The organism is Jannaschia formosa, assembly GCF_003340555.1.
Taxonomy (GTDB): Bacteria; Pseudomonadota; Alphaproteobacteria; order Rhodobacterales; family Rhodobacteraceae; genus Jannaschia; species Jannaschia formosa.
The window spans coordinates 161,670-217,355 of sequence record NZ_QPLJ01000001.1 but is presented as its reverse complement, the minus strand read 5'-3'; the positions used below and the strand labels follow the sequence as shown (position 1 = coordinate 217,355).

The following is a 55,686-nucleotide window of genomic DNA, read 5'->3' as shown; positions in this document are numbered from 1 at the left end:
GGCGATCGTGAACCAGCTTCCGATCTTCGCGGGCTACGATGCGGACCGGATGGAGCAGGTCGCGCAGACCGTCTTCGACCTGCTGGAGGAAGAGGACGGGCTCGACGCGATCTTCGGGCTGGTGCGCGGCGCGCTGCCGAAAAGCCATCACGAGACCGCCTATGCGCTGGCCTGCGACGTGGCCGCGGCGGACGGGAATGTGCTGCAGACCGAGCTGCAGCTTCTGCGCGAGCTGCGCTACGAGCTGTCGCTCGATCCGCTGCACGCCGCTGCCATCGAGCGCGGGGCGCGGGCACGGCACCTGCCCCTGTAGGGGGCGCAGACGCCACTCCGTTGTTGGCGCCGCAGGGGCAGACCCTCGGCCGGAGGCGGGCGACGGGCCCGTCTCCGGCGGGCATAGTTGCGAGACATCGGAAGGGGATCACCGCTCCCGCGGCAGGTCCCGGGTCGTGTCGGGGGCGGGCTCCGGGAAGTCGGCCGGCGGCATCGGGACGATGATCGTCAGGGCCGCCGCCTGGAGCGGCAGGAGCGTGAGGGTGGCGACGAGGAGGAGGCGTGGCATGTCTTGTCCTTTGCGGTTGGCGTGCCCCTCCGATCTCGGTCGCCTGGTGCGCTGCGGGAAGCGCCGCTTCTGCGGAGCGGGTCTGCGAAAATGCAGGGCCAACCCAGCCGTCGGCGGTGTATGAGGACGGCATGTACGACTGGTCCGATATCCGCGTCTTCCTGGCGGTGCTGCGCCATGGTTCCGCCATCCGGGCGGCGCGGGCACTCGGCACCAACCAGACGACGGTGAGCCGCCGCCTTGCGCGGCTGGAGGCGGCGCTGTCGCTGCGCCTGTTCGAGCCGGGTCCGCGCGGCGCCGTCCCGACCGAGGCGGCGCGGCGGCTACGCGCGGAGGCGGAGGCAATGGAGGAGGCGGCCGACGCGCTTCGCCTGCGTGCCGAGGGGATGGCGCGGCGCGTCTCGGGCGTGATCCGGCTGACGGCCCATCCGACGGCGCTGCGCTACGCCGCCGGGATGCTGCCGCGCTTCCAGGCGCTGCATCCGGAGACGGAAATCCGGGTCGATACCGAGACTCGCGTCCTGTCGCTGGAGGACGGCGAGGCGGACGTGGCGCTGCGCGTCGCGGTCCGGCTTGCGGGCGACACGCTGGTCGCGCGCAAGCTGCTGGACCATCCCTGGGGGTTCTACGCCTCGAAGGGCTACATCGACCGCCACGGCAAGCCCTCGGGCTATGGCGACATGGCCGCGCATCGCATCGTCTGCTGCACCGGGCCGGAAGCGCAGCACGAACCGATTCGCATGGCGCAGGCGCGGTTGCCGGTTCACGATCATCCGGTGCGGATCCAGTCGCTCGACGGGGTCGTCGGCATGGTCCGCGCGGGCGAGGGCGTGGGCCTGCTCGCCCGGGCCACGGGCGACGTGCTGCCGGAGCTGGAATTCTGCTTCTCGGAGCCGGACCTCGTGCAGGGTCTCTGGCTGGTGACGTCGCAGGCGGGACATGCCGACCCGCTGATCCGCGCCTTCATCCGGTTCTGTGCCGAGGCCCTGCCGGCGGTCCTGCGGGAGTTGCCGCCGGAATGGCGCGCGTGAACTTCGCTGGAGCGGCGGGGCCGGCGTGTTACGCTGCGGCACCGGGCGGGAGGGCATGACATGAGTCGCGACATCGCGATCTGCGTGGGGACGACGAAAGGGGCCTTCGTGCTGCGCCCCGAGGGCGGGCGCTGGCGCGTGTCGGGGCCGCATTGCGACGGGATGCCGGTGAACCATTTCGCCGCCGACCCGGGGACGGGACGGATCTGGGCCGCAGGCGGCGGCGCCTGGGAGGGCGCGCGGGTCTGGCGCTCCGACGATGGCGGCGAGACCTGGACGCGGTGGCAGCTGACGACCGGCCGGATGGACGACTGGGCGGCGAACGACCCGGGCTTCGCCGCGATGATCGGCTGGACCGGGGCGACGCCGCCCTTCGGCGGCGCGTTCGAGCAGGTCTGGAGCCTGGCGCGCGCTCATGGCGTGCTCTGGGCCGGGACGAAGCCCGCCCGGCTGCTGCGCAGCCTCGACGATGGTGAGTCCTGGGAGGAGGTCCGGGGGCTGACCGACCATCCCTCCGCCGGAAGCTGGACCCCCGGCGCGGCCGGGCTGACGCTGCACACCATCGCCCCCCATCCGGAGGAGGCGCGGCGGCTCTGGATCGGCATCTCGGCCGCCGGGGTCTTCGCGACCGAGGATGGCGGCGACAGCTGGGAAAGGCGCAACCGGCTGTCGAACGCCGGGGCCTGCGCAGGCCATGACCACCCCGCAGCGCCGCGCGACGGCGAGACCGGCCATTGCGTCCACAACATGATGCGCGCGCCGGGGAACGGGGACGTCCTCTACCAGCAGAACCACCACGGGGTCTGGCGGTCGGCGGATGGAGGGCGCAGCTGGGACGACGTCACCGCCGGCCTGCCCTCGACCTTCGGCTTCCCGATCCGGGTTCATCCGCGCGACCCGGACACGATCTGGACGATCCCGCTGAACGGCGACATGGCGGGCCGCTTCCCGCCCGGCGCGGCGGCGGCGGTCTGGCGGTCGCGGGACGGAGGCCGCAGCTGGGAAGCGCTGCGCGAGGGCCTGCCGCAGGAGGCGTGCTTCTTCACCGTGCTGCGGCAGGCCATGGCCGGGGACGAGGCCGACCCGGCGGGGGTCTATTTCGGAACCAACACGGGATCGGTCTTTGCCAGTGCAGACGAGGGCGACACCTGGCAGGAGATCGCGCGCCACCTGCCGACGGTGCTGGGGGTCGAGACGGTGCCGCTGGCACGCCCCGCCTGAAGCGGGTCGGTCCTACCGCACCATGCCGACGATCTCGTAGGTCTTCTCGAGGATCGGCACCGTGATCTCCCGCGCCCGCTCGGCACCGCGCGCCAGCAGGCGGTCGATCTCGGCCGGGTCGGCCATCAGGCGCGCCATCTCGGTCGAGACGGGCGACAGCTTCGCCACCGCAAGGTCCGCGAGGTCCTGCTTGAAATGGCCGAGCTGGCCGCCTTCCTTCTCGGAGAGCACCGCCTCGACCGAACGCCCGTCGAGTGCCGCGTAGATGTTCACGAGGTTGCGCACGTCCGGCCGCCCATCCAGCCCCTCGGGCGTGCCGGGCAGGGGATCGGGATCGGTCTTGGCCTTGCGGAACTTCTTCGCGATCGTGTCCGCGTCGTCGGTCAGGTTGATGCGGCTGGCATCCACCGGGTCGGACTTGGACATCTTCCGCGTGCCGTCCTTCAGCGACATGACGCGGGTCGCTGCACCCTCGATGACGGGCTCGGTCAGCGGGAAGAACTCGACCCCGAAATCGTGGTTGAACTTCGCGGCGATGTCGCGCGTCAGTTCCAGGTGCTGCTTCTGGTCCTCGCCCACGGGGACATGGGTCGCGTGGTAGATCAGGATATCGGCGGCCATCAGCGCGGGATAGGCGAAAAGGCCCAGCGAGGCGCGTTCGGCATTGGCACCGGCCTTGTCCTTCCACTGGGTCATCCGCTCCATCCAGCCCATGCGGGCGACGCAGTTGAAGATCCAGGCCAGCTGCGCGTGCTCGGGCACCTGGGACTGGTTGATCAGGATCGACCGCTCCGGGTCGATGCCCGAGGCGAGGAAGCCCGCGCAGAGTTCGCGCGTGTTGTGGCGCAAGGTCGCGGGGTCCTGCGGCACGGTGATCGCGTGCAGGTCGACCATACAATAGACCGTCTGATGCGTCCCCCGTTCCTGCCAGTCGACGAAATTCACGATCGCGCCCAGATAGTTGCCCAGGGTCAGCCCGCCGGAGGGCTGGATCCCGGAAAAGACGCGGGGGGTGAAGGTCGGCTCGGGCATCGGTGGCTCCGGGGTGGCGCTGGTCGGGCGCATCGCTTAGCCCTGCCGGCGTTCCGCGTCAACGAAGGGCAGCGCCCATGCACGACCCCCGCAACCAGAGCCCGTTCAACGCGCTGCCGCCCGAGATCGTGGTCCTTGCCGTCGTGATTGCGGGGATCGAGCTGATGTTCCAGGCCGGCGAGGCCGGGTTCATCGGCGGGCAGGAGGCGGTGGGCTGGCGGCTGACCGCGATCCGCGACTGGGCCGTGTTCGACCCGCTCTTCGCTTGGATGCTGCAGACGCGGCAGATGCTCGCGGGCGAATGGGCGCGCCTGCTGACCTATCCGCTGCTGCATGGCTCGTTCGGACATGCCGCCTTCGTGGTGGTCTTCGTGCTGGCCATCGGCAACGCGGTGGCGCCGGTCTATCGCGGCTGGCGCGTCTGGCTGGTGTTCTGGGGCGCGGCGCTGGCGGGGGCGGCGGCCTACCTGATCCTGTTCTCGACGGAGCGGCCCCTCTTCGGCGGCTATCCTGCGGCCTACGGGCTGATCGGGGCGTTCACGCTGCTCACGCGCAAGGGTCTGACCCGCGCGCCGGCGGACCGGGCCTTCCTGCTGATCGGCTTCCTGCTGGCGATCCAGCCGGTCTTCGGCCTGGCCTCGGGCGCGGGCCTGTCCTGGGTCCCCGACTGGATCGCCGACCTGACCGGCTTCGCCGCAGGCTACGGAATCGCGGTGCTGCTGTTCCCGGGCGAGTGGGACCGCCTCCGCAAGCGTGCCCGGAGGCGCTGAGCTACCCGGTCAGGCCAGCCGCGTCAGCAGCGCCTTCTGCACCGCATGGGTTCCGGCCACAACGCCCGGAACCTGGGGCAGGGGGTTGTTGAAGCGCAGCGTGGCGCCGGACCGCGTGGTGGCGGCCCCGCCGGCCTCGGTCACGATCAGCGCTCCCGCCGCGATGTCCCATTCCCAGGTCTCGCGCAGGGTCAGCATCGCGTCGAAGCGCCCCTCGGCGGCCAGCGCCAGCCGGAAGGCCAGCGACGACACCCAACGCCGCGCGATCGGCGGCGTGCCGCCCCGCCAGACCTCGTCGCGGAAGGCGGGCCTCGCGCCCAATACCTCCGCCCCGTCCAGCACGGTCCGACCCGAAGGCGCGATGGGCCAGCCCTCGCGCGTCGCCCCGGCGCCCAGCGCGGCTGCATAGAGCCGGTCCTTCATCGGCAGGTAGATCGCTGCGGCGACGGGCACGCCATCCTCGACCACGGCGAGGGAATGGGCCCAGGTCGGCTCTCCGGCGATGAAGGCGCGGGTGCCGTCGATCGGGTCGACGACGAAGACGCGGCGGGCGTTCAGGCGTGCCGGGTCGTCCGGACTCTCCTCCGACAGCCAGGCATAGTCCGGCCGGGCGGCCGTCAGCGTCTCGCGCAGCATGGCGTCGACGGCGAGATCGGCGGCCGTGACCGGCCCTTGCCCGTCCCCCTTGTCGCGCACGCGCAGGTCGCGCGTGGCATGGAAGCGGGCGATCCGGCCCGCCTCCATCGCGGCCTCGCAGAGCAGGTCGCGATCTCCCTCGGCCGTGGCGGCGGCCTCAGCCGCCTGCAATCGTCAGCCCTTCGACCAGTAGCGACGGCACCTGCCGTCCGATATGGGTCCGCGCGTCGTTCGCGGGGATCAGGCTGCGCAGCATCTGCCGCAGGTTGCCCGCGACGGTGCATTCGTTCACGGGCCGGACGATCTCGCCGTTCTCGACCCAGAACCCGGAGGCGCCGCGCGAATAGTCACCCGTGGTGGGATTGATCGAGGAGCCGATCATCGAGGTCACCAGCAGCCCCGTTCCCATCTGCGCGATCAGGTCCTCGCGCGTGGCATCGCCCTGCGTGAGAAGCACGTTCCCTGCACTGGGCGAGGGCGGGGCCGAGGTGCCGCGCGCGGCATTGCCGGTGCTGGTCAGCCCCAGCTTGCGCGCCGTGGCGAGGTCCAGCACCCACCCCTTCAGCACCCCGTTCTCCACGAGGCGCCGGGGGCCGACGGGCAGTCCCTCGGCATCGAAGGGCTTCGAGCCGGAGATGCGCGGCAGGGTCGAATCCTCGACGAGGTCGATCGCGTCGGGCAGCACGGCCTCGCCCATCGCGCCCCGCAGGAAGCTCGCGCCGCGCGCCACCGAGGCGCCGTTGATCGCGCCCAGCAGGTGGCCGATCAACTGCCCCGCGACCCGCTCGTCGTAGAGAACGGGATAGGCCCCGGTCGGCGGCTTGGTCGCGCCGCGCCGGGCGACGGCCCGCTCGGCGGCGAGGCGGCCGACCTCCTCGGGGCTGTCGAGATCGGACAGGTGGACGCGGCTGTCGCCGTAATAGTCGCGCTCCATCTTCGTGCCCTCGCCGGTGATCGCGACGCATGACAGCGAGGTGCCGGTGCGACGGTAGCCGCCCGAGAAGCCGTTGGTCGCGGCCAGATGGATGCGCCGGTCACCGTGGGAGGCGCCGGCCGACCCGACCTGCGAGACGCCCCCCACCGCCAGCGCGGCCGCCTCGGCACGCGCGGCCATGTCCTGCAGCGCCTCGGGGCTGGGCGTGGGGGCGTCGTCCACGAGGTCCAGCGCGGCGACGTCCCAGTCCCGGGCCAGCGCCTCCGGATCGGCCAGCCCGACATGCGGGTCCTCGGGGGCGGCACGGGCCATGGCGACGGCGCGTTCGGCCATCTCGGCCATGGTGCGGGCGCTGGTGTCGCTGGCCGAGACGCAGGCCTGCCGCTTGCCGATCAGGACGCGCAGGCCGATCTCGACGCCCTCGGCGCGCTCGGCCTGCTCCAGCCTGCCCCTCAGCACGTCGACGGAAATCGAGGTTCCGTCGACGGCGAGCGCGTCGGCCGCCTCGGCCCCCGCGCGCCTTGCGACATGGAGCAGCTCTTCGGTGAGGCGGGACAGGTCGGTGCGGTCGGTCATCGGAGCTCTCGTCTGGGGTTGCCCTGCGAGGTAGCCTCGCGCGAGCCCAGTCTCAAGGTCGCGCCCGAACGCCCTCGCCGACTGGGCCCCCCGCCCGAAGGCGCGAGGCCCGCCCCCGACGTCAGACCGTGTAGTTGAGAGCGAGCCGCCCGCCGTCGACATAGATCGTCTCGCCGGTCACGTAGCTCGCCTTGGACGAGGCGAGGAAGGCCACGACGTCGCCGATCTCCCGCGCGGTTCCCGGCCGCTTCAGCGGCGTGCGCGACATGGCGCGGGTGAAGGCGGCGGGGTCGGCGTTGACCGAGGCCATCATCTCCGTGTCGATCGAGCCCGGACCGACCGCATTGACGCGGATGCCGTGAGGCGCGAGGGCCAGCGAGGCGACCTTGGTCAGCTGCATGACGCCGCCCTTCGACGCGCAGTAGCCGGCGATCTGCGGGATCGCGACCTGCGCGTTGATCGAGGACATGTTGACGATGGCGCCCTGCAGCCCCTCGGCCACCAGGGTCTTCGCCGCCCGCTGCGTTGCGAGGAAGACGCCGACGAGGTTGATGTCGAGCACCTTGCGGAACTGCGCCTCGGTCATCTCGAGGAAGTCGGCGCCGATGGCGATGCCCGCGTTGTTCACGAGGACGGAGACCGGTCCGACCTCTGCCTCGACCTTGTCGAATAGCTCGGCGATCTGCGCGGGGTCGCCCATGTCGCAGATATAGCCGTGGCCGCCGAGACGCTCGGCCTCGGCGTGGACGCTGTCCTTGATGTCGGCGAGTACGACGCGGCAGCCGTCCTCGGCCAGGGCCTCGGCACAGGCGAGGCCGATGCCCTGCGCGGCGCCGGTGATGAGTGCGATACGGTCCGTCATGGAGCCCTCCGGGTTTGACCGGGACAGCCATGGCCGCCCGGCGCGCGGGCGTCAACGGATGGGGAGCACCGTCTCGATCCGGTCGACCGGGGTGCCGTCGCGCAGCAGCACGGCCTCTCCGCGATAGAGCCCTTGGGGCCAGCCCTCGCCCGGTGTGCGACGGCCCGCTGCGCGGAACAGCTCTGCCTGCGTGCGGTCGAGCAGGGCGTCATGGGCGAAGACCTCCTGCCCCGCCGGGCCGAGGATGCGCAGCCGGACCGTGTCGCCGACCCGCCCGCCGAAGAGCGACGCCCAGAGGACCAGCGCCGGGGCCGTCACGGGCAGGCCGGGCGCGTCGGCGGTGCCCGCCTTGACCGCGGCGTAGTCGGGGACGGCGTCCGAGAAGCCGATGGAGAGGAAGCCGCCGGGCTCGTAGGTGGGCGGGTCCTGCCACAGCCCGGCGGGAAAGGGGTCGACCTCCTGCCCGTTGCGCCGGACCGAGAGGTGGACATGGGGGAACTGGGTGCTGCCGGACAGGCCGACGCGCCCGACCTCGTCGCCCGCGCGCAGGCGGTCGCCCTCGGCCACGCGGACGGAGCCGCGTGCCAGGTGGCAGAGCTGCGTCTCCCATCCGCCGGGATGGGTGAGGACGACCGCGTTTCCGCATTCGCGCCCCGCGACCTCCTCCGGGTCGGTCATGATCCGGTCGGCCATGCCGTCCCGCGTCGCGCGGACGATGCCGTCGGCCGGGGCGAGGACCGGCACCCCGGCCTCCATCGCCTCCAGGTCGGAGACGCGGAAATCGGTGCCGCGATGGCCGTCATAGGTCAGCGGCCCGCCGGTGTGGTCTGTGGCCCCGGGTCCGGGATCGGCATCGACATATTGCTGGATGAAGCAGGTTTCGCCCAGCCGGCAGTCGAGCGGCAGCCGCAGCGACAGGTCCTGAGCTGCGGCGGGGGCGGCGAGCAGCGCCAGCGCCCCTGCGGGCAGCAGCGGCCCCCGGAGACCTCGCCGCGCACCGGCCTTCCGCGGCCGTGTCAGGGCAAGCTCGCCCGGCGATCTCGTCCAACGCCGCCGCCCGGCCGCCCATGCGAAAAGGCCCCCGTGTCGGGGGCCTTTCCTTGTTGATCCGCTGGTCATGCGCCGATCACTCGGCGGTCAGAAGCGGGGGCTTCTTGTTCGAGATCTTCGGCGCGCCCGGCTCCTCGACCCGCAGGTCGAGCTTGCCGTCCTTGACCCCGACCCGGACCAGCCCGCCCTTGGCCAGCTTGCCGAACAGAAGCTCCTCCGCGAGCGGCTTCTTCACGTGCTCCTGGATCACGCGGGCCAGCGGCCGCGCGCCCATCTTGTCGTCGTAGCCCTTGTCCGCGATCCATTCGGCCGCGTCCTTCGAAAGCTCGATCGTGACGCCACGGTCCAGAAGCTGCGCCTCCAGCTGGAGGACGAACTTCTCGACCACCTGCAGGATCGTCTCCTTCGGCAGCGGCGCGAAGCTGACGACCGCATCCAGGCGGTTGCGGAACTCGGGCGTGAAGGTCCGCTCGATGGCGGCGGTATCCTCGCCCTCGCGCCGCTCCCGGCCGAAGCCAAGCGGGGCGCGCGCCGCGTCCGAGGCGCCGGCGTTCGACGTCATGATCAGGATGACGTTCCGGAAATCCACCGCCCGGCCGTTATGGTCGGTCAGCTTGCCGTGGTCCATCACCTGCAGGAGGATGTTGAACACGTCCGGATGCGCCTTCTCGATCTCGTCGAGCAGCAGCACGCAATGCGGGTGCTGGTCGACGCCGTCGGTCAGCAGGCCGCCCTGGTCGAAGCCGACATAGCCCGGAGGCGCGCCGATCAGTCGCGAGACGGCGTGCTTCTCCATGTATTCCGACATGTCGAAGCGCAGCATCTCGACGCCGAGGGTGTCGGCGAGTTGCTTGGCCACCTCGGTCTTGCCGACGCCGGTCGGGCCCGCGAAAAGGTAGTTGCCGATGGGCTTCTCCGGTTCGCGCAGGCCGGCGCGGGCCAGCTTGATCGCCGACGACAGCGCCTCGATGGCCGGATCCTGGCCGAAGACGACGCGCTTGAGCGAGGCTTCCAGATCGCGCAGCACCTCCTGATCGTCCTTGGAGACGTTCTTCGGCGGGATGCGGGCGATCTTGGCGACAACGGCCTCGATCTCCTTCACGCCGATGGTCTTGCGACGCTTCGATTCGGCGACCAGCGCCTGCGCGGCGCCCGCCTCGTCGATCACGTCGATGGCCTTGTCGGGCAGCTTGCGGTCGTTGACGTAGCGCGCCGACAGCTCCACCGCCGACTTGATGGCGTCGGCCGTGTACTTGATCGAGTGGTGATCCTCGAAGCGGGACTTGAGGCCCTTCAGGATCTTCACCGTGTCCTCGACCGAAGGCTCGTTGACGTCGATCTTCTGGAACCGGCGGCTCAGCGCGCGGTCCTTCTCGAAATGCTGCCGGAACTCCTTGTAGGTGGTCGATCCCATGGTGCGCAGCTTGCCGCCCTGAAGCGCGGGCTTCAGGAGGTTCGACGCGTCCATCGCGCCGCCGGAGGTGGCGCCGGCGCCGATCACGGTGTGGATCTCGTCGATGAACAGCACCGCGTCGGGATGTTCCTCGAGCTCGGTCACGACCGCCTTCAGCCGCTCCTCAAAGTCGCCGCGATAGCGGGTGCCCGCCAGCAGCGCGCCCATGTCGAGCGAATAGATCGTGGCGCCGGCCAGGACATCCGGGACCTCTCCCTGGACGATCTTGAACGCCAGGCCTTCCGCGATGGCGGTCTTGCCGACGCCCGGATCGCCCACGAGCAGCGGGTTGTTCTTGCGGCGGCGGCACAGCACCTGGATCGACCGCTCGACCTCGTGATCGCGGCCGATCAGCGGATCGACGTCGCCCTTCGCCGCCTTCTTGTTGAGGTCGACGCAATACTTCGCCAGCGCGCTTTCGCGGTTCTCGGAGGGGTTGGGGCCGCTTTCGTGGGCCTGGCCTTGCTCCTCGCTCTCGTCGGCGCCCTGGATCGGGCGGGCCTCGCCGAACTCGGGATCCTTGGCGACGCCATGGGCGATGAAGTTGACCGCGTCGTAGCGGGTCATGTCCTGCTCCTGCAGGAAGTAGGCCGCGTTCGATTCGCGCTCGGCGAAGATGGCGACGAGCACGTTGGCGCCGGTCACCTCGGTACGGCCCGAGGACTGGACGTGGATCGCCGCACGCTGGATGACGCGCTGGAACGCCGCGGTGGGCACCGCCTCGGAGCCCTCGACCTCGGTCACGAGGGTCGAGAGGTCGTCCTCGATGAATTCCTCGACGGTCTGCCGAAGCTCCTCGAGGTTGACGCCGCAGGCCTGCATCACGCGGGCCGCGTCCGGCTCGTCGATGAGCACGAGCAGCAGGTGTTCCAGGGTGGCCAGTTCGTGACGGCGCGCGTTGGCCTGCGCGAGAGCCGCGTGGATGGCTTGTTCAAGAGTGTTCGAGAACGAAGGCATGGTGTTCTCCTTAGCCGTCGGCAGCACATGGGAGTATGGGCCGCGTCTTCTTAAGTTTTGGTTGTCCCCACGGGGGCTTCAACCTTTTTCTCGCCTGCTGCCGCCAACAGTGACGGGCAAGTGATGCGCAAGCGACGCTGAACGATGCATCAGAAGGCATCCTTTGCACGGCGCGCCGCGGCAAAGGTCGTCTCGTCGCTTTGTCCGATGGTTCCCGTCGCAGCCTTGACCGCATCGACATGGCTGCGAAGGAACGGGTTGGTGTGGCGTTCCTCACCGAGCGTCGACGGCACGGAAGGCACACCTTCCGCCCTCAGCGCGCCGACCTCGGATGCCCTAGAATTAAGCGCCGCGCTGCCGGGTTCAAGTGTGGCCGCGAAGGCGAGGTTGGCGGCGGTATACTCGTGCCCCGAGGCGATCAGCAGGTCGTCCGGAAGATCGGCGAATTGCGAAAGGGAGCGGTGCATCCGCTCCGCCGTTCCCTCGAAGAGCCGGCCGCAGCCCGCCGCCATCAGGCTGTCGCCGGTGAAGGCCACGTCCTCGAAGACGAAGGCGACATGGCCGATCGTGTGGCCGGACACGTCCCAGACCCGCGCCTCGGCCTCGCCGATGCGGATCGTGTCGCCGGGCCGCACGGGGTTGTCGAGCGGGGGCAGGCGTTCCGCGTCCTCCGCATTGCCCCAGACCTTCGCACCGGTTTCCGCCACGAGATCGGCGACGCCGTCGACATGGTCCCAGTGGTGATGAGTCAGCAGAATGTCGGTCAGGGTCCAGTCCCGTTCCTTCAGCGCGGCCAGGATCGGACCCGCGTCGGGCACGTCGACGACGCCCACCCGGTCGCCGGAGCGGAACAGGAACGCGTAATTGTCCGACAGGCACGGGACGGTGACGAGGCTGGGGGCGAGGGTCATGGCATTCTCCGTCTGTGACGATAAGGATGACGCCGAATGAGGCAGGAGCAAGGGGTCCCATGCATCTGGACGTGCTCGATCTGCGGCATTTCTATTACCGCACCCGGCTGGGACGTGCGGCGCAGAAGGCCGTACGCGACAAGCTGGTCGAACTCTGGCCCGAGACGAAGGGACGCACGGTAGCCGGGTTCGGCTTCGCCGTCCCGCTGCTGCGGCCCTTCCTGCGCGACGCGCGCCGGGTGATCGGGCTGATGCCCGCGCCGCAGGGAGTGATGCACTGGCCCGCGGGGATGGCGAACGTCTCGGTTCTCGTCGAGGAGACGCTCTGGCCGCTCGACACCGGCTCCGTCGACCGGCTGGTCGTGCTGCACGGGCTGGAGACCTCCGAGAACCCGAACGCGCTGCTGGACGAATGCGCCCGGGTCCTCGGGCCGGGGGGGCGTGCGGTGTTCATCGTGCCGAACCGCTCCGGCCTCTGGGCGCGGCGCGACGGGACGCCCTTCGGCTTCGGGCGGCCCTATTCGCTGCGCCAGCTCGAGGCGCAGGTGACGGCGGCGGGGCTGATCCCCGAGCGGCATGTCGCGGCGCTGTTCGTCCCGCCCAGCGAGAACAAGTTCTGGCTGCGCTTCGGCGGGCTGATCGAGCGGCTGGGCCAGCGGCTGTCGCGGTCGGGCGGGGGCGGCGTGATGCTGCTGGAAGTGTCTAAGCAGGTCCCGGCCCGGCCCCGCACGGGCCTGGCCGAGCGGGTGCAGCGGCCGCTGCGCGTGCTGGAAGGCGTGCCGGAGCCGACGGCGGCGGGACGCATGCGCTAGGCCCGGGCGATTCTGTCGGTCGCGGGACGCGGCGCCACCTCGAACGAGCCCGAGGCTCTGGGCCGCGGCACGCCGGACCTACCGCATTCCGGGTGCCGTCACGTCGACGCAAGGCTTGCGGGAAAGGGTCCTGCCGCGCCGCGGCGGCGCCTGTGCCGCGGCGCCGCATTTTCCGCCCGTCCTGCGACGAATGACCATGGCCGCGCAGTTGCAGGGTCGGATACCCTCTGCTAGAGGGAGCGCGATTTCGGGGTCGGGTCCGTCGCGGACCCGAACTAAAGGGGCGATGCCGGGGGGACCGGGGCAGCCCGAGACTGTCGAAAGGGTGGATGTGTCCGAACCAGCTTCGATTTCGACGGGGATCGCCGAGCGCTATGCGCAGGCCGTCTTCGAGCTGAGCCGCGAAGGCGACGGCCTCGGCAAACTGGAACAGGATGTCGACGAGCTCGGCGCCGCGATCGGCGAGTCCGCCGACCTGCGCGAGGTCCTGACCTCTCCGGTGATCAGCCGCGCCGAGCAGGAGGCCGCGATCACCGCCGTGGCCGCGAAGATGGGCCTGAGCGACACGATGCGCAACGTGCTCGCGCTGATGGCGCAGAAGCGGCGCCTCTTCGTGGTGCCGGCCATGGTCCGCGTCCTGCGCGAGCGTCTGTCGAACGAGAAGGGCGAGGTCACCGCCGAGATCCGCTCCGCCAAGCAGATGTCCGACGACCAGCGGTCCCGCCTGGCCGAGGCGCTGAAGGCCTCGACCGGCAAGGATGTCCGGCTCGACGTCACGGTGGACGAGGCGCTGATCGGCGGGCTGGTCGTCAAGGTCGGCTCCCAGATGATCGACACAAGCATCCGCGCGAAGCTCAACGCGCTCCAGAACACGATGAAAGAGGTCCGTTAAGATGGCGATCCAGGCTGCCGAGATTTCGGCGATCCTCAAAGACCAGATCAAGAACTTCGGCCAGGAAGCCGAGGTCGCCGAAGTCGGCCGCGTGCTGTCCGTGGGCGACGGCATCGCCCGCGTCTACGGGCTCGACAACGTCCAGGCGGGCGAGATGGTCGAGTTTCCGGGCGGCATCCAGGGCATGGCGCTGAACCTTGAATCCGACAACGTCGGCGTCGTGATCTTCGGTTCCGACCGGGACATCAAGGAAGGCGACACGGTCAAGCGCACCAACTCGATCGTGGACGTGCCCGCCGGGCCCGAGTTGCTGGGCCGCGTCGTGGATGGTCTCGGCAACCCGCTCGACGGCAAGGGACCGATCAACGCCACCGAGCGTCGTGTGGCCGACGTCAAGGCGCCGGGCATCATCCCGCGCAAGTCGGTGCACGAGCCGATGGCGACCGGCCTGAAGTCGGTCGACGCCATGATCCCGATCGGCCGCGGCCAGCGCGAGCTGATCATCGGCGACCGGCAGACCGGCAAGACCGCCGTGGCGCTCGACACGATCCTGAACCAGAAGTCCTACAACGACGCCGCCGCCGACGATAAGGGCAAGCTCTTCTGCATCTACGTCGCCATCGGCCAGAAGCGCTCGACCGTGGCCCAGCTGGTGCGCCGGCTGGAAGAGTCCGGCGCCATCGACTATTCCATCGTCGTCGCCGCCACCGCCTCGGACCCGGCGCCGATGCAGTTCCTCGCGCCCTATGCCGCGACCGCGATGGCCGAGTACTTCCGCGACAACGGCATGCACGGGCTGATCGTCTATGACGATCTGTCCAAGCAGGCCGTGGCCTACCGCCAGATGTCGCTGCTGCTGCGTCGCCCGCCCGGGCGCGAAGCCTATCCGGGCGACGTCTTCTACCTCCACTCCCGCCTGCTGGAGCGGTCGTGCAAGCTGGGCGACGCGGCCGGGAACGGCTCGCTGACGGCGCTGCCGATCATCGAGACCCAGGGCGGCGACGTGTCGGCCTTCATCCCGACCAACGTGATCTCGATCACCGACGGCCAGATCTTCCTCGAGACGGAACTGTTCTTCCAGGGTATCCGCCCCGCCGTGAACACCGGCCTCTCGGTGTCGCGCGTGGGATCGTCGGCCCAGACCGACGCGATGAAGTCGGTCGCCGGCCCCGTGAAGCTGTCGCTCGCCCAGTATCGCGAGATGGCCGCCTTCGCGCAGTTCGGCTCCGACCTCGATGCGGCGACGCAGCGCCTGCTCAACCGCGGTGCGCGCCTGACCGAGCTGATGAAGCAGCCGCAGTATTCGCCGCTGACCAACGCCGAGATCGTGGCCGTCATCTATGCGGGCACCAAGGGCTATCTCGACAAGGTCCCGCTGCGGGAGGTTGGCCGCTGGGAGGCGGGCCTGCTGTCGCACATGCGCGGCAAGGGCCGCGAGGTGCTGGACTGGATCACCAGGGAAGACCCCAAGATCAAGGGCGACGCCGAGGAGAAGCTGAAGGCCGAGATCGACGCATACGCCAAGACCTTCTCGTAAGGTGGTCCGATGCCCAATCTGAAGGACCTCAAGAACCGGATCGCGTCGGTCAAGTCGACCCGCAAGATCACCAAGGCCATGCAGATGGTCGCGGCGGCCAAGCTCCGCCGTGCCCAGGATGCCGCCGAGGCGAGCCGCCCCTACACGGAGCGGTTCATGGCCGTGCTCTCCTCGCTGACGGCCTCCGTCGGCGACAGCGACACCGCGCCCCGCCTTCTGGCGGGGACCGGACGGGACGACACCCATCTGCTGGTCGTCATGACCTCGGAGCGCGGGCTTTGCGGCGGCTTCAACGCCAACATCGCCAAGCTGGCCCGCCAGCGGATCGGCAAGCTGCGCGGCGAGGGCAAGACGGTCAAGATCCTGACCGTCGGCAAGAAGGGCCGCGACGCGCTGCGCCGTGACTACAGCGACCTGATGATCGGTCATATCGATATGACCGAGGTCAAGCGCGTGGGCTATGGCGACGCGGTCGGCATCGCGCAGGACGTGCTCAAGCGCTTCGACGCGGGCGAATTCGACGTGGCGACGATCTTCTTCTCCAAGTTCGAGTCGGTGATCTCTCAGAAGCCGACCGCCCAGCAGATCGTGCCCTTCGAAGTTCCCGAGGGCGACGCCACCGATGCCGGGACGCTCTACGACTACGAGCCGTCGGAGGAGGCGATACTCGAGGACCTGCTGCCGCGCGGGGTCGCCACGGCGATCTTCTCGGCGCTGCTCGAGAACGGGGCGTCCGAGCAGGGCGCGCGCATGTCCGCCATGGACAACGCGACGCGCAATGCCGGCGATATGATCGAGAAGCTGACCATCGAGTACAACCGCTCGCGCCAGGCCGTCATCACCAACGAGCTGATCGAAATCATTTCGGGCGCCGAAGCGCTCTGAACCGAAGCAACGGAGACATCACATGGCTACCGGAAAAGTCACCCAGGTCATCGGCGCCGTCGTGGACGTTCAGTTCGATGACGCGCTGCCCGAGATCCTCAACGCGCTCGAGACCGACAACCACGGCAACCGCCTGGTTCTGGAAGTCGCGCAGCATCTCGGCGAGAACACCGTCCGCACCATCGCCATGGACTCGACCGAGGGCCTCGTCCGCGGCCAGGCCGTCAAGGACACGGGCGGCCCGATCATGGTTCCCGTGGGCAACGCCACGCTGGGCCGCATCCTGAACGTCATCGGCGAGCCGGTGGACGAGGGCGAGCCGGTCAACGCGACCGAGTATCGCTCAATCCACCAGCCCGCGCCGGAATTCTCCGACCAGTCGACCGAGTCGGCCGTGCTCGAGACCGGGATTAAGGTCATCGACCTGCTGGCCCCCTACGCCAAGGGCGGCAAGATCGGCCTGTTCGGCGGCGCCGGGGTCGGCAAGACCGTTCTGATCATGGAACTGATCAACAACATCGCCAAGGTGCACTCGGGCTATTCCGTGTTCGCCGGCGTGGGCGAGCGGACCCGCGAGGGCAACGACCTCTACCACGAGATGATCGAATCGAACGTCATCAAGCCGGACAACCTCGAGGAATCGCAGGTGGCCCTGGTCTATGGCCAGATGAACGAGCCGCCGGGGGCCCGTGCCCGCGTCGCGCTGACCGGCCTGACCCTGGCCGAGCAGTTCCGCGACCAGTCGGGCACCGACGTGCTGTTCTTCGTCGACAACATCTTCCGCTTCACGCAGGCGGGCTCCGAGGTGTCGGCGCTTCTGGGCCGCATCCCCTCGGCGGTGGGCTACCAGCCGACGCTGGCCACCGACATGGGCGCCATGCAGGAGCGGATCACCTCGACCAAGGCCGGCTCGATCACCTCGATCCAGGCCGTCTACGTTCCCGCGGACGACCTGACCGACCCGGCCCCGGCGACGACCTTCGCCCACCTCGACGCCACCACCGTGCTGTCGCGCGCCATCTCGGAGCTCGGGATCTATCCGGCCGTGGACCCGCTCGACTCGACCTCGCGCCTGCTCGACCCCGCCATCATCGGCGAGGAGCATTACCAGGTCGCGCGCGACGTGCAGGGCATCCTGCAGCGCTACAAGTCGCTTCAGGACATCATCGCCATCCTCGGGATGGACGAGCTGTCGGAAGAGGACAAGCTGACCGTGGCCCGCGCCCGGAAGATCCAGCGCTTCCTGTCGCAGCCTTTCGACGTGGCGAAGGTCTTCACCGGCTCGGACGGGGTGCAGGTCCCGCTGGCCGATACGATCTCGTCCTTCAAGGCCGTTGTCGCCGGCGAGTACGACCACCTGCCCGAGGGCGCCTTCTACATGGTCGGCGGCATCGACGAGGTGAAGGCCAAGGCCGAGCGCATGGCTGCCGAGGCCGCCTGATGCAGTTCGAGCTCGTCTCACCCGAGCGGCGGCTGGCGTCCAGGGACGACGCCACCGCCGTCCGCATCCCCGGCGCGGACGGGGACATGACCGCGATGGCCGACCACGCGCCGGCCATCACCTCGCTGCGTCCCGGCATCCTGACCGTCGAGACCGGGTCGGGGCAGGACAGCTACGCCGTGACCGGCGGCTTCGCCGAGATCGGGGCGGGCGTCGTGGTCCTGGCCGAGCGGGCGCTGCATGTCGACGACGTGACGCAGGAGGTCTTCGACGACTGGATCGAGGAGGCCCACGCCGCCCACAGGAACGCCCGCGACAGGGGCGAGGGGACCGAGGGCGGGGTCGATGCGGCCGCCAAGCTGGTCGCCGACATGGTCGCGATGGGCGACCATATCGGCCTGAACTCGAAGCAGCCGAACCTCTGAGCCGGCTGCCCGGACCGACCGGGGGCCCCGTGCGTCGCGCGGGGCCCTTCGTTTTTCTGCGGGAGCCCCGCGCATGCGCCGGCTGAGCCACCACCTGATTGGAATCGACCAGGGCTCCGAGCTGCTGTTCGCCGACTTCGAGGAGGACGGGCCGATGTGGACCGGCTCCGGCCCGCGGGAGGTGCGGCGGCGGGTGACCTTCTCCCAGTCCTTCAGGGCGCCGCCCGTCATCCTGACCGGGCTCGCGCTGGTCGATATCGACACGACCGTGAACCTGCGCCTCGACCTCGGCCACGAGGCGGTCACGACCGAGGGCGTGGGCCTCATCCTCAAGACCTGGGGCGACAGCCGGATCGCCCGCATCCGCGCCGACTGGACCGCCATCGGAGAGCTGGCGGACGCCGAGGACTGGGACTTGTACTGATACGCATCGGCCTTTGACAGTGCCCCGCCCGGCGCGGTTGATGCGCCCATGAAAGTCTTCATCAACGGCTTCGGACGGATCGGGCGCTCGATCCTGCGCGCGCATCTGGCGGGCGCGGGGCCGGGGCTGGAGGTCGTGGGCATCAACGACATCGCGCCGCTGGAGACCTGCGCCTATCTTTTCCGCTTCGACAGCGTCTTCGGTCCCTGGCCCGGCACGGTCGCGACCGCCGACGAGGTGCTGCATGTCGACGGCCGAACCATCCCCTTCCACCGCACGCCTGATCTGCGGACCCTGACGCTCGGCGGCGTGGATGTCGTTCTCGAATGCACCGGCCGGACCGAGAACCGCCCCGAGGCGGAGCGCGGGTTGCTGGCCGGCGCCGCCCGCGTCCTGATGTCCGGGCCCTCGGGCGTGGCCGACGCCACGATCGTGCTGGGCGCCAACGACGAGATGCTCCGCCCCGAGCATCGGCTGGTCTCCAACGCCTCCTGCACGACCAACGCGGTCGCGCCGCTGCTCGCCCTCTTGGACCGCGCGTTCGGGGTGGGCGGCGGGTCGATGACGACGATCCACTGCTATACCGGCAGCCAGCCCACGGTCGACATGGCCGTCGGCGGCCCCCCGGCGCGCAGCCGCGCGGCGGCGCTGTCGATGGTGCCGACGACCACCAGCGCCGGGCGGCTGGTCGATCAGGTGCTGCCGCATCTGGCCGGGCGCGTGCCCTGCCAGTCGGTGCGCGTGCCCGTCGCCAGCGTCTCGGCGGTGGACCTGACCTTCCTGCCGGGGCGGGCCGCCACGCCCGACGCCGTCAACGCCGCCATCGCCGAGGCGGGCGGCGTGATCGGGGTTGAGACGGCGCCCGTCGTCTCGTCGGACATGCGCGGGCGGCCCGAAAGCCTGATCCAGATGCCCGCCGAGACCCGCGCCGCCGGGGGCGGGCTGATCCGGGTCTTCGGATGGTACGACAACGAATGGGGCTTCGCGAACCGGATGATCGAGCTTGCGCTCAGGATGGGCGCGGCAACCTGAGCAGCCCGGCGGCGGGGATCACGGTGCCCTCGAATTCGTGCGGGCTGTCGCCGTAGTTGAAGACGAAGCGCTCGGTCGCGGTGTCGCGCAGGCGAAGCCCGTCCGGCAGCTCCGTCGTCTCCAGCCCCGCCTCCCGGGCGAGCGTGCCGACCACGCGCCGCGCCGCGTCGCGGTCGGGCCAGCCGGTCAGGTGGAAGCGGCGGCCGTCGCGGATCAGGAAGGGCGCCCCGCCGACCAGCCGCTCGATGACGTCGGCCTCGGTCTCCAGATGCTCCAGCCAGAGCTTCACCGCGCCGCCCCGCTCCAGCGGGCGGGCGTTCGGAAAGGTCTCTTCCATCACGCTGGTCGCCGCGAGCCCCGGCAGGTCGGGGCCGAGCGGGTCGCGGGCCGCGATTTCGGGCGTCTTGAGGTCGGTCCGCGGGCCGGTCAGGACGACGCCTCGGGCCTTGTCCAGCGCACTGCGCAGGGCATCGGGGATTGTCAGCAGGCCGGGCACGAGGGTCAGCGCGTAGCCCGTCAGGTCGTCCGTGTCCGGCGGCAGGATGTCGACCGACAGCCCGTTCGCCCGGAGCGCCCGATAGAGGTCGAGGCAGAGCCCGAAATGATCGAAGCCCTGTCCCTGCGGCTGCACCTCCCACGCCCATTGCGAGGCGTAGTCGAAGATCAGCGCGACGGGCGCCTGCACCGGCGCGACCTCGGGCGCCTCGGCCAGTTCGCGCGCCACCTCGGCCGCCTCGTGGAAGCCCTGCGCCGGCTCCGAGTCTGGGCGCAGAAGGCCCGCGTGCTGCTGCTCCTGCGCCATCGGCGCCTGGCGCCAGCGGAACCAGCAGACCGCTTCGGCCCCGTGGGCGAAGGCCTCCCACGACCAGAGCCGGACCATGCCGGGCAGCGGCGCGGGGTTCCACGGCGCCCAGTTCACCGGACCGGGCTGCTGCTCCATCACCCACCACCTGCCGCGGCCGACGGCGCGGTAGAGATCGTGGTGGAACGCCTGGAAGTCGGGGTCGCCCTGGCGCAGATAGGCCAGCTTGTCGGCCTCCGACGCGCCGACGCGGTCCAGAAGGAAGCCCATCGGATAGCTGTCCCAGGACGCGATCTCGAGGTCGCGGCCCACGGCGAAATGATCGAACTCCGTCACGCGGCCCATGTAGTTATGCGCGATGGGTGCGTCCGAATGGGCGCGGATCGCGTCGACCTGAGCCCGGTTGAAACCCACGACCTCGTCGCTCGCGAAGCGGCGGAAGGCCATCGCATGGGACGGGTTCGGCTCGGTCACGGTCAGGTTGGGCAGGTCGATCTCGTCGAAGCCCGCATAGTCCATCGACCAGAACACGTTGCCCCAGGCCGCGTTGAGCTGGTCGGGCGTCTGGTAGCGGCGCCGCAGCCAGTCGCGGAAGGCGTCGCGGGCAGCGTCGGAATAGCTCAGCACCGTGTCGTGGCAGCCGTATTCGTTGTCCGTCTGCCAGGCGGCGACGCGGTCGCCGTAGCGTTCCGCCATCAGCGAGGCGATGCGCACGGCCTCCTCGCGGTAGCCGCGATGGCTGAAGCAGTAATGCCTGCGGGAGCCGAACTTGCGCGGCCGCCCCTCGGCGTCGACTGCCAGCATGTCCGGATGGCGCTTGAGCATCCAGCGGGGCGGGGTGGCCGTGGGGGTGCCCATCACGACCGAGAGTCCCGAACCGGTCAGCACGTCGACCGCACGGTCCAGCCAGTCCCAGCGCAGCTCGCCGGGCGCGGGCTCGATCCGGGACCAGGCGAACTCGCCGATGCGGACCCAGGTCAGGCCCAGCTCGGCCATGCGGCGCGCGTCCTCGGGCCACCAGTCCTCGGGCCAGTGCTCCGGGTAGTAGCAGGTGCCCAGCGTGCGCTTCATGGCAGCACCACGCGGTGCTCGGCCTGGCCTTGGACGCCGAGCTCGGCGACCCAGGTCCGGCCCCCGCCGGGCTGGAAGTCGAGCGCTCCGTCCGGCAGGCCCTGCGTGGCTGAGGTCACGAACATGCGCGTCATGTCCTCGCCGCCGAAGGCGGGGCAGGTCGTGTGCGCGGCGCCGCAGGACAGCGCGTGGCGGAAGGCGCCGTCGGGGCCGTGGCAGGCCACCCGCCAGGCGCCCCATTGTGCGATCCAGAGATTGCCCTCGGCGTCGCAGACCGCCCCGTCGGGCGCGAGGCCGACATGGGAGAAGTCGATGAAGACCTCGGGCTTGCCCGAAGGCCAGCCGGCCCGGTCGATCCGCTGCTTCCAGATCACGGCGAGCTGCGTGTCGGAGAAATAGGCCCAGGCCCCGTCGGGCGAGAAGCAGATCGAGTTCGAGATGGTGATGTCCTGAAAAAGCTTGCGGATCTCGCCCCGGAAGTAGCGGTAGATCGCGCCCGCGCCCGGCTGCGCCTCTTTCCCCATCGTGCCGATCCAGAACCCGCCGACCGGGTCCGCGCGCCCGTCGTTGGAGCGTGTGTCGGGGTCGTCCGCCTCCAGATCGGCGAGCCTGTCGAAACGGCCCGAGGCGATGTCGAGGCGCCAGAAGCCGGTTTCACCGGCGACGAACAGCGTGTCGCGGTCGACCCAGCCGGCGGCGCTGACGATTTCGGGCGCGTCTATGGCGCGAGTGGCGTCGTTCTCTCGGGTGTAGAGGCGTCGGCTGAGGATATCGAACCAGAACAGCTGCTTGCGCTCGGGGTGCCAGAGCGGGCCTTCGCCCAGCTGGCAGACCGTCTCGTCGTAGACCTTCGCGGCGATCATGCGACGGCCGCGTCGTAGGCGGCGACGATGGCGCTCGCGCGGGTGGCGATCTGCCCGGTGCTCAGGCCCGGTGTGTAGAGCGCGGTGCCGAGGCCGAAGCCCGCGGCGCCTGCGGCGATCCATTCGGCGAAATTTTTGGGACCCGCGCCGCCGACGGCGTAGACCGGCACCTCGGGCGGCAGGACCGCGCGCATCGCCTTCAGCCCGCCGGGCCCGGCCATCGAGCCGGGGAAGAGCTTCAGGCCCGTGGCGCCGGCCGCGATGGCGGCGAAGGCCTCCGTCGGGGTGAAGACTCCGGGCCAGCTTTCTAGGCCCAGCGCGCGGGTCCGGGCGATCACCTCCGCGTCCATGTTGGGCGAGACGATCAGGGTGCCGCCGGCTTCGGCGACCTGCTCGACCTCGGGTACGGTGAGCACGGTGCCCGCGCCGATCTTCGCCCTATTTCCATGGGCTTCGACCATGGCCGCGATGGAGCGGAGCGGGTCGGGGGAGTTCAGCGGGACCTCGATCACGGTGATGCCCGCCTCGATCAGGGCGGCGCAGGCCTCGACGGCCTGGGAGGGGTCGATCCCGCGCAGGATGGCGATCAGGGGACGGGACGTCTGGGTCGTCATGGCAAGTCCTTGGCGGCGGTCAGTCCCGCGAGGGTCATGGCCTCGGCAGGGAGGAGTTTGGGCCGGACGCCCTGCGCGCGCAAGGCCGCGTCGTAGGCGCGGGTCGTACCGCTCGACCCCGTGATCACGACGTCGCGGCCGAGCCACCAGGGGCGGGTGGCGGCGAGCTCGGCGCCGATCAGCAGGCCCGACAGGATCGAGCGGGCCGTGGCGGCGGGCTGGGCGTGGAGCAGGTCGGCGGCGCGCAGCTCGAAGAGGCGGGCAGTCAGCGTCTCGGGGCGGGAGAGGGCGTCGGAGACGGCGTCGAGGAAGGGCGCCTCCTCCCAGCCGTCGCCGGTCAGGGAATGGCGCAGAACCGTGTGATTGCAGATGGTTGCGAAGAGCTCTCCGGTCATCGCGGTGCGGAAGCTGACGACCTCTCCGGCGGAGACATGCGCCCATTTCGTATGCGTGCCGGGCAGGCAGGCCACGCCGTCCAAGTCTTTGATCTCGCGCAGGATTCCGGCGATCTGCGTCTCTTCCCCGCGCATGACGTCGGCATGCGGTGCAAGCTGCCGCAGCCCCGGCACGATGCGGATGTCGAGGCGGGGATCCGCCGCGTCGACTCGCGTCAGTCCCGTGCCGAGCGGCGCGGCAGGGACCGTGGCATAGGGCGCCTCGGCCCAGCCTTGTCGCGCGCCGACCATGCCGCAGGCGATCACCCGCGTCGGCCCGTCAATCCAGTCGCCGCAGAGATCGAGGAAGGTCGGCTCGAACGCGTTGCGAGTCAACGTGTTCATGCCCTTGTCGGAGATGCGCGTCTCGATTGCACCGGGCGCCATCAAGGTGGCGCGGAGGGCGGTCGTGCCCCAGTCGACGGCGATCCAGAGTGTCATGTCAGCCGGTTACCACGACACCGCCATCGACCACCATGGCCTGTCCGGTCATCATCCGGGAGGCGTCGGAGGCGAGGAAGAGCGTCGGGGTCACGATGTCCTCGGGCTTCAGATGCTCCTTCAGGCAGGCGCGGTCGAGATGGGCCTGGAGGCTTTCGGGGTCGGCCCACTTGTCGAGCTGCTTCTGCGTGAGCACCCAGCCGGGCGCCAAGGCATTGACGCGAATGCGATCCGGCCCGAATTCGCGTGCGAGCGAGCGGGTCATCGCGGTGATGCCGCCGTTGGAGGCGGTGTAGATCGCGTAGCCGTCGTTGCCCATCATGTAGGAGATCGAGGAGAAGTTGACGATATGGCCGTAACCGACGGATTTCATGCCGCGGATCGCGTGCTGGCAGGAGAAGAAGTAGGCCTTGAGGTTGATCGACTGGGACCAGTCGTAGAAGTCCTCGTCGACCTCCAGCGTGTCGTGGCGCTGGTCGTTGGCGGCGTTGTTGACGAGGCGGGTGACCGGGCCATGCGCCTCGGCCGCGCGGTCCATGGCGGCGCGCAGGGTCGCGATCTCGGTGATATCGCCCTGGAGGAAAAGCGGCCTGTTTCCCGTGGCTTCCTCCATCTCCTCGACGAAGGCGGAGGCGTCGGAGCGGCCGATGAAGGCGACGCGGGCGCCCTGGCGCAGGAAGCCTTCTGTCAGGCTGGCGCCGATGCCGGAGCCGCCGCCGGTGATGAAGACGGAAGCGTCGCGGAGGTCGGGGAAGGTCGGAGCGGTCATGTCGGGCTGGCCTCGGATTTCATGGGTGATCTGCAGGTGATCCACGGGTGATCCGCGTCATACGCGATCTGCGCACGGAACGGGATCGGATCGGTTATGTCGGTGCACGCCGCGCAAGGGAGGGGGGCTCTGCCCCCCGTCGCCTGCGGCGACTCCCCCCGAGGTATTTCGGGCGAGATGAGGGGGCGGGTGCGTTAACCTTAACGGGGGGTGAACGGCGGGTCACAGGCGGCGGCCCTCCAGCACCCACATCGTTTCGGGAAAGCTCCAGGGCAGGACGGGGCCGTGCCGCATGAGCCAGGTGCCGGGCAGGTCGACGGGGCCGGCCTTGAGGGCGGGCATCCCGCGGCTGAGGCCGGGGGCGTCGGCGCGGTTGACGAGCTCGACGCGGTAGGTCGCCTCCGGGTCCAGCGCGGTGAGACGCAGGGGGCGGGGGGCGATCTGGGCCGAGGTCGCGGCCTTGCCGGCGAAGACCACGAAGCGGGCGCCGTCGCGGGCCTGCTGCTGTTCGGCGATCACGGCGGGGTCGGCGCTGTCGAGGCGGTGGATGTCGGCGGCGGTCATCCAGTCGCGGTTGCGCTTCCACCAGGCGGTGACGTCGCGCAGGACCTGCGCCTCGTGCCCGGTCAGCTCGCGCGGGTCCATCTCGAACCCCATATGGCGCTGGGCGGCGGTCCAGGCGCGCATCGAGATGTCGAGGGTGCGGCCCGAGGTGTGGCTGCGGCGCGGGCCGACATGGGAGCCGGTGACGGCCATCGGCAGGAACAGCGCGGCCTCGTGCTGGATGCGGAGCCGTTCGAGCGCGTCGTTCGAATCGCTGAGCCAGACGCGGTGGGTGCGGGCGAGGATGCCGAAGTCGATGCGGCCGCCGCCGGAGGCGCAGCTTTCGATCTCGATGCCGGGGAAGTCGGCGCGGAGCCGGTCGAGCAGGGCGTAGGTGCCGCGGGCCTGCGCGGCGTCGGGGTGCGGCAGGACGCGGTTGTGGTCCCATTTGACGTAGTCGATCGCGTGGTCGCGGAAGATCGCGGAGAGCGCGGCGTGGAGGTGGTCGCGGACCTCGGCCCGGGCCATGTCGAGGACCATCTGCTGGCGGCCGAGGGTCTGGTCGGGGGCGCCGAGCGCCCAGTCGGGATGGGCGCGGTAGAGGTCGCTGTCGGGATTGACCATCTCGGGTTCAAACCAAAGGCCGAAGGACATGCCCAGGGCGTGGACGTGGTCGATGAGCGGGTGGAGGCCGTCTGGCCATTTGCGGCGGTCGATCTGCCAGTCGCCGAGGCCGCTGGTGTCGTCGTCGCGGCGGCCGAACCAGCCGTCGTCGAGGACGAAGCGCTCGGCCCCGAGATCGGCGGCGCGGGTGGCGATGTCCTTGAGGACGGGCAGCTTGTGGTCGAAATAGACCGCTTCCCAGCAGTTGTAGTGGACCGGGCGGGGGCGGTCCGGGTCGGGCCAGGGGACGACGCGGTCGCGGACATGGCGCTGGAAGGCGATGGCGCAGCCGTTGAAGCCTCGGTCGCTGTAGGTGGCATAGAGAGGCGCGGTCTCGAACCGGGTGGCGGGGCCGGGTTCGGTTCCGGCGGCGTGGCCCCACTGGATCTGGCGGCGGCCGTCGGGAAGCTCCTCGGCGATCATGCGGTGGCCGCCGGACCAGCCGTAGTGGAAGGCCCAGGCCTCTCCGGCGGTGTTGGTCGTGCCGGTGGCGGGGATGATGAGGCCGGGAAAATGCTCGTGCCCGGTGCGGCCGGTGCGGTTCTCGCGCAGGCGGAGGCCGGGGGACCAGGGGGTGCGCTGCGGCTGGAACTCGCCCACCCAGCGGCCGGAGAAGTCGATCATCTCCTGCGCGTGCTGGGGAGCGGGGAGGACCGGGGCGGCGAGCCAGTCGAGGCGGACCGGGCTGTCGGCGTCGAGCCGGGTCCGGAGGGTGAGGATGTGGGTCGCGGGGTCGGCACTCAGCGAGACCGTGAGGGTCAGGCCCTGGGCGGCGTCGCGGTAGCGCAGGGCGAGGCCGTCGGTGGCCTCCTCGCCCTCATAGGCGAAGCGGGGCCGGAGTGGCGTGCCGTCTTCGGCACGCAGGGCGAGGCCGGGCTGGCCGGGGAAGGACCGCGCGGCTTCGGGGCAGAGGCTCAGTTCGGGGGTCTCGTCGAGCATGCCTCCGGTCACGTCGGGGGCATGGGCGGCGGCGAGCGTGGCGAGATCGGTGCCGGCGGGCAGCGCCGCGCCCCAGTAGACGACCTGGGGCAGGCGGTCGCCGGTGGCAGCGAGCACGAGGGTCTGGCGCGCGCCGTCGTCGAGCCGCCAGGTGCGGGACGGAGTCGCGGCGCGGGCGCCGGTGGCGCCGAGGGGAAGCGCGTCGGCCATGCTCACTTCACCGCGCCGAGGGTGAGACCGGCGATGAAGTGCTTCTGCATCAGGAAGAACATCGCGACCGGAGGCAGGGCGGCGACGATGCTGCCCGCGCTCATCAGGTGATAGGCCGCGCGGTATTGGGAGTTGAAGGCGGTGATGCCTGCGGTGACGGGTTGGCTGTCGGGGCCCTGGGTCAGGACGATGGCCCAGAAATAGTCGTTCCAGATGAAGGTGAAGACCAGCACGGCGAGGGCGGCGAGGGCGGGCTTCATCAGGGGCAGCACGACGAACCAGAAGATGCGCCATTCGGCGACGCCCTCGACCCGCGCTGCCTCGATCAGGGGGAAGGGCAGGGCGCGGATGAAGTTGCGCATGAAGAGCGTGCAGAACCCGGTCTGGAACGCGATGTGGAACAGGATCAGGCCGGTCTTGGTGTCGTAGAGGTTGAGGTCGATGGTCAGGTCGCGGACGGGGACCATGAGGATCTGGAAGGGCACGAAGTTGCCCGCGATGAACATGAAGAAGATCAGAAGGTTGCCGCGGAACTTGTAGACGCCCAGCGCGAAGCCGGTCATGCAGGCCAGCGCCACCGTGCCGATCACGGTGGGGATGGTGATGAGCAGCGAGTTCAGCAGGTAGCGCGGCATGTCGCTGTCGAAGAAGACGCGGGAGTAGTTCGGGATCAGGTCGAAGCTCGACGGGACGCCCCAGTAGTTGCCGCTGGAGAAATCCGCCTCGGGGCGGACCGAGAAGAGCATCACGGCGATCAGGGGCAGCAGCCACAGGATCAGGGCGACCGGGAGCAGGGCCTTGTAGGTCGCCTGCGCCGCCGGGCTCTGGGTCTGGATGGGGCGGGGGAACATGGTCTACAGGGCCTCCCGGACCTTCTTGGGCAGGCTCGCCCGGATCGTGTCGTAGCTGACCGCGACGCGATGCGCGGCCTCCTCCCCGGTCAGGTCGGCGAGCGTGAGCTGGACCCAGGAGCGGTGGAAATAGGGGGCTCTGGTCGCGGCTCCCGCCTCGATGAGCATGGCCGCGGTCTCGGCGTCGGGGCATTTGAGCGAGACGGTCCCGGTGTTCTCGGCGCGGGTTTCCTCGTGGCCGAAACAGGCGAACATCTTGCCGCCGACCTTCCAGGCGTCGAGCTCTCCGGGGCCGGAGAGGGTGGCGCCGGGGTGGGCGGCGCAGAGGGTGTCGAACTCGGCGCGGGTCATGGGGCGAGGCTTTCGGCGAGGCGCAGGCAGGCGGGGCGGTCCTCGCGGAAGGTCGCCAGCCCGTCCCCGGCGGCGACATAGGCGTCGGCCCAGGCGATCATGGCGCGCTGGGCGTCCTCGGACCTGGCGCCCTGACCCATGGCGGCGAAGGCGAGGGTCCGGAGGGAGGTCGTCAGGACGGGGGAGGGGCCCTGGGAGAGGGCGAGGATCACGACGCCACCGCAGCGCTCGGCACGATCGCGGAGGGGAGCGTCGGTGGCGAGGGGGGCGGTGACGGTCTGGGCGGCGGCGGGGGTAGCGAGAAGAAGCGACGCAGCCAGAAGGGCACCGAACCGGCGGCCAAGCCCGTCGCGCGCGAACAGCATCGGCACAGCCGATGCTGCGCATCGCCGGGCCGCCGCCCGACCCGGCGATCTGGTGAGGCCTGGTGCGTCGGTCGGAGGTCTTCCTGACGTGGCTGCCATGAAGTGCCTCGTTCCGAAGTCGGATCGCCGGTCCGCGGCCCGTCGATGCGGGGGCCGCCTCACCGCGCCACCTTCTCGTCGCGATACATCGACCACAGGAAGTAGGCGATGAAGACCAGCATGATGAGGAACAGCACGACCGCGATGGCGGCGCCGTAGCCCATGCGGAAGCCGAACTCGGCCAGGGCCTTCTCGAACATGTAGAACGACAGGACCCGGGTGGAGCCGAAGGGGCCTCCGTTGGTCATGATCGAGATCAGGTCGAAGCTCCGCAATGCGCCGATGATCGTCACCACGAAGGCGATGAAGGTGGCAGGTTTCAGTTGCGGGATGATGACATACCAGAGCATCCGCCAGCCCTTGGCGCCGTCGAGGCGCGCTGCCTCCACCTGCTCGGGGTCCACGGCGTTGAGGCCGGTGAGGTAGAGGATCATGCAATAGGCCGTCTGCGGCCAGAGGCCGGCGGCGATGATCCCGTAGGTGGCGAGGTCGGGGTCGCCCAGGATGTTGAGCGAGGTGCCGAACCAGCCCAGCACCACGTTCAGAAGCCCGACCTGCGGCAGGTAGAACCAGGAGAACACGAGGCCCACCACGACCTGCGAGATCACGAAGGGGAAGAAGAACAGCGACTTGTAGAGCCGGATTCCTGTCACCGTCTGGTTGAGGAACAGCGCGATGCCGAGGCCCAGCGGGATCGCCAGCAGGTAGAGCACCAGCCAGCGGATGTTGTTCCAGAACGAGGTCTCGAAGGCCCGGTCGGTGGCGAGTTCGCGGTAGTTGTCGAGCCCGATATAGGTCGCCTCGCCCAGCCCGTCCCAACGGTAGAGCGAGATGTTGAAGCTCTGGAAGATGGGGAAGATCACGTAGACCGCGAAGAACAGCAGCCCCGGCGCGAGGAAGAGCCAGGGGGTCACGCGGATCTCGTTGCGGCGATACCAGGAGCGGGTGTCGCTGACCGGCGGATGGGTGTCCGGGACGACGGGGGCGGGGGTGGTCATTCGGCGTCTCCGCAGGTGTCGCGCAGGGCGGCGATGGCCGCGCCGCTGCCGCTGAGATGGAAGGGCCGGGTCTCGGCCGGGCCGTCGAGGCGGGCGCTGCTGCCCGAGGCCAGCGCGTCGAGCACCGTGGCGGGCACCGCGATGTCGGAGAGGATGCGCAGACCCGTGGCCGCGTCGTCCTCGCCCGTGCCCTCCAGCCGCCAGTCCTGCCCGTCGATGGTCAGGTCGGCGGTGCCGCGCTGCCCCACGGCGACCGGGTAGGGCGAGACGAAGCGCATCGTCGTGTCGCCGCCCGCGCAGGTGAGGGTGAAGAAGCCTTCGCCGGGGCTTTCGCAGGGGGCGAGGCCCGCGCTGCCGTCGCTCGCCCACCAGAGCGATCCGTCGCGGCAGGTGCCCTGCACCGCCTGCGCGGCGGCGGGGGCGGCGAGACAGGTCAGCAGAAGGGCGAGGCGGAGCATGTCGCGTGTCCTTTCCGGCGCATTCGGATGGCGCGGGCCATGCGGATGGGTCGGGGGAGAGGGGGGCATGGCGCTGCCCCCCTGCGGGCCGGTGCGGGTGGGCGCACGGGCACCCACCCCCTTGGCCGTCAGTTGGCGGCGTAGATCCGCTCGCGCGCCTGTTCGAGCCGCTGGAGGATGTCCTCGAGATTGTCGGGGAACACCATGAACTCCTGCAGGCCCTCCATGGCGAGCGCGGCCATCTCGGCCGGGAAGTCCCGGTCGAAGAACTGCGCGACGCCGCCGGTGGCGTTGTTCGACAGCATCTCGAAGCCCTGCTCCAGGAACTCGTCCGCGTCGACCGAGGACATCGCGTTGACCGGAAGCTGGCCCAGCGCGTCGCCCGCGTTGATGGCGGTCTGCACCTCTGCCGAGGTGACGAACTTCAGGAATTCGCGCGCGGCTTCCTTGTTCTGGGCGCCCGCCGGGATGTGGAACGTGTCGGTCGGGGCGTCCTCGCCCAGCTCCACGTCGGGGTTGATCGCCGGGAACTGGTAGAAGTCGAGCTGCTCGTCGGTCAGCCCGCCATCGCGCAGCGGGGCCACGGCGAAGTTGCCCATCAGGTAAGCGGTGGCTTCCCCGTTGACCATGAAGGGCAGCGCCTCCTGCCAGGAATAGTTCTGGTGGTCGTCGATATAGGCGCCCATGTCGATCAGCTCGCGCCAGTTGGCGAAGGTCTGGCGGACGCGGTCATCGGTCCAGGGGATCTCGCCCTGGGCGAGCTGCATGTGGAACGGGAAGCCGTTGGTCCGCATGTTGAGGTAGTCGAACCAGCCGCCGGCGGTCCAAAGGAACTTGGTCCCGATGGTGTAGCACTTGCGGCCCGAATCGAGGATGGCCTGGCAATTGGCCAGCTCCTGCTCCCAGGTCTCGGGCTCTTCCAGGCCCAGCTCCTCGAAGATGTCCTCGCGGTAGTAGATGCCCCACTGGTAGTAGGTGTAGGGCACGCCCCACTGCTTGCCGTCGATGGTCAGCGCGCCCTTCACGGCGTCGAGGCCCTCGATATCCTCCCAGACGTCGGAGACGTCCTCGAAGAGGCCCGCGTTGACATAGGGCATCATCCGGTTCGCGGCGTACCAGTTCACCACGTCGGGCGGGTTGGCCGAAAGCGTGTTGCGGATCTGGGTCTTCCAGGCCTCCCGGTCGACGATCTCGAGCTCGACCTCCAGGTCGGGATGCATCTCGTCGAATTGCCGGGCCAGGCCTTCCATCACGGCGCGGGGGGCCGGGTTGGACATGTCGGAGACGATCTTGAGCTCACCGGAAAGCTGCGGCCCCGTCTGGGCGAGCGCCGGAGCGGTCAAGAGGGTCGTGGCCGTGAGTCCCAGCAAGGCCGGGGCCGTCAGGATGGATCGCATGATTACCTCCCAGTTGCGTCCATGCCCGGTCCCCTTCGGAAGTTCCAAATATCGGAACCGGGTTTCTTATATTGAAAACTGTCCGACGTTCTGCATAGCCTGTCAACCAGTTTGACGGGCGCGCCCGCCAGACGGGCAGGCGCGGGGAGGCAGAATTGAACGTCCAGCGGATGGGAGGCGACGGCACGGTGGGCAAGGCGCTCGACGTGCTCGACCGGGTGGCGGCCTATGGCCGGCCGGTGCGCTTTTCGGAGCTGCTGGAGGGGTCGCCTTTCCCGAAGGCCACGACCTACCGGCTGCTGCAGACGCTGGTGAGCCAGGGGATGCTGCGGCTCGATCCCGAATCGGGGACCTATGCGCCGGGCATGCGGCTGGTGCGGATGGCCCATGCCGCCTGGGCGCAGTCGAGCCTCGCGCCCATCGCGCAGCCGCATCTCGACCGGCTGAGCCAGGAGGTCGGCGAGACCGTGCATCTTGCGCAGCTCGACGGGGCGCAGGTTCTCTATGTCGACAAGCGCAACCGGGCGGCGAAGGTGCCGATGTATTCCGATGCCGGGAAGGTCGGCCCCGCCTATTGCACCGGCGTCGGCAAGGCCATGCTGGCCTTCCTGCCCGAGGCGGAGCTGACCCGCGTGCTGGCCCAGCAGAGCTGGCACCCCTTCACCGGGGCGACCATCACCTCGCCGCAGGCCATGCGCGAGGAACTGGCCGCCATCCGCGACCGGGGCCATGCCTACGACCTGGAGGAGCACGAGCCGGGGATCCGCTGCATCGCCATGCCGGTGCTGTCGGCGCGGGGCCGGGTGCAGGGGGCCGTATCGGTCACCACGGACGGGCCGGGCCCGCTGGACGATCATCTGCCCGCGCTTCGCGCGGCCGTCACACGCATCGCCGGAGATCTGCGCGACTGGCGCTTTCCGGACAAAGGGGAGGACCAGGAATGGCAGGCGTCGAGCTGAGGGACGTGATCAAGCGCTACGGCGAGACCCAGGTGATCCACGGGATCGACCTGCGGATCGAGGAGGGGGAGTTCTGCGTCTTCGTCGGGCCCTCGGGCTGCGGCAAGTCCACCCTGCTGCGCATGATTGCGGGGCTGGAGGAGACCACGGACGGCAAGATCACAATCGGCGCGCGCGACGTGACCCGCGAGGACCCGTCGCAGCGCGGGGTGGCGATGGTGTTCCAGACCTACGCGCTCTACCCGCACATGACGGTCGAGGAGAACATGGGCTTCGGCCTGAAGATGAACGGCCATCCCAAGGCCGAGATCCGGGAGAAGGTCGCCGAGGCGAGCCGCATCCTGAAGCTGGACGAATACCTCAAGCGCAAGCCCGCCGCGCTGTCGGGCGGCCAGCGCCAGCGCGTCGCCATCGGGCGGGCGATCGTCCGGGGGCCGGAGGTGTTCCTCTTCGACGAGCCGCTGTCGAACCTCGACGCGGAGTTGCGCGTCGAGATGCGGGTGGAGATCGCCCGGCTCCACAAGGAGATCGGGTCGACGATGATCTACGTCACCCACGACCAGGTCGAGGCGATGACCATGGCCGACAAGATCGTGGTGCTGCGGAAGGGCGTGATCGAGCAGGTCGGCGCGCCGCTGGAGCTGTATCGCGACCCGGACAACCGCTTCGTCGCCGGGTTCATCGGCTCGCCCTCGATGAACTTCCTGAAGGGCACGGTCGCGGGGGGCGCGGTCGATCTGCCGGCCCTCGGGGCGCGGGTGGAGCCTGCCGTGACCCTGCCTTCGGAGGGCAGCGACGTGATTGTGGGCATGCGGCCCGAGCATCTGGAAATCGCGCAGGGCGGCGCCCTGACGGTCGATCTGACCGAGGCGCTGGGCGGGGTGAGCTATGCCTATCTCTCGGCGCCGACGGGCGAGAAGATGATCGTGGAGGAGCGGGGCGACATCCGCTCCTCCGAGGGTGACAGGGTCGGCCTGTCGATCGCGCCCGAGCGGATCATGGTCTTCGACGCCGCGACGGGGCAGCGCATCCGCTGACGGCCGGCGCGGAGTTTCGACTGGAAGCCCGGACCGCGATCCGGGCTTTCGTTTCTTTCGGTATTGGGCAAGACTGCCCACCGGGGGGACGTCATGCTTTCGCAACGGCAGCAGAAGATACTTTCGCTCATCGAGGAGACGTCGCGGGTGCGGGTCGATGACCTTGCCGTCCGCTTCGCGACCACGCCGCAGACGATCCGCAAGGACCTGCAGGTGCTGGCTGACCTGCACCGCATCGTCCGCTTCCACGGCGGCGCGACGCTGGTCGGCGGCGTCGAATACGCACCCCCTTCGGAGCGGGAGGGCGCGGGGCGCGAGGCCAAGCGGGCCATCGGCGCCGCCGTGGCCGCGCGCCTTCCCCCGGCAGGGGCGGTGTTCCTGAACGCGGGGACGACGACGGCGCAGGCGGTGCGGATGCTGACCGGCGCGCGGCAGTTGCGGATCATCGTCGACAACGTCGATCTGGCCGCGGAGATGCGGGTCCTGCCGGGGGTCGAGGCAGTCGTGCCGAGCGGCGCCGTGCGCCGCAGCGACGGCGCGATCCTGGGGGCGGAGGCGGTGGATTACCTGCGGCAGTTCCGCCCCGACCATGCCGTGATCGGCGCCGCCGCCGTGGCCGAGGATGGCGGGCTTCTCGATTTCGATCTGGCCGAGGTGCAGGTCTGCCGCGCGATGATCGCCCATGCGCGCCATGTCATCCTCGCGGTCGATTCGTCGAAGTTCCGCAGCACGGCGCCGGTGCGCTTCGGCTCGCTCGCCGATGTCGGGACGCTGGTCACCGATGCGGGCGCGCCGGACTGGGTCGCGGCGCTCTGTGCCGAATTCGACGTCGAACTGGTCGCCGTGCCGGTCTGATCCTGCTTGACAGGCGCTTTCGTTTTCGAAAGGGTTTGAGGCGGAGGCGCGCGCAATCGAAAGCGGTTGCCGCGGAGAGGGAGGTCTCATGGCCTGGCATGTCACCGGCGCGCGCGTGCTCGCCCGGATCAATGCGCCCGTGCTCGCGGTCGGGCGCGGCATCGGGATCGTCTGCATGGCGCTGATGGTCGTCTTCATCTTGGTGCAGGTGTTCTGGCGCTATGCGCTGTCGAACCCCTTGCCCTGGCCCGAGGAGGCGGCGCGCTTCCTGATGCTGTGGCTGATGGTCGTGGCGCCGACCGGGCTGCGCCGGGGCGGCTTCGTCGCCATCGACATGATCCAGCTGGCCCTGCCGCGCATTGCCGGGGGCCTGCTGACGCTGGGCCTGCTGCTGCTGTCGCTGGCCGTGCTGGTCGTCGGCGTGCGGATCGGCTTCGCCGAGGTCACCGGCTTCTCGGGCCGGTTCAAGACGTCGTCGCTGTATTACCCGACCCTGGACGGCTGGGTGAAGATGCCTCGATCGTGGATGATGGCCTCTCTGGTGGTCGGGCTGATCATGATGGTCTCGGTCATGCTGGAGCTGGTCCTGCGGCAGCTTGCCGTCCTGTTCGGTGCGGCGGAGGACCTGCCGGTCATTCCCCACAGCGCGACGGTGGGGGCCGAATAGATGCTGGTCTGGTTCCTGCCGCTGTTCCTGCTGCTTCTGATGGTCGGCCTGCCGGTCTTCTTCGCCCTGCTGGCCGCGCCCGGCGTCATGCTGTGGCTGAACGGGGATGCGAGCGACTTCGTCCTGCTCTACCGCAACACCTACAACGGGATGGACAGCTTCCCGCTGATGGCGATCCCGTTCTTCATGCTCGCCGGCGAGATGATGAACCGCGGCGGGATCACCCTGCGCCTCGTGGAGTTCGCGCAGGCCTGCGTCGGGCATTTCCGCGCCGGGCTGGCGCAGGTGAACATCCTCTCCTCGATGCTGTTCGCAGGGCTGTCGGGCTCGGCCGTGGCCGACACCTCGGCGCTGGGCTCGATGCTGATCCCGGCGATGGAGAAGGAGGGCTACACCCGCCGCTTCGCCGCCGCCGTCACAGCCGCCAGCTCGGTGATCGGGCCGATCATCCCCCCCTCGGGCATCATGATCATCTACGCCTATGTCATGGAGCAGTCGGTCGCGGCCCTGTTCCTGGCCGGCATCGTGCCCGGCATCCTGGTGGGCGTGGGCCTGATGATCGTCACCAACGTCATCGCCCGGCGCAACCCTGCCGGGATGCCGCCGCTGAAGCGCCGCGCGACCTGGCCCGAGAAGGGGCAGGCCTCGCTCAAGGCGTTCTTCCCGCTGATGACCCCGGTCATCATCCTGGGCGGCATCCTGGGCGGCGTCTTCACCCCGACCGAGGCGGCGGCGGTCGCGGTGGGCTACGCGCTGATCGTGTCGCTGTTCATCCTGCGCGAGATGTCCTGGCGCGACCTGCCGGACGTCCTGGGCAAGGCCGCGCTGATCTCGTCGGTGGTGCTGCTGCTGGTGGGCGCGGCGCTGGCCTTCAAGACGGTCGTCGCGCTGAGCCACGCGCCCGAGGCGCTGGCCGAGCTCATCCTGTCGCTGTCGAGCAACCCGCTGGTCCTGCTGCTGCTGATCAACCTGCTTCTGTTCATCGTCGGCATGTTCCTCGACGCAGGCCCCGCGATCATCATCCTCGGCCCGATCCTCGGCCCGATCTTCACGTCCATGGGCGTCGATCCGGTGCATTTCGCGATCATCATGTCCGTCAACCTGACCGTGGGGCTGGCGACGCCGCCGATGGGGCTGGTCCTGTTCGTGGCGAGCTCCGTCTCGGGCGAGCGGGTCGAGACCATCGCCCGCGCCATCCTGCCGTTCCTCGCCGTCGAGATCCTCGTGATTTTCCTGATAACCTACGTGCCGGCCATCTCGCTCGCCGTGCCCAGGTTCTTCGGGTTCCTCTAGAAAGCCGGTCCAACAGGGAGAGAGAGACCACATCATGAAACTCAAGCCGCTTCTGACCTCGGCCGCGCTGGCGCTTGCCGTCGCGCTGCCCTCCGTCGCCGTCGCGCAGGACGTGATCAACCTGCGCGCCACGGCCAATTCCAACGAGAACGACGAGGATTATGACGGGCTCGTCGTCTTCAAGAACTACGTCGAGAACGCGTCGAACGGCGCGATCACGGTCGAGTTGTTCATCGGCACGCAGCTCTGCTCGAACGGGGCGGAATGCCTGCAGGGCGTGGCCGACGGGTCGATCGACATCTTCGTGACGACCTCGGGCGGAGCCGCGGGCATCTTTCCCTACGTGCAGATCTTCGACCTGCCTTACCTGATGGCCGACGACCGCGTCGCCGAGGAGGTGCTGACCTCGACCGACCTCGTCGCGCAGCTGCGCGCGAAGGCGCTGGAAGATTCGGGTGACACGATCCGGATCATGACGATCGGCAATACCGGCGGCTGGCGCAACTTCGCCAATACCGTGCGCCCGATCGAGAACCCCGAGGACCTGGCCGGGCTGAAGATCCGGACCGTCGTCGCCGACCTGCCGCAGGAGCTGGTGCGCGCGCTGGGCGCCTCGCCGACGCCGATCCCGTGGCCGGAGCTGTTCACCTCGCTGCAGACCGGCGTGGTCGAGGGGACGAAGAACGGGATCACCGACATCATGGGGATGAAGTTCCCGGATGCGGGGCTGCAATACGTCACGCTGGACGGGCACGCCTACATGGCGGCGATCTGGGTGATGAACAACGAGGTGTTCAAGTCGATGTCGCCCGAGCTTCAGCGCGTCGTCGTGGACGGGTTCGCGGCGCTGCAGCAGGCGACCTTCGCCTCGCCGAAGCGCAAGTCGATCTCGGCCTACCAGGAGTTCGTCGCCGATGGCGGCAACCTCTACGTGCCGTCGCCGGAGCAGAAGCAGGCCTTCCAGGATGCCGCGGCGCCGGTCTACGACTGGTTCGCCGAGAACGTGGACGGCGGCGAGGAGATGCTGGCCAACTTCCGCGCCGCCATCGCCGAGGCCGAGGCCGACGTGAACGCCCGCCGCGACGCCGAGCTCAACTGACACCGGGGCGCCGGGGGCGACGTGCCCCCGACGCCCTTTCCATCACGCGGCCCGGGTGCCGCCCGCTTCCCCTTCGTCCGTCGCGCCCGGCCGGGGCGGCTGGCCTGCCAGTTCGAAGCTTCCGATCAGGTCGGCAAGCTCCCGGGTGGCCTGTGCCAGCGTCTCCGACAGCGTGACCCCCTCCCGCGACGCCGCGACGTTGCGTTCGACCGAGTTAGACATGGCCTGCACCGTCTCCTCCATGATGCCGAAGCGATCGGCCTGCGCCTCTCCGGTGCGGGTGATGTCGTCGAAGACGCGACCGATCTCGCCCAGCCGATCCTCCAGCACCTGCAGCGCCCTGGCGGTCGCCTCGGTCACCTGGCGCCCCTCGGCGACCTGGGCCGCGTTCTCGTCGGCGAGGGCGCGGATGTCGTCGGCCCCCTGCGTGACGCGCGTGGCCAGCGATCGCACCTCGGTCGCGACGACGGCGAAGCCGCGCCCGGCATCCCCGGCCCGCGCGGCCTCGACCGCGGCGTTCAGCGACAGCAGGTGGGTCTGATGCGCGATGGTGTCGATCAACTCCGCCAGTTCGCGGACGCCGGCGCTGCTTTCCTCGATGCGGGCCATCCCGTCGGTGACGGCGGCGACGCCGCTTCCGGCCTCGCGCGCGTCGGCCGAGATGCGGCGCAGGGCGGCGCCCGCCTCTTCGGCGGCGGCGCGGTTGGCGCCGAGCGCGTCGCGCATCGCTGCCGCGCCTTCGGTCAGCACGCCGAGATTGCCCTTCGCCCGGGTCGCCCGCTGCTCCAGCGCGCTGGCCTGGCCGCGCAGCGCCTCGGAGGCGTCGGAGACCTGCACCGCGGTCTGGCGGATGCGCGAGAGCGTGTCGGACATCGCGGCGATCGAGGTCGCGATATTGGCCTGGAGGCTGGCGAAGTCGCCTTCCCACCGCCCCTCCATCCGTGCGTCGAGCCGGCCCTGCGCCAGCGCGTCGAGCGCATCCATCGCGGCGCCGAGCCCGTCCGAGAGCGCGTCCATCAGCGCGTTCAGATCGGCGCCGATGGCGGCGAGCGCGGGGTCGTCGAGATCGCCGCTGACACGCTGCGAAAGGTCGCCGGACTGCGCCCCGCGCAGCACCGTGCCCAGCCCGTCGGAAAGACGGTGTTCCAGCGCAGCGCGGGCCTCGGCCCGCTCGGCCGCGCGCCGGGCGTCGAAGGCGCGCAGCACGCCCATCAACTCCCGGTTCATGGCCTGGAGGAAGGCATCGACCCCCTCGGGGCCGAGCCCGAGGAAGCGATTCGTCCGCTCGATCAGCGCGCCCAGCATGAGGGTCGTCAGATGCTGATGCCCGGCCGCGAAATCCTCGAAGGTGCCGCCCTGCGCCGCGATCCGGTCGACGATCAGCGTCCAGTGCGCCTCGGACGCATCGGGCGGGCCGAGGAAGGCGGCGTGCAGGCGGGCGAGGTCGTCCCGGACCAGGTCCTCGGGCACGTCGGCGGGGTCGCAATCCATCGCGCGGGCGAAGACCCGGCGCAGATGGGGGGCAAGGTCGAGAAGGCAGATGCGATGGATGTCCGCGGCGGTCTGCGGCTGCGTGGCGCGGGCGAAGGGCGGCGGCATCGGCGGACCTCGGGCGGGAAGGATCGCATCGGGGAATATCCGCCCGGCCTGAAGGAAGCGTTAATCCGCCCTGCGGACGGGGGTGATCGGGAGCGTCCCACCCGCGGCCATGCCGGTGGGCCGGGCCGGGCCGGGGCCGCCGGAGACGGGAGGCCCGAGCGGCGGGAGGTGGTGCGATGACGCGGCTTCTGGTCTGTGGCATCGCCGTGATGGACTACGTTCAGCGGGTCGACGCGCTGCCGACCCGAGAGGGCAAGCACCGCTCCCGCAGCTTCGAGCGGATCGGCGGCGGCTGCGCGGCCAATGCGGCGGTGGGCGCGGCACGGCTGGGGGGGCAGGTCATGCTGGTCACGCGGCTGGGGGCGGACGCCACGGGCGACGAGCTGGCCGCGATGCTGGCGGGGGCGGGCGTGGTGCCGGCCTTCGCGCGCGGGGGGCGGACGCCGCTCAGTTCGGTGATGGTCGACCCGGCGGGCGAGCGGATGATCGTCAATTTTCCGGGTGAGGCCCTGCCGGAGACGCCCCCGGACCTGCCGGCCTTCGACGCGGCCCTCTGCGATTGCCGCTGGCCCGAGGCCGCCGAGGCCGTCCTGACGGCGGCGCGCGCGGCGGGCCGTCCCGCCGTGCTGGATGGCGAGAAATTCACGCCCGAGGCGCTGGCCGCGCTGGCGAGCCACGTCGTCTTCAGCGCCCCCGGCCTGCGCGACTTCACCGGCACCGACGCGCTGCCCGAGGCGCTGGCGCAGGCCGCCGCGCGGCTGCCGGGACAGGTCGCCTATACCGACGGCGCGGACGGCGTCACCTGGGCCGACGGGCTGCACGTCCCCGCGCCCGCGGTCGAGGCCGTCGACACGCTGGGCGCCGGGGACCTCTGGCACGGCGCCTTCGCGCTGGCGCTCGGCCGCGGCGAGGACCGCGAGACCGCCAGCCGCTACGCCAACCGCGCCGCCGCGATCAAATGCACCCGGCCTGGCGGCTGGGACGCCTATCCGACCGAAAAGGACCTTCCATGACCCCGCTCACACCCGGCAAGCAGCTTGGCCTGCGCCGCATGTCCGACCCCTCGGGCCGCTTCAAGATGACTGCCGTCGACCAGCGCCCGCCGATCAAGGCGCCCATCGCCGAGGCGCGCGGCGGCGAGGCCCCGTGGGAGGACGTGGCCGCCGTCAAGACGGCCCTGCTGGAGGCGTTGCAACCCGCCTCGACGGCGATGCTGCTCGACCCGCATTACGCCATCCCGCATGGCTGGCGCGCCTTCGACCCGCGCAAGGGGCTGATCGTGACGCTGGAGGATTCGCTCTTTCGCGAGACAGGGCAGGGGCGCCTCTCGGCCGAGATCGACGACTGGTCCGTCGGCAAGATCAAGCGCATGGGCGGTGACGCGGTGAAGGTGCTGGCCTGGTTCCGCCCCGACGTCTCGGCCGAGGTGCGCGTGGCGCAGGAGGATTTCGTCAGGCGTACCGGCGACCTGTGCGCCCGGCTCGACATCCCCTTCCTGTTCGAGCTGCTGGTCCACCCGGTCGACAGCGACGCCGAGCAGACCTCGGACTATACCGAGATGGCGACGAAGCATTCCGATCACGTGCTGAAGTCGGTCGAGCATTTCGCCGGCCCCGACTACGGCGTCGACGTCTTCAAGCTGGAAAGTCCGGTGCCCGCGAAGGGCATCGCCGCGGGCGACGCCTCGGTGCAGGCCCTCTTCGACGAGATGGGCGGGCTGGCCGGCCGGCCCTGGGTGATGCTGTCGGCGGGGGCGGGCAAGGACGACTTTGCGACCGTGCTGGACTACGCCTACGCGGCCGGGGCCTCGGGCTATCTGGCGGGTCGGGCGATCTGGCTCGACGCCTTCCGCGAATGGCCGGACATGGAGGCGATGCGGAGGGGCTTGCAGCGGGACTCGGTCCCCTACATGGAGCGGCTGAACGCCCTGACCGACGAGAAGGCCGCGCCCTGGCACGCGCATGCCCGCTTCGGCGGCGACGGGCTGGCCTTCACCGATCCCACGGCGGGCTTCCGCCATGGCTACGGAGACATCCGATGAAGATCGCGCTTCTGCCGCTCGCGCGGCCCACCTTCGACGTGCCCTATGCCGAGGAGAAACTGGCCGCGATGCTGGCGCATCTCGACGCCTGGGCCGAGGCTGCAGGCCACGAGATCGCCGGCCCCCGCACCCTGCTCATGGGGCCGGACGAGGCCGCCCTGCCGAAAGGGGCCGATGCGCTCCTGATCCTGCAGGTCACCTTCACCGACGCGGCCTTCGCCACGCGCGCCGCCACCGGCTTCGACGGCCCCGTGGCCGTCTGGGCCGTGCCCGAGCCCCGGGCGGGCGGGCGTCTGCGCCTCAACGCCTTCTGCGGGCTGAACCTTCTGAGCCATGCACTGGGGTTGAACGACCGGCCCTTCACCTGGGCCTATGGCGACGCGCCCGATCTCGACGCGCTGCTGCTGGGTCCGGTGCAGGCGCCGAAGTTTGGCGCCCCCTCCACCGCTCCCGCGCGGCAGGTCTGCCGCGACCTGCGCATCGCCCGCATCGGGGAGCGGCCGGGCGGATTCGACACCTGCGCCTACGACAAGGCCGCGCTGCGCGACCTGACCGGTGCCGAGGTGACGGAGCTGGAGCTGCCCGACCTCTTCGACCGTGCCCGCGCCCTGCCGGAGACGCCCGCGCGCTATGCCGCGCAGGCCGAGGCGCTGGCCGGTCTCGATACGCTCGACCGGGGAGAGCTCGACCGCTCGCTGCGGCTGGCGGGGGCGCTCGACGACCTGCGCGCCGAGCACCGCTTCGACGCCATGGCGATCCGCTGCTGGCCCGAGACCTTCACCGAATATGGCGGCGCGGTCTGCGGCCCCGTCTCGATGCTGGGCGAGGCGCGCACCCCCTGCGCCTGTGAGGCCGATGTCTACGGCGCCGTCACCCAGGCCATCCTGCAGGAGGTGGCGGATGCGCCGGTCTTCCTCGCCGACCTCGTGGACATGGACGGCGAGACCGGGGTGGTCTGGCATTGCGGGCAGGCGCCCGCCTCGATGGCGAAGGGGGAGATGGCCGCCACTGTCCACACCAACCGCAGGCAGGCGCTGCTGCTGGAGTTCCCGCTGAAGCCCGGCCGCGTCACCCTGTTCCGGCTCAGCCAGGCGCGAGGGCGTCAACAGGTCATCGTCGCTACCGGCGAGATGCTCGACCGGCCGATGGCCTTCACCGGCACCTCGGGCGTGCTCCGCTTCGACCGGGGCGCCGACGCGGTGCTGGCCGACGTGATGGCGAGCGGGCTCGAACACCACATGGCGCTGGCCTATGGCGACCACGGCCCGGCGCTGGCCGGGGTGGCGGCGGGGCTCGGCATCGACCTGCTGGAGCTCGGCGCCTCGCGGGGGGACCCGCGATGATCCGCTACGGACTGATCGGCGCGGGGATGATGGGGCAGGAGCATATCCGCAATATCGCCCTGCTGGACGGCGCGAAGGTCACCGCCGTGGCCGACCCGGACGAGGGCATGCGCAGCCTCTCGCTGGCCGCCACCGACAACGCGGAAGGCTATGCCGATCCCGACGAGCTGATCCGCAAGGCCGACTGCGACGTCTACCTGGTCGCCGCCCCGAACGACACCCATGCGGACCTGCTGCAGCGGCTGATGGCGACCGAGAAGCCGATCCTGGTCGAGAAGCCGCTGGCCACCACGACGGCCGACTGCCGCGACCTGCTCAACATGGCCAAGGGGCGGCGGGCGCCGATCTGGGTGGCGATGGAATACCGCTACATGCCGCCGATCCAGCGGCTGCTCCAGGCGATCGAGCAGGGAGCGACGGGCGACCCGCGCATGGTCTCGATCCGCGAGCATCGCTTCCCCTTCCTGCCCAAGGTCGACGACTGGAACCGCTTCAACGCGCGCACCGGCGGGACGCTGGTCGAGAAATGCTGCCATTTCTGGGACCTGATGCGGCTGATCCTGCGCTCGGACCCGGTGCGCGTCTATGCTAGCGCCGGTGTCGATGTGAACCACCGCGACGAGCGCTATGCCGGAGGCATCCCCGACATCGTCGACAACGCCTATGTGGTGGTCGATTTCGCCAACGGCACGCGCGGGATGCTGGACCTGTGCATGTTCGCCGAAGGATCGCACTGGCAGGAATTCGTCGCCGTCACCGGCCCGAAGGCGCGCTGCGACGCGCTGATCCCCGGCCCCGCCCGCTTCGCGCCCGACGGCGCGCCGCGGGAGGCGGAGTTCGTGACCTCGATCCGCGCGCTCAAACGCGAGGTGCGGGAGGTCATCCACACGCCGCCTGAGCTGCTGATCGCGGGCGACCATCACGGCTCGACCTTCTACCAGCACGAGCGGTTCCTCGACCTCGTCCGCCGCGGCTCCGGCACGCCCGAGGTGACGCTGGCGGACGGCTATTGGTCCGTCCTCGTGGGCGAGGCGGCAGAGGAATCCGCCCGCTCGGGCCAGGCCATCGATCTGAGGGGGCGTGCCCCCTAGTCCCCTTCCTGTGGCCGGAAATACTCCACGGGGGTCCGGGGGTGTGAAACCCCCGGTCCCGCCCTTCAAGCAGGCGCTGACCGATGATCCTCATAACCGAATTCATGGACGAGACCTGGGTCGACTGGCTCCGCGCACGGTCGCCCGTCACCTACGAACCCGATCTTCCCGACCGCCCGGCCGACCTGGCCGAGCGCGCGAGAGGCGCCCGCGCCCTGATCGTGCGCAACCGGACGCAGGTCCGGGGCGAGTTGCTCGACGCGGGCTTCGGCTGCGTTGGGCGGCTCGGTGTGGGGCTCGACAACATCGACCTCGACGGCTGCAAGGCGCGCGGGATCGCGGTCTACCCGGCCACCGGCGCCAACACGCTGTCGGTCGCCGAATACGTCGTCACCACCGCCGCCATGTTGCTGCGCGGGGCCTACGGGTTGCGCGCGGAGATGGAGGCGGGCGATTGGCCGCGGGCACATGCGGGGCAGGGGCGCGAGATCGCGGGCAAGGTGCTGGGCCTCGTCGGCTATGGAGAGATCGCGCGCGTCACCGGTCGTCTGGGCCGCGCACTGGGGATGGAGGTGATCGCGGCCGATCCCTACGCGCCCGATTTCGAGGGCGCGCGGGAGGCGCCGCTGGAGGAGGTGCTGGCCCGGGCCGATGTCGTGTCGCTGCACGTGCCGCTGACCGACGGAACGCGCGGCCTGATCGACGCGGCCGCGCTGGCGTCGATGAAGCCCGGCGCCGTGCTGGTGAATGCCGCGCGCGGTGGCGTGGTGGACGAGGAGGCTGTCTGCGACGCGCTGCGGTCGGGGAAGCTGGCGGGTGCGGCGCTGGACACCTTCGCGGACGAGCCTCTGGGGGCCGCGCATCCCTTCGCGGGCGTGCCGAACCTGATCCTGACTCCACATGTCGCCGGCGTGACCCAAGAGGCGAATACCCGCGTCTCGGAGATGACGGCGCGCCGCGTGGCGGAGCATCTGGGGATTGCTTGAGGGGGCGCAGGCGAGGCTCCGGCGTGGGGCCTGCAGGAGCAGGCCAGATGTCCAGCGGGCCGTCCCGGGGCGGGGGTGGAGGGGGCTCTGCCCCCCGTCGCGCGTCGCGCGACTCCCCCGGAGTATTTCCGGCCACAGGAAGACGGGGGCCGGTCAGGGCGAGACCGGGGCAGGGGGGTGCCGGGCATGGTTCCGCCCGGCCGCCAAAGGTTCTAGGGAGAGGACATGAGCACGCGACCCACCTACACGATTTCCGGCCACGGCCTGACGGCGACCTTCATCGGCCTCGGCGCCGTGCTGCACGACCTGCGGCTGGACGGCCATGCCCCGCCTCTGGTGCTGGGCCTCGCCGACACGGCGCATTACCCGGAACATTCCAACTACATGGGGGCCACCGCAGGACGGTATGCCAACCGGATCGGCGGCGCGCGATTCGTGCTGGACGGCACCGAGTACCAGCTCGACCCGAACTTCCTCGGACGCCATCACCTGCATGGCGGCAGCGCCGGGATCGGCAAGCGCGAATGGGAGGTGACGGAGCACGGGGTCGACCGGATCGCCTTCGCCATCGACCTGGCGGATGGCGAGATGGGCTATCCCGGCGCGATGCGGGTGGAGGCGGTCTACGCCTGCGCTCCGGATGCGACGCTGCGGGTGGACTATCGCGCCACGGCCGAGGCGCCGACGCTCTGCAACCTCGCGCATCACAGCTACTGGTGTCTCGACGACGGCCCCACGGTCGCGGATCACGTCCTGACCGTCGCGGCCGACCGCTACACGCCGGTGGACGAGGATCTGATCCCGACGGGGGTGGCGCCGGTGGAGGGCACCGGTTTCGACTTCAGGCAAGGCCGGGCGCTGGCGCAGCCCGGGCTGCTGGACCACAATCTGTGCCTGTCGGATGGTCGAACGGCGCTGCGCGACGTGGCCTGGCTACGGTCGGCGCGCAGCGGGCTGACGATGACCCTCGCCACGACCGAGCCGGGGCTTCAGGTCTATGACGGCGGCAAGCTGAACACCCAGGTGCCGGGGCTGGAGGGTCGGACCTACCGTGCCCATGCGGGCGTTGCGCTGGAGCCGCAGTTCTGGCCCGACAGCCCGAACCGGCCCGATTTCCCCGACGCCGTGCTGCGGCCCGGCGAGACCTACCATCAGACCACCACCTACCGCTTCGCGAAAGGATAGACGATGCTCGATGCGACCGGCTTCAAGACCTGGATGAAGGAAGCGAACCTGATCGGCGGCGACTGGGTTGGCGCCGATGGTGGCGCGACCATCGACGTCACCAACCCCGTGGACGGCGCCGTCCTGGGCACCGTGCCGAAGGCCGGGAAGGCCGAGACCGAGCGCGCCATCGCCGCCGCCTCGGCCGCCTTCCCCGGCTTCCGCGGCATGTCCCTGATGGAGCGCTGCGGGCTGCTGTGGAAGCTGCACGACGCGCTGATGGACAACCAGGCGGACCTGGCCGAGCTGCTGACCGTCGAGATGGGCAAGCCCTTGGCCGAGGCGAAGGGCGAGATCGCCATCGGCGCGCAATACGTGCGCTGGTTTGCCGAGGAGGCGCGCCGCGCCAAGGGCGAGATCGTGCCCGCCGGCGTGAACGGCCGCCGCATCCTGGTGACGAAGCACGCCATCGGCGTCGTGGGGATGATCACGCCCTGGAACTTCCCCAGCAGCATGCTGGCGCGCAAGATCGCGCCCGCGCTGGCGGTGGGCTGCACGGTCGTCGCCAAGCCCGCGACGGCGACGCCCTATAGCGGGCTGGCCTGGGGGGCGCTTTGCGAGGAGGTGGGCTATCCGAAGGGCGTGGTGAACGTCGTCACCGGCTCGGCGCGCGAGATCGCGGGCGCGATGATGGCGGCGCCCGAGGTTCGCAAGATCACCTTCACGGGGTCCACCGAGGTCGGCAAGGAGCTGATCCGGCAGTCGGCCGACACCGTGAAGAAGGTCTCGATGGAACTGGGCGGCAACGCGCCCTTCCTCGTCTTCGACGACGCCGACATCGAGAAGGCGGTCGAGGGCGCCATGGTGTCCAAGTTCCGCAACGCGGGCCAGACCTGCGTCTGCGCCAACCGCATCTATGTCCAGAGCGGCATCCACGACGCCTTCGTCAAGCGGCTGGTCGAGAAGACCGAGGCGATGAAGGTCGGCGACGGGCGCGAGGCCGGGGTCGAGCAGGGGCCGATGATCGACATGGCCGCGGTCGAGAAGGTCGAGGAGTTCGTCTCGGACGCGAAGGAGAAGGGCGCGGAGGTCGTCACCGGCGGGTCGCGCCACGAGAAGGGCGGCACCTTCTTCCAGCCGACCGTCGTTACCGGCGCCACCCAGGCGATGAAGTTCGCCACCGAGGAGATCTTCGGCCCGCTCGCCCCGGTCTTCCGCTTCGACACCGAGGAGGAGGCCATCGAGATGGCCAACGCCACGGTCTATGGGCTTGCCTGCTACGCCTATACCAGGGATCTGGGTCGCGCGTTCCGGCTGAACGAGGGGCTGCAATACGGGATGATCGGGATCAACTCGGGCCTCATCACCACGGTTGAGGCCCCCTTCGGCGGCGTCAAGGAAAGCGGCCTAGGCAAGGAAGGCGGCTCGCAGGGGCTGGAGGACTATCTGGAGACGAAATACGTCTGCATCGACGGGATCTGAGAGAGCCTTCGCAGTGCCCCGTCCTGGGAGGGGCGGGGCAGGTTCACTGGAGCCGGGATTGAGGAGGGGCGGGGCAGGTTCACTGGAGCCGGGATTGAGGCCCGGCTGCCCAGTTCGGGAAAGTTCGCTTTTCGGACTGATTTGCCGTTCGCTACGCTTTTTCGAACGGCCGCTTTGATGCGCCTGGAATAAGTCCCGGCTCGGCCAGGGCGTCGTGCATGGTGGCAGAAACGTCGGTGTTGCAGGCATGGCGACCGAGATAGAGTTTTCCTTCGCAGCGCTAAGCGGTCCGGCGCGACGGCACATTCGGGTGTTTCAGACACACCAATTCCTTGACCGTTTTGCGATGGGTCTGACGGTCGCGGTTGTTGCTTTGGCGTTGACTGACCGAGGCATGGATCTCTTTCAGATTTCACTTCTCTTCGGGGTCTACTCGCTCACGACGATGACGATGGAACTGCCGTTTGGCGGTCTGGCGGACAGCATTGGCCGCAAGCCCGTCTTCTTGACAGCGGTCGTCGCTAGCCTGATTTCGCTCGCGCTCTTTCTATCGACGAGCGATTTCTACGTTCTGGCGCTATCATTTGCATTCATCGGCTTCGGACGGGCGCTTCGGTCAGGAACGCTCGATGCGTGGTTTGTTGAAACGTTCAAAGCCGCCGCGCCAGATGTCGATGTCCAACCCGCACTCGCCAAAGCACAATGGGCCAATGCTGTGGGGTTGGCCGTTGGTGCCGTCCTGGGAGGTGTACTGCCGGATATTTTTGGCAAGGTCGCGAAAGGACTCGGGTTCAGCATCTATGACGTGTCCTACGTGGCAAGCTTTGGCGTGATGCTGGGCGTTTTGGTTTTCACGATGTTGGCCATAGTCGAAAATCCGCGTCCGAAGAACGCCAACGCACTCAAACACGGGTTCGCAAACGTTCCTTTGGTGATCAAGGATGCAGGCCTTCTTGCCTTCAAACATCCTGCATTGGCGGTGCTTCTGGCATCGCTGGCGTTCTTCCTGATGGCGACCAATCCGGTCGAGGTGATCTGGCCGACCCATGCAAAACCCATGTTGGACGAGGCTTATGCGAACACTGTCATTGGTGTCGTAACAGCGACCTATTTCTTTTCCATCGCTTTCGGCGCATCGCTGTCCCCGCGCATCAGCCGGATCTTCAGGCGGCGGCACGCGATGACGCTTGCGGCGACTTTTGCCTGCTTGGCAAGTGTTCAGATTGCTCTGGCGCTACAGGGCAGTATCATCGGCTTTGTGACGGTATTCGTCCTGTATTCCGTGATCCTTGGTGTCAGCGAAACGCCAGCCAGCAGCATTCTCCATCGCTGCGTAGAAGACCGTCAGCGGTCGACCATGCTGTCGCTGAGGTCGTTGATCCAACAATTGGGAGCGGCATTGGGTTTAGTTCTGGCCGGAGCCGTCGCCGAAATTTACTCTACACCTATCGCATGGATCGTCGGTGCGGTGTTTCTTTTGATTGCGGTGATACTGACCTTGGTGTTGGCCAAGCGATTGGCCGCAGAAGCCGATAGCTGATTTTCATGCATCATGCGGCATTGGTCAAAGTGGGCTCAGACCGGCCTTTCGGACTCACGGGCCGCGTCCTGCCCACTTGACCCCGCTGCCTCATCCGAGGACGTTCTGCCCGAACCAGAGGGAAGCGCCAGATGACCGATCCGATCCGCTGGGGGGTGCTGGGCGCCTCCGACTTCGCGCGCCGCACGATGGCGCCGGCGATCCATGCCTCGGCCGGGCATGTGCTGGCGGCGCTGGCCACGCGCTCGGCCGAGAAGGCCGCGCCCTTCGCCGCGCTCGCGCCGGGGCTGCGGGTGCATGACGGCTACGACGCGATGCTGGCCGATCCGGAGATCGACGCGGTCTACGTGCCGCTGCCCCACACGATGCATGTCGAATGGGGCGTGAAGGCGCTGGAGGCGGGCAAGCATGTGCTCGTCGAGAAGCCCGTCGGGATGACCGAGGCCGAGATCGCGCCGCTGATCGCGGCGCGCGACGCGACCGGGTTGCAGGCCGCCGAGGCCTACATGATCGTCCACCATCCCCAGTGGCAGTTCGTGCGCGAGCTGATCGACGGGGGCGCCCTCGGAACGCTGCGCCATGTCGAGGGCGTGTTCACCTACGACAACGCCTCGGACCCCGCGAACATCCGCAACGCCGCCGCGACCGGGGGCGGTGCGCTGCCGGATATCGGCGTCTACACCTATGGCTGCACCCGCTGGGCCACGCGGTCCGAGCCCGAGGCGATCACCCATGCCGATATCGAGTGGCAGGCGGGCTGCGACGTGGTCGCGCGGGTCTCGGCCCGCTTCCCGGGCTTCACGGCGCACTGGATCAACTCCATGCGGCTGCTGCCCGAGCAGTTCATGCTGTTCCACGGGGATGCCGGGCTGATCCGCCTGACCGCCCCCTTCAACGCCGCCAAGTTCGGCGAGGCGGTGGTGGAATGGCGCGGGCGGGACTTCGTCACCCATCGCCGGAGCTGGCCGGGCGTGAACCAGTACGTGCTGCAGGTCGAGGCCTTCGGCGCCGCCATCCGCGGCGAGGCGGCCTTTCCGTGGACACTGAGGGATGCGGCGGGCACGCAGCGCGTGATCGACATGGCCTATGCCGCGGCGGGCGGACGGCCCGCGGTGTGAGGGAACCGCCCCCGGTTCCACCCGTTGAAGGGGAAAGGGGACCGCACATGCATCTCACGATCTTCGGCGCCGATGGCGCCACCGGGAGGCGTCTGGTCGAGGCCGCGCTGGCCGACGGGCATCGCGTCCGGGCCTGCTGCCACGGCAGGCGGCTGACGCGGCAGCATCCCGATCTGGAATGCGTCGAGGCGGACCTGATGACCCGCTCCGGCCTCGAGGCGCATCTGGAGGGGACGGATGCGGTGCTCAACGCCGTCGGCATCGACGCGAAGCCCACGACGGTGATGAACCCGCCGAAGCTGTACACCCAGGGCACGCTGAACCTGATCCTCGCGATGCGTGCGGTCGGTGTGGACCGGCTCGTCACGATCTCGGCCAGCTTCGTCGAGACCCGCGCTCGCGGGCCGATCTGGTTCCGCGCCGCCGCCGAGACCGGGCTGCGCGCCATCTTCGAGCAGATGGCCGACATGGAGCGGATCCTGCAGGCCACCGAGACGCTGCGCTGGACGGCCGTGCGCCCCGGCTGGCTTCTGGACGAGGGGCCGTCGGGCGACTACCGCGTCTTCCCCAACGTCATCCCCGAGAACCTGATCCGCACCCGGACCGGCGACCTGGCGGCCTTCATGCTGCGCTGCGCGGTCGAGGACCTGCATGTCCGAGAGACACCGGCCATCGCGCGCCCCGAGGCGCCGTCGAAATCCGGACCCGACGCGGTGCTGCGGGAGATCCTGGGCTGAGCGGGGGCCGGCGTCAGTCTCGCCGCAAACCCGGACGCGCGGGAGCGCGGGGCGGCTGATCCTTTTCCACCGAACCGCCGCCCCCGCCCCGCCCTGAAACGTCGAACGGTTTCAACGAGGCAGGAGGCTCCGAAAGGTTCCCGACAGGGCGCAGCCCGGCGGGGTCCTTTCGGGTGGACATCATCGTCCGGCGCTGTTGCGCGCCCGGCGGGCCAGTGCGGCGGCGCCCGCGGCGAGCGCAAGCCCCACGGCGGCGGTGGCGACCGGGTGCATCTGCGCCTCGAGCATCAGGCTCGTGCGGCGCGCGGGGCTCGTGACGCCCGATCGCTCCTCCAGGTTGCGGGCGCTGGAATGCAGGTTGTCGCGCATGCCCGGCCGGGGCGGCGTGTCGCCGCGCTGGAGCATCCGGCCCGTCGCCTGCATCATCGCGTCGGTCGTGCGCGGCGCGATGCGCGTCATCTTGGCCGTCGCCCAGCCCGCGCCGCCCACATCGAGGTCGCGCGCGTCGTGCGTGCAGGCATGCGCGATGGCCTTGGCGACCAGCGCCGGGTCGTAGGAAGGCGGCGGGTTCACCGTCGAGTCGGTGTCCATGTGGTTGCGGGCGTGTTCCATGTAGGGCGTGTCGATCGCGCCGGGCTTGACCAGCGTGATCGAGACGTCGAGCCCGGCCTCGGCCGTTTCCGTCCGCACGGCGTCGGTGATCGCCTTCACCGCGAACTTGGAGGCCGAGTAGGGCCCCTGAAGGATCATCGCCCGGTCCGAAAGCTGCGAACCCATGTTGACGATCTTGCCGGTCCCGCCCTGCCGGCGGAACAGCCGCAACGCGGTGAGCGTGCCGTGGACGACACCCCAGTAGTTCGTCTCGAAGAGCCTGCGGTGATCCTCGAGCGGGACGTCCTCCACCTTGCCGTAGATCGCGACGCCCGCGTCGTTGATCCAGGTGTCGACATGGCCGAACCGGGCGACGGCGCGCTCGGCGACGCGCTCGACCGACCCGGCCTCGGCGACGTCGGTCGGCACGGCGAGCGTGCACTCGGCGCCGAGTTCCTCGGCGAGCGTCTCGAGCGCATCCTCGCCGCGTGCGACGAGGACCAGCCGCGCGCCTTCGCGCGAAAGCAGCCGCGCGGTCGCGAGGCCGATGCCGGAGGTCGCGCCGGTCAGCACGATCACCTGATCGGAAAGGGGTTTGAACGAGAGCGTCATGGGAGCCTCCGGTAGATGCCTGGGTCTGTGGTCGCGGACGCAACGCAATCGGAGGGGCAAGGGGTCCTGGCGGTGCGTCGTCCGGTCACGCCCTCCGGGCGCGCCCGATGGCGGCCGGAATCCGGGCACCGGCGCGCGCGCCGCGGATCGCGGGAGGCTGCCGGTCCCCGCAAAGCGAAGGGGCGCGGAACCGTCCGGTCCCGCGCCCCTCGATGCCGTCCGACAGGACGAAGGAGGTCAGTCCGCCTTGCCCTCTACGGTCTCGGCGTCCTGGTTGATGACCTCGGTCTCGGTCACCTCGTCCTCGTCGTCCTTCTGCGAGGCGAGGCCCGACGGGGCCTGCATGTTGGCCAGCACGAAATCGCGGTCGATCGTGGGCTTCACCCCCTCGGGCAGCATCGCATCCGAGATGTGCAGCGTGTCGCCGATCTCCATCTTCGAGCAGTCGACGGTGATGTGATCGGGGATGTCGCCCGCGGTCACCCGCAGCTCGACCTCGGGGCGCACGACGGTCAGCACGCCGCCCTTCTTGTCGCCGGGCGAGCCGTGCACGCCCTCGAACACCACGGGGATGTAGAGGTTCACCTTGGACGTGCGGCGCAGCCGCATCAGGTCCAGATGGGTCGGCAGGTCCTTGACGACGTCGCGCTGGACGTCGCGGCAGATGACGCGCACGTCCTCCTGACCCTCGATCTTCAGGTTCCAGAGCGTCGCGCGGAAGCGCCCCGCCTTCAGTTTCGCAAGCAGCTCGTTGAACGGGATCTGGATCGGCATCGGGTCGGCCCCGCCGCCATAGACGACGCCCGGGACCATGCCGTCCCGGCGTGCCTGACGAGCGGCCCCCTTGCCCGTCCCCGTCCGTGCCAGAGCCACGAGATCCGGAATCTCACCAGCCATGTCAAAAGTCTCCAATTCGGTAGAGTCAGGCGGCCTCCAAGGGTGTCCGCCCGGTGTGAAGGCCGCCCTCTAGAAGAGCGGGGCCGGTCTGGCAACCCCGTTTGTCCGGATTTCGCGCCGCCCCCGCGTTGCGCGGGCGGCGCGCGGGGGATAAGCCGGGGTGACCCTGTCCCGGAGGACCCCGCATGGCCGACAGCACCCTCGTCACCGGCGTCTTCATCGGGCGCGTCGAAGACCGCTGGAACGGCAGGCCGCCCTCGGCCATCGGCAAGCGGGCCGTCCGCGGCCCGGTCGCCGTCGGCGCGACGGGGCTCGACGGCGACGCGCAGGCCGACCTGCGCGTCCATGGCGGCGTGGGCAAGGCGGTGCATGTCTACCCGGCTGCTCACTACCCTGCGTGGGAGCGGGAACTGGGCCCGAACCCGCGCTTCGCGCCCGGGGGCTTCGGCGAGAACGTCTCGCTGCCGGACTGGACCGAGGAGGACGTCTGCATCGGCGACGTGCTGCGGATGGGCTCGGCCACGGTGGCGGTGAGCCAGGGGCGGCAGCCCTGCTGGAAGCTGGCCGCCCATGTCGGGGTCGAGGACATGGTGCTGCGGATGCGCGACAGCTTGCGCACCGGCTGGTATCTGCGCGTGGTCGAGGCGGGCGTCGTGGCCGAGGGTGACGGGATGTCCCTGCTCGACCGGCCGCATCCCGGCTGGACGGTGCGCCGCGCCGCGGCGGCGCTGTTCGACCGCAGGACGGAGATCGACGTCGTGGCGGAGCTGGCCCGGATGGACGATCTCGATCCGAGCTGGCGCGACGACTTCGCCGGACGGCTGGCCCGGGCGGGGGCGCAGGCATGACCCGGGCGCCGCGCGGCAGGTGCAGGCACGGCTCCGGGCTCCGCGCATGGGGCGCCCGCCGCGGGCCTTCGCCGCGGCGGGACCGGGCGGAGGCTGCGCGATGATCGACGATCCGGCGACACTGGTCTCGAGCGAATGGCTGGCCGCGCGGCTCGGCGCGCCGGACCTGCGGGTGCTCGACGCCTCCTGGTACCTGCCCGACGCGGGGCGGGACCCGGTCGCGGAATACGCCGAGGCGCATATCCCTGGCGCCCGCTTCGTCGCACTGGACGATGTCAGCGACGCCCGCTCCACGCTGCCGCACATGGCGCCGCCGCTGGAGAAGTTCCTGTCGCGGATGCGGCGGCTGGGCGTGGGCGACGGGCATACGGTGGTGATCTACGACGGGGCGGGGCTCTTCTCGGCGGCGCGGCTCTGGTGGCTGTTCCGGCTGTTCGGGCAGCGCGCCGCCGTGCTCGACGGCGGCCTGCCCAGATGGCGCGCCGAAGGGCGCCCCGTCACCGCCGAACTGCCGCAGATCCGCGACCGCCACATGACTGCGACGCGCCAGCCCGGGCTGATGCGCGACGTCACCGAGGTCGCGCAGGCCGCCAAGCTGGGACACGCCCAGATCGTCGACGCCCGCGCCGCCGCCCGCTTCCGCGGCGAAGCGCCCGAGCCGCGCCCGGGCCTGCGCGCGGGCCACATCCCCGGCTCGCGCAACCTGCCGTTCGGGCAATTGCTGAACGACGACGGCACGATGAAGGAGCCGGGCGCGCTGCGCGATGCCTTTGAGGCGGCGGGCGTCGATCTCGACCGCCCCATCGTCACCAGCTGCGGCAGCGGCGTGACGGCGGCCATCCTCAACCTCGCCCTGGCCCGGATCGGGCATGGCGATCATGCGCTCTATGACGGTTCCTGGGCCGAATGGGGCATGTATCCCGACCTGAAGGTCGCGACCGGAGACGCCTGAATGCTGACCGACCTCAAACCGCAAGCTCCCGACAAGATACTGGCGCTGATGTCGGCCTACAAGGCCGATCCGCGCGAGGGCAAGATCGACCTCGGCGTCGGCGTCTACAAGGACGCGACGGGGCTGACGCCCGTGATGCGCGCCGTGAAGGCCGCCGAGCGCCGGCTGGTCGAGACGCAGGACACCAAGACCTATACCGGCCTCGCCGGCGATCCGGCCTTCGCCGAGGCGCTGTCGGCGCTGATCCTCGGGCCCGGCGCGCCCCGCGACCGGCTGGCCGCCGTCGCCACGCCCGGCGGGACGGGCGCGATCCGGCAGGGGCTGGAGCTGATCCGCATGGCCGCGCCCGAGGCACGGGTCTGGCTGTCGGACCCGACCTGGCCCAACCACCCGGCCATCGCGGCATATCTGGGCATCGAGACGAAGACCTACCGCTATTTCGACTCCGAGACGGGGGGCGTCGATTTCGACGGGCTTATGGCCGACCTGGCCCAGGCCGCGCCGGGCGACGCGGTGGTGCTGCATGGCTGCTGCCACAACCCGACCGGGGCCAACCTGACGCCGGACCAGTGGCGGGACGTGGCGGATCTGCTGGCCCGGACCGGCGCGGTGCCGTTCATCGACATCGCCTATCAGGGCTTCGGCGACGGCCTCGAGGCGGACGCGCAGGGCACCCGGATCGTGGCCGAGGCGGTGCCCGAGGCGCTGGTCGCCGCATCCTGCTCGAAGAATTTCGGCATCTACCGGGAACGGACGGGCCTTCTGATGGCGCTCGCGCCCTCGGCCGAGGCGCTTGGCGTGACCCAGGGCGCGATGGCGACGCTGAACCGGGTCAATTTTTCGTTCCCGCCGGATCACGGGGCGCGGGTGGTCACGGAGATCCTGGCCGACGACGGGCTGCGCACCGACTGGGAGGCGGAGCTGGAGGAGGTGCGGCTCGGCATGCTGGCGCTGCGCGAGCAGCTGGCCCACGCGCTGCGGGACCGGCTGGGCTCGGACCGGTTCGGTTTCCTCGCGGCGCATCGCGGCATGTTCTCGCGCCTTGGCGCCACCCCCGAGCAGGTGGAGGCGATGCGGCGCGACCACGGGATCTACATGGTCGGCGATTCGCGGATGAACATCGCGGGGCTGAACCGGGCGACGGTGCCGGTGCTGGCGGACGCGATCGTGGCGGCGGGGGTGTAGGGGCTTCGGACCGCCTGGCGGCGGTCCGACCCGCCGGGGGGCTGCGCCCCCCGGACCCCCCGGGGGCTCCGCCCCCGCTCGCAGGCTCGCTCCCCCGGAGTATTTGGAGCCACGAGAAGTGGGCTTCAGGCAGTGGCTGCCGTGGCGGTCATGCAAAGCCGGCCGTCCTCGCCCCGGACGAAGGCGCGCGGGCCGTCGAGGCAGAAGGTCACCGTCTCCCCGGCGACGGCGGGAGCGGTGGCGCGGTACTCGAAGGATGCGAGCGAGCCCAGATGGCGG

The 55,686-nt window shown here is 70.0% G+C and carries 55 protein-coding genes (2 of these 55 running past the window's edge); 31 read left to right on the top strand and 24 right to left on the bottom strand.

Annotated elements, in window-relative coordinates; translation table 11 throughout:
* Positions 1–313, top strand: the 3' portion of a protein-coding gene (locus DR046_RS01135) for a tellurite resistance TerB family protein (RefSeq protein ID WP_115379099.1). It extends 104 nt beyond the left edge of the window; 313 of the gene's 417 nt are visible here — the last part of the coding sequence; the start codon falls outside the window, past its left edge; the stop codon is at positions 311–313.
* A 108-nt stretch (positions 314–421) separates the two neighbouring features.
* Here the strand turns inward: DR046_RS01135 and DR046_RS23455 are convergent, their stop codons facing one another.
* A complete protein-coding gene (locus DR046_RS23455; RefSeq protein WP_167766821.1) occupies positions 422–562 on the bottom strand; it encodes a hypothetical protein in 141 nt (46 codons plus the stop codon).
* Positions 563–693: 131 nt separating this feature from the next.
* Here DR046_RS23455 and DR046_RS01130 point away from each other — a divergent pair, with 131 nt between their 5' ends.
* Together DR046_RS01130 and DR046_RS01125 are read left to right on the top strand one after the other, a co-directional pair.
* Positions 694–1,593, top strand: coding sequence for a LysR family transcriptional regulator (locus DR046_RS01130; protein ID WP_115379097.1), 900 nt, complete (start codon positions 694–696; stop codon positions 1,591–1,593).
* Between the two features lie 60 nt (positions 1,594–1,653).
* The gene (locus DR046_RS01125; RefSeq protein WP_115379095.1) at positions 1,654–2,814 is read left to right on the top strand and encodes a WD40/YVTN/BNR-like repeat-containing protein; all 1,161 of its coding nucleotides are present in this window, start codon (positions 1,654–1,656) and stop codon (positions 2,812–2,814) included.
* A 12-nt stretch (positions 2,815–2,826) separates the two neighbouring features.
* On the opposite strand, the gene trpS is transcribed toward DR046_RS01125, so the two are convergent.
* The gene (trpS, locus tag DR046_RS01120) at positions 2,827–3,846 is read right to left on the bottom strand and encodes a tryptophan--tRNA ligase (protein ID WP_115379093.1); all 1,020 of its coding nucleotides are present in this window, start codon (positions 3,844–3,846) and stop codon (positions 2,827–2,829) included.
* Positions 3,847–3,923: 77 nt separating this feature from the next.
* Here trpS and DR046_RS01115 point away from each other — a divergent pair, with 77 nt between their 5' ends.
* A complete protein-coding gene (locus DR046_RS01115) occupies positions 3,924–4,616 on the top strand; it encodes a rhomboid family intramembrane serine protease (RefSeq protein WP_115379091.1) in 693 nt (230 codons plus the stop codon).
* Between the two features lie 9 nt (positions 4,617–4,625).
* On the opposite strand, the gene DR046_RS01110 is transcribed toward DR046_RS01115, so the two are convergent.
* The 6 genes from DR046_RS01110 to gloB all read right to left on the bottom strand — a co-directional run bounded on the left by DR046_RS01110 (position 4,626) and on the right by gloB (position 11,995).
* A complete protein-coding gene (locus DR046_RS01110; RefSeq protein ID WP_370815444.1) occupies positions 4,626–5,423 on the bottom strand; it encodes a 3'(2'),5'-bisphosphate nucleotidase CysQ in 798 nt (265 codons plus the stop codon).
* Positions 5,410–6,762, bottom strand: coding sequence for a TldD/PmbA family protein (locus DR046_RS01105; protein ID WP_115379088.1), 1,353 nt, complete (start codon positions 6,760–6,762; stop codon positions 5,410–5,412). Before DR046_RS01105 ends, DR046_RS01110 begins: the two co-directional genes overlap by 14 nt.
* 121 nt (positions 6,763–6,883) lie before the next feature.
* A complete protein-coding gene (locus DR046_RS01100; protein WP_115379086.1) occupies positions 6,884–7,624 on the bottom strand; it encodes an SDR family NAD(P)-dependent oxidoreductase in 741 nt (246 codons plus the stop codon).
* Between the two features lie 51 nt (positions 7,625–7,675).
* A complete protein-coding gene (locus DR046_RS01095) occupies positions 7,676–8,743 on the bottom strand; it encodes a M23 family metallopeptidase (protein ID WP_115379084.1) in 1,068 nt (355 codons plus the stop codon).
* 7 nt (positions 8,744–8,750) lie between these two features.
* A complete protein-coding gene (gene clpA, locus DR046_RS01090) occupies positions 8,751–11,084 on the bottom strand; it encodes an ATP-dependent Clp protease ATP-binding subunit ClpA (protein ID WP_115379082.1) in 2,334 nt (777 codons plus the stop codon).
* Positions 11,085–11,233: 149 nt separating this feature from the next.
* On the bottom strand, positions 11,234–11,995 hold the full coding sequence (gene gloB / locus DR046_RS01085; RefSeq protein WP_115379080.1) for a hydroxyacylglutathione hydrolase: 762 nt from the start codon (positions 11,993–11,995) through the stop codon (positions 11,234–11,236).
* A 59-nt stretch (positions 11,996–12,054) separates the two neighbouring features.
* Here gloB and DR046_RS01080 point away from each other — a divergent pair, with 59 nt between their 5' ends.
* The 8 genes from DR046_RS01080 (at position 12,055) to DR046_RS01045 (ending at position 19,443) form a co-directional block, all read left to right on the top strand.
* Entirely contained in the window at positions 12,055–12,807 is a 753-nt protein-coding gene (locus DR046_RS01080; protein WP_115379078.1) for a class I SAM-dependent methyltransferase, read from the top strand.
* A gap of 325 nt (positions 12,808–13,132) precedes the next feature.
* The gene (locus DR046_RS01075) at positions 13,133–13,699 is read left to right on the top strand and encodes a F0F1 ATP synthase subunit delta (RefSeq protein WP_115379076.1); all 567 of its coding nucleotides are present in this window, start codon (positions 13,133–13,135) and stop codon (positions 13,697–13,699) included.
* 1 nt (position 13,700) lies between these two features.
* A complete protein-coding gene (atpA, locus tag DR046_RS01070) occupies positions 13,701–15,236 on the top strand; it encodes a F0F1 ATP synthase subunit alpha (protein ID WP_115379074.1) in 1,536 nt (511 codons plus the stop codon).
* 9 nt (positions 15,237–15,245) lie between these two features.
* A complete protein-coding gene (locus tag DR046_RS01065; RefSeq protein WP_115379073.1) occupies positions 15,246–16,121 on the top strand; it encodes a F0F1 ATP synthase subunit gamma in 876 nt (291 codons plus the stop codon).
* Positions 16,122–16,143: 22 nt separating this feature from the next.
* Positions 16,144–17,562: a F0F1 ATP synthase subunit beta gene (gene atpD / locus DR046_RS01060; protein ID WP_115379071.1), complete on the top strand. Its 1,419-nt coding sequence runs from the start codon at positions 16,144–16,146 to the stop codon at positions 17,560–17,562.
* Complete coding sequence (locus tag DR046_RS01055) at positions 17,562–17,987, top strand: F0F1 ATP synthase subunit epsilon (protein WP_115379069.1); 426 nt, start codon at positions 17,562–17,564, stop codon at positions 17,985–17,987. Before atpD ends, DR046_RS01055 begins: the two co-directional genes overlap by 1 nt.
* Positions 17,988–18,060: 73 nt before the next feature.
* Positions 18,061–18,411 (top strand): H-type lectin domain-containing protein, encoded by a 351-nt coding sequence (locus DR046_RS01050; protein ID WP_115379067.1) that lies wholly within the window; start codon positions 18,061–18,063, stop codon positions 18,409–18,411.
* Positions 18,412–18,459: 48 nt separating this feature from the next.
* Positions 18,460–19,443, top strand: coding sequence for a type I glyceraldehyde-3-phosphate dehydrogenase (locus tag DR046_RS01045; RefSeq protein WP_115379065.1), 984 nt, complete (start codon positions 18,460–18,462; stop codon positions 19,441–19,443).
* Here the strand turns inward: DR046_RS01045 and DR046_RS01040 are convergent.
* The 12 genes from DR046_RS01040 to DR046_RS00985 all read right to left on the bottom strand — a co-directional run bounded on the left by DR046_RS01040 (position 19,421) and on the right by DR046_RS00985 (position 31,311).
* Positions 19,421–21,316 carry a beta-galactosidase gene (locus DR046_RS01040; RefSeq protein WP_115379063.1) on the bottom strand — a complete coding sequence of 632 codons (1,896 nt, stop codon included), beginning with the start codon at positions 21,314–21,316 and terminating at the stop codon, positions 19,421–19,423. The two genes, DR046_RS01045 and DR046_RS01040, sit on opposite strands and share 23 nt — an antisense overlap.
* On the bottom strand, positions 21,313–22,179 hold the full coding sequence (locus DR046_RS01035; protein WP_115379061.1) for an SMP-30/gluconolactonase/LRE family protein: 867 nt from the start codon (positions 22,177–22,179) through the stop codon (positions 21,313–21,315). The genes DR046_RS01040 and DR046_RS01035 overlap by 4 nt, the downstream gene beginning before the upstream one ends.
* The gene (locus tag DR046_RS01030; protein ID WP_115379058.1) at positions 22,176–22,793 is read right to left on the bottom strand and encodes a 2-dehydro-3-deoxy-6-phosphogalactonate aldolase; all 618 of its coding nucleotides are present in this window, start codon (positions 22,791–22,793) and stop codon (positions 22,176–22,178) included. Before DR046_RS01030 ends, DR046_RS01035 begins: the two co-directional genes overlap by 4 nt.
* A complete protein-coding gene (locus DR046_RS01025; RefSeq protein WP_115379056.1) occupies positions 22,790–23,668 on the bottom strand; it encodes a 2-dehydro-3-deoxygalactonokinase in 879 nt (292 codons plus the stop codon). The genes DR046_RS01030 and DR046_RS01025 overlap by 4 nt, the downstream gene beginning before the upstream one ends.
* 1 nt (position 23,669) lies before the next feature.
* Complete coding sequence (locus DR046_RS01020; RefSeq protein ID WP_115379706.1) at positions 23,670–24,437, bottom strand: SDR family NAD(P)-dependent oxidoreductase; 768 nt, start codon at positions 24,435–24,437, stop codon at positions 23,670–23,672.
* Positions 24,438–24,659: 222 nt separating this feature from the next.
* The gene (locus tag DR046_RS01015) at positions 24,660–26,792 is read right to left on the bottom strand and encodes an alpha-galactosidase (RefSeq protein ID WP_115379054.1); all 2,133 of its coding nucleotides are present in this window, start codon (positions 26,790–26,792) and stop codon (positions 24,660–24,662) included.
* Positions 26,793–26,794: 2 nt separating this feature from the next.
* Positions 26,795–27,643 (bottom strand): carbohydrate ABC transporter permease, encoded by an 849-nt coding sequence (locus DR046_RS01010; RefSeq protein WP_115379052.1) that lies wholly within the window; start codon positions 27,641–27,643, stop codon positions 26,795–26,797.
* Between the two features lie 3 nt (positions 27,644–27,646).
* Positions 27,647–27,994 carry an MmcQ/YjbR family DNA-binding protein gene (locus tag DR046_RS01005; RefSeq protein ID WP_115379050.1) on the bottom strand — a complete coding sequence of 116 codons (348 nt, stop codon included), beginning with the start codon at positions 27,992–27,994 and terminating at the stop codon, positions 27,647–27,649.
* Complete coding sequence (locus DR046_RS01000) at positions 27,991–28,359, bottom strand: hypothetical protein (RefSeq protein ID WP_115379048.1); 369 nt, start codon at positions 28,357–28,359, stop codon at positions 27,991–27,993. The genes DR046_RS01005 and DR046_RS01000 overlap by 4 nt, the downstream gene beginning before the upstream one ends.
* Positions 28,360–28,517: 158 nt before the next feature.
* On the bottom strand, positions 28,518–29,456 hold the full coding sequence (locus tag DR046_RS00995; protein ID WP_115379046.1) for a carbohydrate ABC transporter permease: 939 nt from the start codon (positions 29,454–29,456) through the stop codon (positions 28,518–28,520).
* The gene (locus DR046_RS00990; protein ID WP_115379044.1) at positions 29,453–29,914 is read right to left on the bottom strand and encodes a hypothetical protein; all 462 of its coding nucleotides are present in this window, start codon (positions 29,912–29,914) and stop codon (positions 29,453–29,455) included. The genes DR046_RS00995 and DR046_RS00990 overlap by 4 nt, the downstream gene beginning before the upstream one ends.
* Before the next feature lie 128 nt (positions 29,915–30,042).
* Positions 30,043–31,311 carry an ABC transporter substrate-binding protein gene (locus DR046_RS00985; protein ID WP_209313529.1) on the bottom strand — a complete coding sequence of 423 codons (1,269 nt, stop codon included), beginning with the start codon at positions 31,309–31,311 and terminating at the stop codon, positions 30,043–30,045.
* A gap of 170 nt (positions 31,312–31,481) precedes the next feature.
* Between DR046_RS00985 and DR046_RS00980 the strand changes: the two genes are divergently transcribed.
* The 6 genes from DR046_RS00980 (at position 31,482) to DR046_RS00955 (ending at position 37,221) form a co-directional block, all read left to right on the top strand.
* Positions 31,482–32,270 carry an IclR family transcriptional regulator gene (locus DR046_RS00980; protein WP_115379702.1) on the top strand — a complete coding sequence of 263 codons (789 nt, stop codon included), beginning with the start codon at positions 31,482–31,484 and terminating at the stop codon, positions 32,268–32,270.
* Entirely contained in the window at positions 32,252–33,307 is a 1,056-nt protein-coding gene (locus tag DR046_RS00975) for an ABC transporter ATP-binding protein (protein WP_115379042.1), read from the top strand. Before DR046_RS00980 ends, DR046_RS00975 begins: the two co-directional genes overlap by 19 nt.
* Before the next feature lie 93 nt (positions 33,308–33,400).
* Positions 33,401–34,162, top strand: a complete 762-nt coding sequence (locus DR046_RS00970) for a DeoR/GlpR family DNA-binding transcription regulator (protein ID WP_115379040.1) — start codon at positions 33,401–33,403, stop codon at positions 34,160–34,162.
* 88 nt (positions 34,163–34,250) lie between these two features.
* Positions 34,251–34,829, top strand: coding sequence for a TRAP transporter small permease (locus DR046_RS00965; RefSeq protein WP_115379038.1), 579 nt, complete (start codon positions 34,251–34,253; stop codon positions 34,827–34,829).
* The gene (locus DR046_RS00960; protein ID WP_115379036.1) at positions 34,830–36,122 is read left to right on the top strand and encodes a TRAP transporter large permease; all 1,293 of its coding nucleotides are present in this window, start codon (positions 34,830–34,832) and stop codon (positions 36,120–36,122) included. It begins immediately after the preceding gene.
* Between the two features lie 34 nt (positions 36,123–36,156).
* Positions 36,157–37,221, top strand: coding sequence for a TRAP transporter substrate-binding protein (locus DR046_RS00955; protein WP_115379034.1), 1,065 nt, complete (start codon positions 36,157–36,159; stop codon positions 37,219–37,221).
* 42 nt (positions 37,222–37,263) lie between these two features.
* On the opposite strand, the gene DR046_RS00950 is transcribed toward DR046_RS00955, so the two are convergent.
* The gene (locus tag DR046_RS00950; RefSeq protein WP_115379032.1) at positions 37,264–38,820 is read right to left on the bottom strand and encodes a methyl-accepting chemotaxis protein; all 1,557 of its coding nucleotides are present in this window, start codon (positions 38,818–38,820) and stop codon (positions 37,264–37,266) included.
* A gap of 176 nt (positions 38,821–38,996) precedes the next feature.
* Between DR046_RS00950 and DR046_RS00945 the strand changes: the two genes are divergently transcribed.
* The 10 genes from DR046_RS00945 (at position 38,997) to DR046_RS00900 (ending at position 50,322) form a co-directional block, all read left to right on the top strand.
* Positions 38,997–39,833 (top strand): PfkB family carbohydrate kinase, encoded by an 837-nt coding sequence (locus tag DR046_RS00945; protein ID WP_115379030.1) that lies wholly within the window; start codon positions 38,997–38,999, stop codon positions 39,831–39,833.
* Positions 39,830–40,861: a tagatose 1,6-diphosphate aldolase gene (locus DR046_RS00940; protein WP_115379028.1), complete on the top strand. Its 1,032-nt coding sequence runs from the start codon at positions 39,830–39,832 to the stop codon at positions 40,859–40,861. Before DR046_RS00945 ends, DR046_RS00940 begins: the two co-directional genes overlap by 4 nt.
* Positions 40,858–42,204 (top strand): L-fucose/L-arabinose isomerase family protein, encoded by a 1,347-nt coding sequence (locus DR046_RS00935; protein WP_115379026.1) that lies wholly within the window; start codon positions 40,858–40,860, stop codon positions 42,202–42,204. The genes DR046_RS00940 and DR046_RS00935 overlap by 4 nt, the downstream gene beginning before the upstream one ends.
* Positions 42,201–43,295, top strand: coding sequence for a Gfo/Idh/MocA family protein (locus tag DR046_RS00930; protein ID WP_115379024.1), 1,095 nt, complete (start codon positions 42,201–42,203; stop codon positions 43,293–43,295). Before DR046_RS00935 ends, DR046_RS00930 begins: the two co-directional genes overlap by 4 nt.
* An 83-nt stretch (positions 43,296–43,378) precedes the next feature.
* Positions 43,379–44,281, top strand: a complete 903-nt coding sequence (locus DR046_RS00925; protein WP_115379022.1) for a hydroxyacid dehydrogenase — start codon at positions 43,379–43,381, stop codon at positions 44,279–44,281.
* Between the two features lie 225 nt (positions 44,282–44,506).
* Positions 44,507–45,466 carry an aldose epimerase family protein gene (locus DR046_RS00920; RefSeq protein ID WP_115379020.1) on the top strand — a complete coding sequence of 320 codons (960 nt, stop codon included), beginning with the start codon at positions 44,507–44,509 and terminating at the stop codon, positions 45,464–45,466.
* Between the two features lie 3 nt (positions 45,467–45,469).
* Entirely contained in the window at positions 45,470–46,927 is a 1,458-nt protein-coding gene (locus DR046_RS00915; RefSeq protein ID WP_115379018.1) for an NAD-dependent succinate-semialdehyde dehydrogenase, read from the top strand.
* A gap of 247 nt (positions 46,928–47,174) precedes the next feature.
* Complete coding sequence (locus DR046_RS00910; RefSeq protein WP_115379016.1) at positions 47,175–48,467, top strand: MFS transporter; 1,293 nt, start codon at positions 47,175–47,177, stop codon at positions 48,465–48,467.
* 131 nt (positions 48,468–48,598) lie between these two features.
* Positions 48,599–49,585, top strand: coding sequence for a Gfo/Idh/MocA family protein (locus tag DR046_RS00905; RefSeq protein ID WP_115379014.1), 987 nt, complete (start codon positions 48,599–48,601; stop codon positions 49,583–49,585).
* 47 nt (positions 49,586–49,632) lie between these two features.
* Complete coding sequence (locus DR046_RS00900; RefSeq protein ID WP_245190746.1) at positions 49,633–50,322, top strand: NAD(P)-dependent oxidoreductase; 690 nt, start codon at positions 49,633–49,635, stop codon at positions 50,320–50,322.
* Positions 50,323–50,502: 180 nt separating this feature from the next.
* Here the strand turns inward: DR046_RS00900 and DR046_RS00895 are convergent, their stop codons facing one another.
* Entirely contained in the window at positions 50,503–51,525 is a 1,023-nt protein-coding gene (locus tag DR046_RS00895; protein WP_115379012.1) for an SDR family oxidoreductase, read from the bottom strand.
* Between the two features lie 237 nt (positions 51,526–51,762).
* The gene (locus DR046_RS00890; RefSeq protein ID WP_115379010.1) at positions 51,763–52,422 is read right to left on the bottom strand and encodes a 50S ribosomal protein L25/general stress protein Ctc; all 660 of its coding nucleotides are present in this window, start codon (positions 52,420–52,422) and stop codon (positions 51,763–51,765) included.
* Positions 52,423–52,607: 185 nt separating this feature from the next.
* On the opposite strand from DR046_RS00890, the gene DR046_RS00885 reads away from it, so the two are divergent.
* From DR046_RS00885 to DR046_RS00875, 3 genes are all read left to right on the top strand, one after another.
* Entirely contained in the window at positions 52,608–53,270 is a 663-nt protein-coding gene (locus DR046_RS00885; protein WP_115379008.1) for an MOSC domain-containing protein, read from the top strand.
* Positions 53,271–53,370: 100 nt separating this feature from the next.
* The gene (gene sseA, locus DR046_RS00880) at positions 53,371–54,222 is read left to right on the top strand and encodes a 3-mercaptopyruvate sulfurtransferase (RefSeq protein WP_115379006.1); all 852 of its coding nucleotides are present in this window, start codon (positions 53,371–53,373) and stop codon (positions 54,220–54,222) included.
* The gene (locus DR046_RS00875) at positions 54,223–55,407 is read left to right on the top strand and encodes an amino acid aminotransferase (protein WP_115379004.1); all 1,185 of its coding nucleotides are present in this window, start codon (positions 54,223–54,225) and stop codon (positions 55,405–55,407) included.
* 125 nt (positions 55,408–55,532) lie between these two features.
* Here the strand turns inward: DR046_RS00875 and DR046_RS00870 are convergent, their stop codons facing one another.
* On the bottom strand, positions 55,533–55,686 hold the end of the coding sequence (locus DR046_RS00870; RefSeq protein ID WP_115379002.1) for an HTD2 family dehydratase. 638 nt of this gene lie beyond the right edge of the window; the window shows 154 of its 792 coding nt (coding positions 639–792); its start codon lies beyond the right edge, outside the window; it ends in the stop codon at positions 55,533–55,535.

Coding starts and splice junctions, on each gene's coding strand:
- DR046_RS00875 (WP_115379004.1), top strand. CDS start 54,223: ATGCTGACCGACCTCAAACCGCAAGCTCCCGACAAGATACTGGCGCTG.
- DR046_RS01130 (WP_115379097.1), top strand. CDS start 694: ATGTACGACTGGTCCGATATCCGCGTCTTCCTGGCGGTGCTGCGCCAT.
- DR046_RS01020 (WP_115379706.1), bottom strand. CDS start 24,437: ATGACCGCTCCGACCTTCCCCGACCTCCGCGACGCTTCCGTCTTCATC.
- DR046_RS01080 (WP_115379078.1), top strand. CDS start 12,055: ATGCATCTGGACGTGCTCGATCTGCGGCATTTCTATTACCGCACCCGG.
- DR046_RS00935 (WP_115379026.1), top strand. CDS start 40,858: ATGAAGATCGCGCTTCTGCCGCTCGCGCGGCCCACCTTCGACGTGCCC.
- DR046_RS00905 (WP_115379014.1), top strand. CDS start 48,599: ATGACCGATCCGATCCGCTGGGGGGTGCTGGGCGCCTCCGACTTCGCG.
- DR046_RS00970 (WP_115379040.1), top strand. CDS start 33,401: ATGCTTTCGCAACGGCAGCAGAAGATACTTTCGCTCATCGAGGAGACG.
- sseA (WP_115379006.1), top strand. CDS start 53,371: ATGATCGACGATCCGGCGACACTGGTCTCGAGCGAATGGCTGGCCGCG.
- DR046_RS00965 (WP_115379038.1), top strand. CDS start 34,251: ATGGCCTGGCATGTCACCGGCGCGCGCGTGCTCGCCCGGATCAATGCG.
- DR046_RS00955 (WP_115379034.1), top strand. CDS start 36,157: ATGAAACTCAAGCCGCTTCTGACCTCGGCCGCGCTGGCGCTTGCCGTC.
- DR046_RS00945 (WP_115379030.1), top strand. CDS start 38,997: ATGACGCGGCTTCTGGTCTGTGGCATCGCCGTGATGGACTACGTTCAG.
- atpA (WP_115379074.1), top strand. CDS start 13,701: ATGGCGATCCAGGCTGCCGAGATTTCGGCGATCCTCAAAGACCAGATC.
- clpA (WP_115379082.1), bottom strand. CDS start 11,084: ATGCCTTCGTTCTCGAACACTCTTGAACAAGCCATCCACGCGGCTCTC.
- DR046_RS01015 (WP_115379054.1), bottom strand. CDS start 26,792: ATGGCCGACGCGCTTCCCCTCGGCGCCACCGGCGCCCGCGCCGCGACT.
- DR046_RS00910 (WP_115379016.1), top strand. CDS start 47,175: ATGGCGACCGAGATAGAGTTTTCCTTCGCAGCGCTAAGCGGTCCGGCG.
- DR046_RS01125 (WP_115379095.1), top strand. CDS start 1,654: ATGAGTCGCGACATCGCGATCTGCGTGGGGACGACGAAAGGGGCCTTC.
- DR046_RS01105 (WP_115379088.1), bottom strand. CDS start 6,762: ATGACCGACCGCACCGACCTGTCCCGCCTCACCGAAGAGCTGCTCCAT.
- DR046_RS00990 (WP_115379044.1), bottom strand. CDS start 29,914: ATGCTCCGCCTCGCCCTTCTGCTGACCTGTCTCGCCGCCCCCGCCGCC.
- DR046_RS01010 (WP_115379052.1), bottom strand. CDS start 27,643: ATGTTCCCCCGCCCCATCCAGACCCAGAGCCCGGCGGCGCAGGCGACC.
- DR046_RS00890 (WP_115379010.1), bottom strand. CDS start 52,422: ATGGCTGGTGAGATTCCGGATCTCGTGGCTCTGGCACGGACGGGGACG.
- DR046_RS01035 (WP_115379061.1), bottom strand. CDS start 22,179: ATGATCGCCGCGAAGGTCTACGACGAGACGGTCTGCCAGCTGGGCGAA.
- DR046_RS00950 (WP_115379032.1), bottom strand. CDS start 38,820: ATGCCGCCGCCCTTCGCCCGCGCCACGCAGCCGCAGACCGCCGCGGAC.
- DR046_RS00980 (WP_115379702.1), top strand. CDS start 31,482: ATGGGAGGCGACGGCACGGTGGGCAAGGCGCTCGACGTGCTCGACCGG.
- DR046_RS01025 (WP_115379056.1), bottom strand. CDS start 23,668: ATGACACTCTGGATCGCCGTCGACTGGGGCACGACCGCCCTCCGCGCC.
- DR046_RS00960 (WP_115379036.1), top strand. CDS start 34,830: ATGCTGGTCTGGTTCCTGCCGCTGTTCCTGCTGCTTCTGATGGTCGGC.
- DR046_RS01040 (WP_115379063.1), bottom strand. CDS start 21,316: ATGAAGCGCACGCTGGGCACCTGCTACTACCCGGAGCACTGGCCCGAG.
- DR046_RS01050 (WP_115379067.1), top strand. CDS start 18,061: ATGCGCCGGCTGAGCCACCACCTGATTGGAATCGACCAGGGCTCCGAG.
- DR046_RS00975 (WP_115379042.1), top strand. CDS start 32,252: ATGGCAGGCGTCGAGCTGAGGGACGTGATCAAGCGCTACGGCGAGACC.
- DR046_RS01000 (WP_115379048.1), bottom strand. CDS start 28,359: ATGCTGTTCGCGCGCGACGGGCTTGGCCGCCGGTTCGGTGCCCTTCTG.
- DR046_RS01100 (WP_115379086.1), bottom strand. CDS start 7,624: ATGACGGACCGTATCGCACTCATCACCGGCGCCGCGCAGGGCATCGGC.
- trpS (WP_115379093.1), bottom strand. CDS start 3,846: ATGCCCGAGCCGACCTTCACCCCCCGCGTCTTTTCCGGGATCCAGCCC.
- DR046_RS00925 (WP_115379022.1), top strand. CDS start 43,379: ATGATCCTCATAACCGAATTCATGGACGAGACCTGGGTCGACTGGCTC.
- DR046_RS00985 (WP_209313529.1), bottom strand. CDS start 31,311: ATGCGATCCATCCTGACGGCCCCGGCCTTGCTGGGACTCACGGCCACG.
- DR046_RS00885 (WP_115379008.1), top strand. CDS start 52,608: ATGGCCGACAGCACCCTCGTCACCGGCGTCTTCATCGGGCGCGTCGAA.
- DR046_RS00915 (WP_115379018.1), top strand. CDS start 45,470: ATGCTCGATGCGACCGGCTTCAAGACCTGGATGAAGGAAGCGAACCTG.
- DR046_RS00920 (WP_115379020.1), top strand. CDS start 44,507: ATGAGCACGCGACCCACCTACACGATTTCCGGCCACGGCCTGACGGCG.
- DR046_RS00940 (WP_115379028.1), top strand. CDS start 39,830: ATGACCCCGCTCACACCCGGCAAGCAGCTTGGCCTGCGCCGCATGTCC.
- DR046_RS01095 (WP_115379084.1), bottom strand. CDS start 8,743: ATGACCAGCGGATCAACAAGGAAAGGCCCCCGACACGGGGGCCTTTTC.
- DR046_RS00995 (WP_115379046.1), bottom strand. CDS start 29,456: ATGACCACCCCCGCCCCCGTCGTCCCGGACACCCATCCGCCGGTCAGC.
- gloB (WP_115379080.1), bottom strand. CDS start 11,995: ATGACCCTCGCCCCCAGCCTCGTCACCGTCCCGTGCCTGTCGGACAAT.
- DR046_RS01030 (WP_115379058.1), bottom strand. CDS start 22,793: ATGACGACCCAGACGTCCCGTCCCCTGATCGCCATCCTGCGCGGGATC.
- atpD (WP_115379071.1), top strand. CDS start 16,144: ATGGCTACCGGAAAAGTCACCCAGGTCATCGGCGCCGTCGTGGACGTT.
- DR046_RS01045 (WP_115379065.1), top strand. CDS start 18,460: ATGAAAGTCTTCATCAACGGCTTCGGACGGATCGGGCGCTCGATCCTG.
- DR046_RS01055 (WP_115379069.1), top strand. CDS start 17,562: ATGCAGTTCGAGCTCGTCTCACCCGAGCGGCGGCTGGCGTCCAGGGAC.
- DR046_RS00895 (WP_115379012.1), bottom strand. CDS start 51,525: ATGACGCTCTCGTTCAAACCCCTTTCCGATCAGGTGATCGTGCTGACC.
- DR046_RS00900 (WP_245190746.1), top strand. CDS start 49,633: ATGCATCTCACGATCTTCGGCGCCGATGGCGCCACCGGGAGGCGTCTG.
- DR046_RS00930 (WP_115379024.1), top strand. CDS start 42,201: ATGATCCGCTACGGACTGATCGGCGCGGGGATGATGGGGCAGGAGCAT.
- DR046_RS23455 (WP_167766821.1), bottom strand. CDS start 562: ATGCCACGCCTCCTCCTCGTCGCCACCCTCACGCTCCTGCCGCTCCAG.
- DR046_RS01005 (WP_115379050.1), bottom strand. CDS start 27,994: ATGACCCGCGCCGAGTTCGACACCCTCTGCGCCGCCCACCCCGGCGCC.
- DR046_RS01065 (WP_115379073.1), top strand. CDS start 15,246: ATGCCCAATCTGAAGGACCTCAAGAACCGGATCGCGTCGGTCAAGTCG.
- DR046_RS01115 (WP_115379091.1), top strand. CDS start 3,924: ATGCACGACCCCCGCAACCAGAGCCCGTTCAACGCGCTGCCGCCCGAG.